This is a genomic window from Halomonas sp. PAMB 3264, from assembly GCF_031954245.1.
GTDB lineage: Bacteria > Pseudomonadota > Gammaproteobacteria > Pseudomonadales > Halomonadaceae > Vreelandella.
The window spans coordinates 2,793,640-2,851,310 of the sequence record NZ_CP134866.1; the positions used below are offsets into that span (position 1 = coordinate 2,793,640).

General features: G+C 61.3%; 48 protein-coding genes (2 of these 48 only partly in view). 16 read left to right on the plus strand and 32 right to left on the minus strand.

The window, feature by feature from the left end; genetic code table 11:
* Nucleotides 1-1,431: the 3' portion of a diguanylate cyclase domain-containing protein gene (locus RN347_RS12670; RefSeq protein ID WP_263586465.1), read on the plus strand. It extends 234 nt beyond the left edge of the window; 1,431 of the gene's 1,665 nt are visible here — the last part of the coding sequence; the start codon falls outside the window, past its left edge; the stop codon is at nucleotides 1,429-1,431.
* Here the strand turns inward: RN347_RS12670 and RN347_RS12675 are convergent.
* Both RN347_RS12675 and RN347_RS12680 read right to left on the minus strand, forming a co-directional pair.
* Complete coding sequence (locus RN347_RS12675) at nucleotides 1,409-1,978, minus strand: DUF1415 domain-containing protein (RefSeq protein WP_263586464.1); 570 nt, start codon at nucleotides 1,976-1,978, stop codon at nucleotides 1,409-1,411. The genes RN347_RS12670 and RN347_RS12675 overlap by 23 nt on opposite strands.
* Nucleotides 1,979-2,032: 54 nt before the next feature.
* A complete protein-coding gene (locus tag RN347_RS12680; RefSeq protein WP_263586463.1) occupies nucleotides 2,033-2,701 on the minus strand; it encodes a GntR family transcriptional regulator in 669 nt (222 codons plus the stop codon).
* A gap of 191 nt (nucleotides 2,702-2,892) precedes the next feature.
* On the opposite strand from RN347_RS12680, the gene RN347_RS12685 reads away from it, so the two are divergent.
* The 6 genes from RN347_RS12685 (at nucleotide 2,893) to RN347_RS12710 (ending at nucleotide 10,693) form a co-directional block, all read left to right on the plus strand.
* Entirely contained in the window at nucleotides 2,893-3,468 is a 576-nt protein-coding gene (locus RN347_RS12685) for a chromate transporter (RefSeq protein ID WP_263586462.1), read from the plus strand.
* Entirely contained in the window at nucleotides 3,465-3,995 is a 531-nt protein-coding gene (locus RN347_RS12690; RefSeq protein WP_263586461.1) for a chromate transporter, read from the plus strand. The genes RN347_RS12685 and RN347_RS12690 overlap by 4 nt, the downstream gene beginning before the upstream one ends.
* A gap of 17 nt (nucleotides 3,996-4,012) precedes the next feature.
* Nucleotides 4,013-5,629 (plus strand): gamma-glutamyltransferase family protein, encoded by a 1,617-nt coding sequence (locus tag RN347_RS12695; RefSeq protein ID WP_311958452.1) that lies wholly within the window; start codon nucleotides 4,013-4,015, stop codon nucleotides 5,627-5,629.
* 85 nt (nucleotides 5,630-5,714) lie between these two features.
* Nucleotides 5,715-7,553 carry an ABC transporter ATP-binding protein gene (locus tag RN347_RS12700; protein WP_311958453.1) on the plus strand — a complete coding sequence of 613 codons (1,839 nt, stop codon included), beginning with the start codon at nucleotides 5,715-5,717 and terminating at the stop codon, nucleotides 7,551-7,553.
* A gap of 154 nt (nucleotides 7,554-7,707) precedes the next feature.
* A complete protein-coding gene (locus tag RN347_RS12705) occupies nucleotides 7,708-9,375 on the plus strand; it encodes a methyl-accepting chemotaxis protein (protein WP_311958454.1) in 1,668 nt (555 codons plus the stop codon).
* Between the two features lie 124 nt (nucleotides 9,376-9,499).
* On the plus strand, nucleotides 9,500-10,693 hold the full coding sequence (locus RN347_RS12710) for an EAL domain-containing response regulator (RefSeq protein ID WP_311958455.1): 1,194 nt from the start codon (nucleotides 9,500-9,502) through the stop codon (nucleotides 10,691-10,693).
* Here the strand turns inward: RN347_RS12710 and RN347_RS12715 are convergent.
* The gene (locus RN347_RS12715; protein ID WP_311958456.1) at nucleotides 10,654-12,906 is read right to left on the minus strand and encodes an ATP-binding protein; all 2,253 of its coding nucleotides are present in this window, start codon (nucleotides 12,904-12,906) and stop codon (nucleotides 10,654-10,656) included. The genes RN347_RS12710 and RN347_RS12715 overlap by 40 nt on opposite strands.
* A 23-nt stretch (nucleotides 12,907-12,929) precedes the next feature.
* Entirely contained in the window at nucleotides 12,930-13,430 is a 501-nt protein-coding gene (locus RN347_RS12720; protein ID WP_311958457.1) for a molybdopterin-dependent oxidoreductase, read from the minus strand.
* A gap of 153 nt (nucleotides 13,431-13,583) precedes the next feature.
* On the opposite strand from RN347_RS12720, the gene RN347_RS12725 reads away from it, so the two are divergent.
* Nucleotides 13,584-14,279, plus strand: coding sequence for a response regulator transcription factor (locus RN347_RS12725; protein WP_311958458.1), 696 nt, complete (start codon nucleotides 13,584-13,586; stop codon nucleotides 14,277-14,279).
* Nucleotides 14,280-14,285: 6 nt separating this feature from the next.
* Here the strand turns inward: RN347_RS12725 and dkgB are convergent, their stop codons facing one another.
* Nucleotides 14,286-15,098: a 2,5-didehydrogluconate reductase DkgB gene (gene dkgB / locus RN347_RS12730; protein ID WP_311958459.1), complete on the minus strand. Its 813-nt coding sequence runs from the start codon at nucleotides 15,096-15,098 to the stop codon at nucleotides 14,286-14,288.
* Between the two features lie 151 nt (nucleotides 15,099-15,249).
* On the opposite strand from dkgB, the gene RN347_RS12735 reads away from it, so the two are divergent.
* Complete coding sequence (locus RN347_RS12735; RefSeq protein ID WP_311958460.1) at nucleotides 15,250-16,488, plus strand: MFS transporter; 1,239 nt, start codon at nucleotides 15,250-15,252, stop codon at nucleotides 16,486-16,488.
* Here RN347_RS12735 and cobA read toward each other — a convergent pair.
* Together cobA and RN347_RS12745 are read right to left on the minus strand one after the other, a co-directional pair.
* Nucleotides 16,453-17,295, minus strand: coding sequence for a uroporphyrinogen-III C-methyltransferase (cobA, locus tag RN347_RS12740; RefSeq protein ID WP_311958461.1), 843 nt, complete (start codon nucleotides 17,293-17,295; stop codon nucleotides 16,453-16,455). The two genes, RN347_RS12735 and cobA, sit on opposite strands and share 36 nt — an antisense overlap.
* Nucleotides 17,296-17,308: 13 nt before the next feature.
* Nucleotides 17,309-20,041 carry a molybdopterin-dependent oxidoreductase gene (locus RN347_RS12745; protein WP_311958462.1) on the minus strand — a complete coding sequence of 911 codons (2,733 nt, stop codon included), beginning with the start codon at nucleotides 20,039-20,041 and terminating at the stop codon, nucleotides 17,309-17,311.
* Nucleotides 20,042-20,688: 647 nt separating this feature from the next.
* On the opposite strand from RN347_RS12745, the gene RN347_RS12750 reads away from it, so the two are divergent.
* Genes RN347_RS12750 through nirD form a run of 3 tightly spaced genes read left to right on the plus strand, consistent with a single transcriptional unit; the run spans nucleotide 20,689 to nucleotide 24,931 of the window.
* Nucleotides 20,689-22,011 (plus strand): FAD-dependent oxidoreductase, encoded by a 1,323-nt coding sequence (locus tag RN347_RS12750; RefSeq protein ID WP_311958463.1) that lies wholly within the window; start codon nucleotides 20,689-20,691, stop codon nucleotides 22,009-22,011.
* A 2-nt stretch (nucleotides 22,012-22,013) separates the two neighbouring features.
* A complete protein-coding gene (gene nirB / locus RN347_RS12755; protein WP_311958464.1) occupies nucleotides 22,014-24,518 on the plus strand; it encodes a nitrite reductase large subunit NirB in 2,505 nt (834 codons plus the stop codon).
* A 32-nt stretch (nucleotides 24,519-24,550) separates the two neighbouring features.
* On the plus strand, nucleotides 24,551-24,931 hold the full coding sequence (nirD, locus tag RN347_RS12760; protein WP_311958465.1) for a nitrite reductase small subunit NirD: 381 nt from the start codon (nucleotides 24,551-24,553) through the stop codon (nucleotides 24,929-24,931).
* A gap of 90 nt (nucleotides 24,932-25,021) precedes the next feature.
* Here nirD and RN347_RS12765 read toward each other — a convergent pair whose 3' ends face one another.
* Nucleotides 25,022-25,864: an alpha/beta hydrolase gene (locus RN347_RS12765; protein ID WP_311958466.1), complete on the minus strand. Its 843-nt coding sequence runs from the start codon at nucleotides 25,862-25,864 to the stop codon at nucleotides 25,022-25,024.
* A gap of 180 nt (nucleotides 25,865-26,044) precedes the next feature.
* Here RN347_RS12765 and RN347_RS12770 point away from each other — a divergent pair, with 180 nt between their 5' ends.
* The gene (locus RN347_RS12770; RefSeq protein WP_311958467.1) at nucleotides 26,045-26,980 is read left to right on the plus strand and encodes a cation diffusion facilitator family transporter; all 936 of its coding nucleotides are present in this window, start codon (nucleotides 26,045-26,047) and stop codon (nucleotides 26,978-26,980) included.
* Between the two features lie 17 nt (nucleotides 26,981-26,997).
* Here the strand turns inward: RN347_RS12770 and RN347_RS12775 are convergent, their stop codons facing one another.
* Entirely contained in the window at nucleotides 26,998-28,068 is a 1,071-nt protein-coding gene (locus RN347_RS12775) for a helix-turn-helix domain-containing protein (RefSeq protein WP_311958468.1), read from the minus strand.
* A 182-nt stretch (nucleotides 28,069-28,250) separates the two neighbouring features.
* On the opposite strand from RN347_RS12775, the gene eat reads away from it, so the two are divergent.
* The 3 genes from eat to RN347_RS12790 are packed head-to-tail and all read left to right on the plus strand — an operon-like array spanning nucleotide 28,251 to nucleotide 32,035.
* Complete coding sequence (gene eat, locus RN347_RS12780) at nucleotides 28,251-29,672, plus strand: ethanolamine permease (protein WP_311958469.1); 1,422 nt, start codon at nucleotides 28,251-28,253, stop codon at nucleotides 29,670-29,672.
* Between the two features lie 22 nt (nucleotides 29,673-29,694).
* A complete protein-coding gene (locus RN347_RS12785; RefSeq protein WP_311958470.1) occupies nucleotides 29,695-30,696 on the plus strand; it encodes a phosphotransferase in 1,002 nt (333 codons plus the stop codon).
* Between the two features lie 10 nt (nucleotides 30,697-30,706).
* Nucleotides 30,707-32,035, plus strand: a complete 1,329-nt coding sequence (locus tag RN347_RS12790; protein ID WP_311958471.1) for an aspartate aminotransferase family protein — start codon at nucleotides 30,707-30,709, stop codon at nucleotides 32,033-32,035.
* Between the two features lie 9 nt (nucleotides 32,036-32,044).
* Here the strand turns inward: RN347_RS12790 and RN347_RS12795 are convergent, their stop codons facing one another.
* From RN347_RS12795 to RN347_RS12905, 23 genes are all read right to left on the minus strand, one after another.
* The gene (locus RN347_RS12795; RefSeq protein ID WP_311960870.1) at nucleotides 32,045-32,263 is read right to left on the minus strand and encodes a hypothetical protein; all 219 of its coding nucleotides are present in this window, start codon (nucleotides 32,261-32,263) and stop codon (nucleotides 32,045-32,047) included.
* Nucleotides 32,217-32,966 carry a FadR/GntR family transcriptional regulator gene (locus RN347_RS12800; RefSeq protein WP_263586422.1) on the minus strand — a complete coding sequence of 250 codons (750 nt, stop codon included), beginning with the start codon at nucleotides 32,964-32,966 and terminating at the stop codon, nucleotides 32,217-32,219. Before RN347_RS12800 ends, RN347_RS12795 begins: the two co-directional genes overlap by 47 nt.
* 59 nt (nucleotides 32,967-33,025) lie before the next feature.
* Nucleotides 33,026-33,829, minus strand: a complete 804-nt coding sequence (locus RN347_RS12805) for an NAD(P)-dependent oxidoreductase (RefSeq protein WP_263586421.1) — start codon at nucleotides 33,827-33,829, stop codon at nucleotides 33,026-33,028.
* A 108-nt stretch (nucleotides 33,830-33,937) separates the two neighbouring features.
* Nucleotides 33,938-35,218 (minus strand): TRAP transporter large permease, encoded by a 1,281-nt coding sequence (locus tag RN347_RS12810; protein WP_311958472.1) that lies wholly within the window; start codon nucleotides 35,216-35,218, stop codon nucleotides 33,938-33,940.
* Between the two features lie 3 nt (nucleotides 35,219-35,221).
* Nucleotides 35,222-35,758 (minus strand): TRAP transporter small permease, encoded by a 537-nt coding sequence (locus RN347_RS12815; protein ID WP_311958473.1) that lies wholly within the window; start codon nucleotides 35,756-35,758, stop codon nucleotides 35,222-35,224.
* Between the two features lie 60 nt (nucleotides 35,759-35,818).
* A complete protein-coding gene (locus RN347_RS12820) occupies nucleotides 35,819-36,811 on the minus strand; it encodes a TRAP transporter substrate-binding protein (RefSeq protein WP_263586418.1) in 993 nt (330 codons plus the stop codon).
* Between the two features lie 940 nt (nucleotides 36,812-37,751).
* Nucleotides 37,752-38,762 carry a 3-dehydro-L-gulonate 2-dehydrogenase gene (gene yiaK / locus RN347_RS12825; protein ID WP_311958474.1) on the minus strand — a complete coding sequence of 337 codons (1,011 nt, stop codon included), beginning with the start codon at nucleotides 38,760-38,762 and terminating at the stop codon, nucleotides 37,752-37,754.
* 142 nt (nucleotides 38,763-38,904) lie between these two features.
* Nucleotides 38,905-40,482 (minus strand): aldehyde dehydrogenase (NADP(+)), encoded by a 1,578-nt coding sequence (locus RN347_RS12830; protein WP_311958475.1) that lies wholly within the window; start codon nucleotides 40,480-40,482, stop codon nucleotides 38,905-38,907.
* Nucleotides 40,483-40,639: 157 nt separating this feature from the next.
* Entirely contained in the window at nucleotides 40,640-42,154 is a 1,515-nt protein-coding gene (locus tag RN347_RS12835) for a tripartite tricarboxylate transporter permease (RefSeq protein WP_311958476.1), read from the minus strand.
* A gap of 35 nt (nucleotides 42,155-42,189) precedes the next feature.
* Nucleotides 42,190-42,696 carry a tripartite tricarboxylate transporter TctB family protein gene (locus RN347_RS12840; protein ID WP_311958477.1) on the minus strand — a complete coding sequence of 169 codons (507 nt, stop codon included), beginning with the start codon at nucleotides 42,694-42,696 and terminating at the stop codon, nucleotides 42,190-42,192.
* A gap of 94 nt (nucleotides 42,697-42,790) precedes the next feature.
* Nucleotides 42,791-43,729, minus strand: a complete 939-nt coding sequence (locus tag RN347_RS12845; RefSeq protein ID WP_311958478.1) for a tripartite tricarboxylate transporter substrate binding protein — start codon at nucleotides 43,727-43,729, stop codon at nucleotides 42,791-42,793.
* A 68-nt stretch (nucleotides 43,730-43,797) separates the two neighbouring features.
* A complete protein-coding gene (locus RN347_RS12850) occupies nucleotides 43,798-45,138 on the minus strand; it encodes an enolase C-terminal domain-like protein (protein WP_311958479.1) in 1,341 nt (446 codons plus the stop codon).
* 96 nt (nucleotides 45,139-45,234) lie between these two features.
* A complete protein-coding gene (gene kdgD / locus RN347_RS12855; RefSeq protein WP_263586411.1) occupies nucleotides 45,235-46,152 on the minus strand; it encodes a 5-dehydro-4-deoxyglucarate dehydratase in 918 nt (305 codons plus the stop codon).
* Nucleotides 46,153-46,409: 257 nt separating this feature from the next.
* Nucleotides 46,410-47,915: a tripartite tricarboxylate transporter permease gene (locus tag RN347_RS12860; RefSeq protein WP_311958480.1), complete on the minus strand. Its 1,506-nt coding sequence runs from the start codon at nucleotides 47,913-47,915 to the stop codon at nucleotides 46,410-46,412.
* Entirely contained in the window at nucleotides 47,915-48,415 is a 501-nt protein-coding gene (locus RN347_RS12865; RefSeq protein WP_311958481.1) for a tripartite tricarboxylate transporter TctB family protein, read from the minus strand. Before RN347_RS12865 ends, RN347_RS12860 begins: the two co-directional genes overlap by 1 nt.
* 51 nt (nucleotides 48,416-48,466) lie before the next feature.
* On the minus strand, nucleotides 48,467-49,432 hold the full coding sequence (locus RN347_RS12870; RefSeq protein ID WP_263586408.1) for a tripartite tricarboxylate transporter substrate binding protein: 966 nt from the start codon (nucleotides 49,430-49,432) through the stop codon (nucleotides 48,467-48,469).
* A gap of 404 nt (nucleotides 49,433-49,836) precedes the next feature.
* Complete coding sequence (locus RN347_RS12875; protein WP_263586407.1) at nucleotides 49,837-51,162, minus strand: glucarate dehydratase family protein; 1,326 nt, start codon at nucleotides 51,160-51,162, stop codon at nucleotides 49,837-49,839.
* Between the two features lie 46 nt (nucleotides 51,163-51,208).
* Entirely contained in the window at nucleotides 51,209-52,777 is a 1,569-nt protein-coding gene (gene garD / locus RN347_RS12880; protein WP_263586406.1) for a galactarate dehydratase, read from the minus strand.
* On the minus strand, nucleotides 52,758-54,320 hold the full coding sequence (locus tag RN347_RS12885) for a tripartite tricarboxylate transporter permease (protein ID WP_311958482.1): 1,563 nt from the start codon (nucleotides 54,318-54,320) through the stop codon (nucleotides 52,758-52,760). The genes garD and RN347_RS12885 overlap by 20 nt, the downstream gene beginning before the upstream one ends.
* Nucleotides 54,321-54,339: 19 nt before the next feature.
* A complete protein-coding gene (locus tag RN347_RS12890; protein WP_263586404.1) occupies nucleotides 54,340-54,774 on the minus strand; it encodes a tripartite tricarboxylate transporter TctB family protein in 435 nt (144 codons plus the stop codon).
* A gap of 111 nt (nucleotides 54,775-54,885) precedes the next feature.
* The gene (locus RN347_RS12895; RefSeq protein WP_263586403.1) at nucleotides 54,886-55,860 is read right to left on the minus strand and encodes an ABC transporter substrate-binding protein; all 975 of its coding nucleotides are present in this window, start codon (nucleotides 55,858-55,860) and stop codon (nucleotides 54,886-54,888) included.
* Nucleotides 55,861-56,248: 388 nt separating this feature from the next.
* A complete protein-coding gene (locus tag RN347_RS12900; RefSeq protein ID WP_311958483.1) occupies nucleotides 56,249-57,010 on the minus strand; it encodes a metallophosphoesterase in 762 nt (253 codons plus the stop codon).
* 67 nt (nucleotides 57,011-57,077) lie between these two features.
* Nucleotides 57,078-57,671: the final stretch of a thiamine pyrophosphate-dependent enzyme gene (locus tag RN347_RS12905; RefSeq protein WP_263586401.1), read on the minus strand. 1,119 nt of this gene lie beyond the right edge of the window; the window shows 594 of its 1,713 coding nt (coding positions 1,120-1,713); its start codon lies off the right edge, out of view; its stop codon occupies nucleotides 57,078-57,080.

Here is a 57,671-nt window from a genome sequence, read left to right on the forward strand (position 1 = left end):
TTAGCCATACAAACGCTTGGCCGCGATACGCAGCCGCACGTGCTCAGACGCCAGCTCGAACGCCTGCAGGATAGCTTCAATATCGTTTCGTGGATCGGGCTGACCGATACCCAGGGCACGGTGCGCGTGGCCACCGACGGCATTCTCGAGGGCCTCTCCATCGCCCACCGCCCGGTGTTCGTCGAAGGTCAGCACCGGCCCTGGGTGGGCGATGTGCACGAAGCGGTCATGCTGGCAAGCCTGCTTCCCAGCCCCACCGGCGAAGCGCTCAAGTTCGTCGATATCGCCACCCCCGTGCACGACCGAAGAGGAGAGTTCAGCGGCGTGCTCGCCGTTCATTTGAGCTGGGAGTGGGCGGAGTACATCGAGCGCACCCTACTCGCGCCCGCCGAAAAGCAGCAGGACGCCGACCTGCTGCTGCTCTCGAGCGACGCCACGGTGCTTTTGGGCCCACACGAGCTGCTGGGCCGCTCGCTGAATTCGCTCAAATACGTTCCTCGACCGGGTAACACCACGCCTAGCTGGGCGGTCGAAACCTGGCCCGACGGCCAGCGCTACGTGACCGGCTACGCCAGAAGCGGCGGCTTCGAGGATTTCGAAGGGCTTGGCTGGGTGGCGATCAGTCGCCAGCCCGTGAGCGACGCCTTCGCCCCTGCCAAGCGGCTTCAGGCGGCGATCATGAGCATCGGGCTATTGCTGGCGGTCGTGTTCGCGGCGGTCGGATGGTGCGGGGCCTCCTTCATCGTGGCGCCGATCAAGCGCCTGGCTCAAGCCGCCGACCGTATCGGAGAGGGGGATCAGGCGGGCATCATCCCGCTGGAGCGCGGCGCCAGCGAATTCAAGCGCCTTTCCGTTTCGTTGCGCGAGATGGTGGGGCGGCTGTCGGATCAGCGCCAGACCATCAGCCGGCTGGAGGATTTGGCCAATAGTGACCCGCTGACCGGCCTACCCAACCGCGCCTTCTTGATGCAGTACCTGCAGCACGCCGTGCCCGAAGCGCAGCGCCATTTACAGAACATGGTGGTGATGTACATCGACCTGGATGGCTTCAAGCGGGTCAACGATGAGCTTGGCCACCATGCTGGCGACCTGCTGCTCATCGAGATCACCAACCGGCTGAAAAACGCGCTGCGAAGCGGCGATGTGGTAGCACGCCTGGGCGGCGACGAGTTCGTCATGGTGCTCAAGACGCAGCCGGAGTATCTCGAACCGCTCACCCATGAAGTGGGAAGGCGGCTGCTCAATGCCATCGAGCGCCCCATTCAGCTCGCCGAGGGGCAAACGGCCACCGTCGGCTGTAGCCTCGGCGCGGCCTGGTGGCCGCACCACGGCGAGCACATCGAGACGGTGCTAAAGCTTGCCGATAACGCGCTCTACGCGGCGAAAAGCCAGGGCAAGCACCGGCTGGTCATTCATCGCCCCGGCCGCTAGCGCCACGACACCGCTCGAGCGCACTCTGGGCGGCATCGCTTCCCATAGCCGAGAGCTTCTCGATGTTGCGCTCGGGAATCGCGTCGGTATCGCCATAGAACGCGATCGCTTTCTCGACGCTCGCCTCGCGCAGGATGTGCACCATGGCGTAGGGCGAGCGGTTGGTGTAGTTGGCGGCGTCTTCCGGGTCGGCATCGGCGAAGCAGTAATCCGGGTGAAAGCTCGCCAGCTGAAAGATACCTTCGAAGCCGAGCTCCTCGACCAGATGTTCGGCGAGCTCGAGAAAATCCAGGTAGTGATCGAAGCTCTTGAACAGCGTCGGCAGTACCAGAAGCGTGGTTTCGACCTCGTCGTGATGGGTGAGCCAGTCGAGCTCCGCAGCCAGCTCCTCGAGCGCCACTTCGATCTTTTTGGAGCGTACCACCTGCACCCGCACGCGATCCGCGTCGAGCTCGCGCTTGGCGAAGGGGCAAATATCGTGCGCGACGATAAACGTTCGTACCCAACAAAGCGTTTGCTCGATTACTACCTCATCCGTTACCGCCATGGCGCCCTCTTCCATTATCACTTTCTGTCGTCACTGCCCGTTATAGCCGCCAGCCTACGTGTGCTGGCGGTAGTGCGCCAGCGCAACCTCAAAAGATTGGCGAATATGATCGTCCATCAACTCCCGGCCGGCCTGGACGTCGCGGGCAAGCGCCAGTTCCACCAGTTTTTGGTGCTGATCGTCCAGCGGCTGACGGATCACCGGTGGGTTGGCGCCCAGCCGGCGGTAGCGGTCGAACTGGTCGTGGAGCTGCTCGATGAAGCGAATCAGCCATGCCGAGCCACAGGGGGCGACCAGCGTGCGGTGAAACCGGGTGTGTAGCGCCTCCCAGGCCTCGCCCATGTCCTGGGTTTTATCCGCGCGCTTGAGCCGGTGAGCCGCGCCCAGCAGGTCCGCCTCCCACTGGGCGTCGCCCTGGGCGATGGCGCGCTCGAACGCCATGCCCTCGAGCTCGAGGCGAAGCCGCGTGATATCCTCGAGCTCGGCTTCGCTAAGCCCGGGCACCCGAAAACCACGCTGGTTCTCCTGCACCAGCAGCCCAAACGCGGCGAGTTTGTTCAGCGCCTCGCGCAGCGGGCTAAGCCCCACCTGATAGCGCTCTCTCAGCGCGTTGATCGCCAGTTTCTCCCCCGCGGCGAAGCGCCCGCGCACCAGATCCTGACGCAGCGTCTCAAAAATGCGGCTCGAAGCCGTGCCGCTAGATGGCAGCGCATCGTTTTTCATGGTGATCTCTCCCGCCATTAATACAAATACGTGATGACACAACATACGCGATGATAAAAATCGTCGGGATAATCCGCTTTTAAAATAATCGATTTTTCTATAAATAGTATGATAAAACGCCTTTAACGAGGGCGCACCGCTTTTCTCAAAAGCCTTCGACAACACGACGACGTACAAGAGCGATCACTTCGATGACACTACTGGCACTGTTTTGGGCCTTTTTTCGCGTGGGCATTTTCGGTTTCGGCGGCGGACCGTCGATGATTCCGCTGATCCACGCCGAGGTGGTCAAGCGTCACGCGTGGCTCACCGACGAAGAGTTTGCCGACGTTCTGGCGATCGGCAACACCTTGCCCGGCCCGATCGCGACCAAGATACCGGGCTATATCGGCTACCGGGTAGGCGGCACGGCAGGATGTCTCATGTCGGTGCTGGCCGTGATCGGCCCGATGATCGTCGCCATGATCGTGATGCTCGGCGTGTTCAGCCGCTACCGCGATGTCGGCTGGATTCGCGGCATGGGCCAAGCGGTGATTCCGGTGGTCATGATCATGATGGGTCAGTTGACCTGGGACTTTCTGGAAAAATCCAAAGCTTCGCTTGGCTGGCTTATAAGCATTGCCATCGCCCTGGTGGCCGGCGGGCTGATCTATGGGCTCGGGGTCCACCCGGGACTCATCATCGGCGCCCTGCTCGCCTCGGCGCTCCTTTCGCCCAAGCGCAAGCCAAACGCCGCTCGACAAAAGCCTCCGGAGGAGTCCGCATGATCTACTGGGAGCTTTTTCTGGCGTTTTTCATTCCCAACATCATTGGCTATGGCGGCGGCCCGGCCATCATCCCGCTGATCGAGGCCGAGGTCGTCGGCCGCTACGGCTGGATGACCTCCCAGGGCTTCGCCGAAACCCTGGCACTGGGCAACGCGCTGCCAAGCCCTATCGCCACCAAGATGGCCGGCTACATCGGTTATGAGGTCGCCGGTGCCCTGGGGGCGCTGGTGGCGGTGCTGGCCACCGTGGTGCCGTCGCTTCTGCTCATGCTCGGGGCGCTCGGCCTTCTTTACCGCCACCGCGAATCGCCGCGCGTCAAACGCATGAGCCAGTGGGTGCGCCCGGTCATCGCCGTCATGATGGCCTGGCTCACCCTGGGCTTCTTTCTGGAAGGCATGGAGAGCGCCGGGCTCGTTCATACGCTGATCATCGGCGCCGTAGCCGCTGCGGCGCTGGTGTGGCTAAACGTCCATCCGGCGTTTGTGGTGCTCGGCGCGCTGCTCTACGGCGCCCTTCTGCTGGGCTGATTCACAAGGATTTCGATATGCAACACGACGTTCATCATGACGCTCTCTACTACCCCAGCGCCTCGCGGCGAATGACCACCTTTGGCAAGCGCGGCATGGTGGCCACCTCCCAGCCGCTGGCCGCCCAGGTGGGCATCACCATTTTGCAGCAAGGCGGCAACGCCGTGGATGCGGCGATCGCCACCGCCGCTGCGCTGACCGTGGTGGAACCTACCTCCAACGGCATCGGCAGCGACGCCTTCGCGATCGTCTGGGTGAACGGGAAGCTGCACGGATTGAACGCCAGCGGCCAGGCGCCGAAGGCCGCCACCATCGAGGCGATGAAAGCGCTGGGCCATGACCGGATACCGAGTCACGGCATGCTGCCGGTCACCATTCCCGGCGCCCCGGCCGCCTGGGCGGCGCTGTCCGAGCGCTTTGGCAGGCTCCCCTTTGCCGAGCTGTTGGCACCGGCCATCGCGCTTGCTGAAGAGGGTTTTGCAGTCACCCCGGTGATTCATCAGATGTGGGCCGAGGCGGTTCATACCTACGGCGCTTATGATGACCCCGCTTTTACGGCCTGGTTCGACACCTTCGCGCCCAACGGCCGCGCGCCGCAGCCCGGCCAGATATGGGCCTCCCCCGGCCACGCCGAAAGCCTCAGGGCGATTGCCGAGACCCGCGCCCAGACGTTTTACACCGGCGAGCTCGCCGAGCGTATCGATGCGTTTTCTCGCGAACACGGTGGCTTGCTGCGTAAGGAAGACCTGGCCGGTTACGCGCCGGAGTGGGTCGACCCGATCGGCGTGCGCTACCAGGGCCATGATATCTGGGAGATTCCGCCCAACGGCAGCGGGCTGATCGTACTGCAGGCGCTGGGTATGCTCGACCAACTCGAAGAGAGCAGCGATACGGTCGAGACCCTGCACCGGCGCATCGAGGCGACCAAGCTCGCCTACATGGACGGCTTCAAGCACTTGACCGAGCGCGGCGCCATGGCGCACACCACCGAGCAGCTCTTGAGCGACGAGTACCTGAAATCGCGCGCCGCGCTGATTGGTGAGCAGGCTGTCGACCCGACCCACGGCAACCCGTTTCAGGGCGGCACGGTGTATCTCGCCACCGCCGATGAGGAAGGCAACATGGTGTCGTTCATTCAGAGCAATTTTCACGGCTTTGGCTCGGGCATGGTCGTCCCGAAAACCGGCATCAGCCTGCAAAACCGCGGTAGCTCCTTCTCGCTCGACCCGGACCACGCCAACGCGCTCGCCCCCCACAAGCGCACCTACCACACCATCATCCCAGGCTTTATTACCAAAGGCGATCAGGCGGTGGGCCCCTTCGGCGTCATGGGCGGCTACATGCAGCCCCAGGGCCACGTGCAGGTCGTCACCGGGCTTTTGAACGATGGGCTCAACGCCCAGGCGGCGCTGGACATGCCGCGCTGGAAGTGGGTCGAAGGTAAAACCATCGAGGTCGAAGCCGACTTCCCCAATCACCTGGCGCTGGCGCTTGCCCGGCGGGGGCATAAAATCGTCAAGGTCGCCGATTCGATCAGCTTCGGCCGTGGCCAGATCATTTTGCGCAATGCCGAGTCCGGCGTGCTCCAGGGCGGGACCGAGCCGCGCACCGACGGCGCGGTGCTGCCACTTTGAGCCCATAAGCGCAGGATCACCTGGAGGTCCGGGGCAAAGCGTTGCATCATGGCGCTTTTCCCCGCGTTAAGGGTGGTCGCCTCGCATGGCCCTGTTGAGCTCTACATCGTCGATTGCCGGCTTTTTCAGCGTGTTTCGCTACAGCCGGCGGGCGCTTTCGCTGGTGTGGGACACCTCGCGCTGGATGACGCTAGGGCTTGCGCTGTGCACGCTGGTGGCCGGGGTGCTGCCGGCGGTGGCGGCCTGGGTGGGCCAGCTGATCGTCGACGGCGTGGTCGGCGCCATGCAGACGTTTGAAGCCGCCGAGGACCCGGTGCTTTGGATCATTCTGGCGCCGGTGCTGTGGCTGGTGGCCCTCGAGGCGCTGATCATCGCGCTGATGGCGCTGGCTCAGCGCGGGCTCGCCGCTCAGCAGTCGCTTTTGCGCGCGCTGCTGGGCCAGAAGGTGAACGTGCTGATTCTGGAAAAAGCGGGCACGCTATCGCTTTCCCAGTTCGAGGACTCCGAGCTCTACGACAAGCTGACCCGCGCCCGGCGCGAGGCCTCGACGCGGCCGCTGGCGCTGGTGACCAAAACCTTCGGCTTTCTGCAAAACGCGATATCGCTTTGTAGCTTCAGCGTGCTGCTGGTGCAGTTTTCGCCCTGGGCGCTGTTGATTCTGGCCGCCGGCGCCGTGCCGGTGTTCGTTTCTGAAGCGAAGTTCTCCGGCGATGCCTTTCGCCTTTTTCGCCGGCGCTCGCCGGAAACGCGCATGCAGAGCTACCTGGAAACGGTGCTGGCGCGCGAGGACAGTATCAAGGAGGTCAAGCTCTTCGGCCTGGAGCCGCTGTTTCTGAGTCGCTACCGGGCCATCTTCGATCGACTGTTCGCCGAGGATCGGCTTTTGACCCTCAAGCGCGAAGGCTGGGGATTTCTGCTGGGGCTTTTGGGCACCGCCACGTTTTATATCGCCTACGGCTGGGTGGTGCTCGAAACCGTGGTCGGCGCGATCACGCTTGGACAGATGACGATGTACCTGATGGTATTCAAGCAGGGCCAGTCGGCGCTGTCGGCCATTCTCACCGCGATCAGCGGCATGTACGAGGATAACCTCTACCTGTCCAACCTTTACGACTACCTGGAACACCCCACCGAGGCAGAAGGCGGCACGCTGACCCAAGGCAAGGTGCCCGGTGACGGGCTGCGCTTCGAGAGCGTCACGTTCGCCTACCCAAATGGGCGCGTCGTACTTCGCGATATTTCGCTGCACCTGGCACCGGGCCAGAGCCTGGCGCTGGTGGGCGAAAATGGCTCGGGGAAGACGACGCTGATCAAGCTGTTGACGCGGCTCTACTCGCCCGTTGAAGGTCGCATTCTGCTCGATGGCAGCGACCTGCGCGATTGGGAGGCGCAGACGTTAAGAAAACGCGTCGGCGTGATCTTCCAGGACTTCGTGCGTTATCAGCTACCGGTGGGCGAAAACCTGGGCGTGGGCGACATCGACGCCTTCGATGACCAGAGCCGTTGGCAGCAGGCGGCGCACTTTGGGCTGGCCGATGGTTTCATCGAACAGATGCCCGCCGGCTACCAGACCCAGCTTGGCCGCTGGTTCAAAAATGGTCAGGAGCTTTCCGGCGGCCAGTGGCAGAAAGTAGCGCTTTCGCGCGCCTACATGCGCAAGGAGGCGGATATTTTAGTACTCGACGAGCCCACCGCCGCCATGGACGCCGCCGCCGAGGCCGACGTCTTCGCCCGCTTTCGCGCCCACAGCCGCGACAAGATGACGATTTTGATCTCGCACCGCTTCTCCACCGTGCGAAGCGCGGATCTGATCCTGGTCATGGACCAGGGTCATATCATCGAGCGCGGCACCCACGACGCGCTGCTGGCAGAAAATGGCCGCTACGCGCAGCTTTTTCGTTTGCAGGCAAAGGGTTATCAATAGAATCAAGAGGGGGAAAGAGGGGTGTCATATCGCACCTGTCAACTCAATCTCGCAAAAAGGTAAACAAGTGTGAACAGTGATGTATAACACTCGCCATAACTCACACTTTAAGACTACCTTCTACTCATTATATCCTACTTAATGAGTATTTCTCATGAACCGTTTCCGTCTTATAAAAGTGAAGTATGCGCTGGTGTTCATCGCCGTCGCCCTGTCGCTTCTTCTGGTCGTGCTGGCTGACACGCAGCTGGTCAACACGGTCAAACATCGTCTGGATACGTTTATCGACCACTACATTCCTGCCTCGACGGCCACGCTCAACGGCGACCGTGACCTCTACCAGGCACGTCTTGCCGAGGTAACGACGCTGCTTACGCCGGCAGGCACAACGCGCGCCGCCGAGCTTTTCGACGAGTTTCGCGACAACGCGCAGCAGGCCCAGGAGCGCATGGCGCTCTATCTCGAACGGATGCAGGACTATCCAGCGCTGACATCGCAAACCGACGGTTTCGAGGCGCTTTACAGTGCCTGGCTTTCGAGCGCGTCGCAGGTATTCGATCTGCACCAACGCGGCCAGTTGACCGAGGCACTGGCGCTGATGAACGGTGAATCGCTCGAGCGCTTCAACGACCTACGCGCCGTTTATGACATCGCAGGTGAAAGCATCGAAACCGCCATTTACGAAGCCGAAACGGCGGTCGTCGAGCGTATCCAGTCGCAGCAGATGGCGACGTTTCTCTTTGCCCTGGCGGTGTTCGTCATCGCGTCACTGATTGCCGTGATGGGTCCTCGGATGATGTCCAGGGCGCTTCGTCAGATCAGCCGGCGCATCGATGACATCAGTAACGGCGATGGCGATTTGACCGCGCGTATCGATAGCCAGCGCCGCGACGAGATCGGCGAGCTGGCGCACGCTTTTGATGGTTTCATTCGCCACATCGACAAGACGCTGCAGAGCGTCAGCGCCAGTACCGCAAGCCTCACTCACGCCTCGACGGAGATCGCGACCGGCAGTCAGGAACTCTCCGCGCGTACCGAGCAGGCCGCCGCCAACCTGCAGCAAACCTCGGCCTCGATGGAGGAGATCGCCGCGGTCGTCAAGGCCGCCTCGGATTCGGCGCAACAGGCCGATCAGTTGGCGCTTTCCACGCGCGAGCTCGCGCAGCAAGGCCAGCACTCCATGGCGAGCGTCGAGCAGACCATGGACGACATCAGCGCGTCGTCGTCGGAAATCAGCAGCATCGTGACGCTGATCGAGGGCATCGCGTTTCAAACCAACATTCTGGCGCTCAACGCCTCGGTTGAAGCGGCGCGTGCCGGTGAGCACGGTCGCGGCTTTGCAGTGGTCGCTCAGGAGGTGCGCATGCTTGCCAGCCGCTCGAGCGAAGCGTCCAGCAACATCGCCGCGCTGATCGCTAGCTCCATGAGCCGAACCGAGGTGGGCGTTGGCCAGGTCAAGCATACCGGGCGGCTGATGGCAGAGATGGTGAAAAGCATCGAGCGCGTCTCTGACGTTATCGCAGAAATCAGCGCCGGTGCCCGAGAGCAGAGCGTGGGCATCGGTCAGGTCAACGATGCGGTGAGCGAGCTCGACGGCATGACGCAGCACAACGCCTCGATGGTCGAAGAGTCGAGCGCGGCGGCGGCAGAGCTTAGCGCTCAGGCGGCACGACTTGGTGAGTTGGTGGGCGCATTCAAACTCAGCGAGACACCGTCACAAGCTTCCACACCACGCGCCCTTGCCAGCGCCCCGCCTGTTTCCAGGCCTTTGGAGCGCCGCCTCTCGCCGGCGCCGGCCCAACCCGAGTGGACCGCCTTTTGATGCCCGCCTCGCTGGAGCAGGGAGTGACGTTTGCCCTTTCAAACGCTCATTTATCTCGGGCACTGAATTTATTCAAACATCAGCCGATTGGATTCAATAACGAACAACGTTCAAAGGACAGGGTATGGCCGCTACGGCGCTTGTAATCGATGACGACAGGGACGTCCAGCTACTGAGCAAACTGCTGCTGGAGCAGCATGGTTTCGCGGTCGAAACGGTGGGCAGTTTAGGTGAACTGGTTCGTCAACCCTCGCTGCTCGAGGCGACGCTTATTCTCCTCGATCTGGAGCTTGGCGAGTTTACCGGTCTCGATATTCTCGATTACCTCTACGACCTGCGCCTGAACGCGGCGATTTTGCTGATTAGCGCCAGCGCCTCCGAGAACGTGACCCGCGCCATCGACGCCGGCCGAGCGAAGGGGCTGCAAATGCTGGGCTTTTTGCCCAAGTCCGGCTTTCTGACCGGCCTGCCGGCGTTTCTTTCACCGCTCGAGGCGAAGGCCGGGATGCCAACGGCCGAGGACCTCACCCAAGCCCTCGAGGGCGGCGAGCTGTTTTTGGTCTATCAGCCCCAGCAGGATTTGCAGCGGGGCGCTATTAAAGGCGTCGAAGCGTTGGTGCGGTGGCAACATCCGACGCTTGGGCTGCTGTTTCCAGATAGCTTCATCCCGATGGCAGAAAAGCATGGTCTGATAGGCGCGCTGACCTGGCAGGTGCTCGAACTTGCGCTGGCCCAGCAGGTCCGCTGGCAGGCCAAGGGCTGGGCTTTGAACGTCGCCGTCAACGTCCCGGCGGATTTCGTCAAGGAGGAAGGCGTCATCGAGTCGTTCAAGCGACTCAAAAGCCATTACGTCACGGGGCCGGCGCGCCTGACGCTGGAACTAACGGAGTCGGTGGGAATAGAGTGTTTGAACTATGCGCGCCACGTACTGGAGGCGCTGCGCGATCTGGGCTGTCGTTTGTCACTCGATGATTTCGGCACCGGCTACTCCTCGCTAAGACAGCTCTACCGACTTCCCTTTGACGAGCTCAAGGTGGATCGCAGCTTCGTCTCATTGATGGAGCAGGACGACGCCGCGCGCGCGATTTCGCTTTCCGTGATCGATCTGGGCAAACGCATGGGGCTCGAAGTCGTCGCCGAGGGCATCGAGACCCAAGTGCAGCTCGATCTGCTAATCGAGGCGGGGTGCAGTATGGGGCAAGGGTATTACCTCGCCCGACCGCAAAGCGCGGCGGCTTTTGAGCAGTGGCTGGGGGAGCGTCGCTCACACGAGTCGGCTCAACCCGCCACTACCCCCTCCTTCTCGAGCACCTGCTGAGTCAACGTTTTCAAGGCGGGCAGACGCGCCACCCCGTCGTTCAACTCCTTCAGGGGCGCCTCGAGCGCCCGGCGCTCCATCTGGCTTGCCCACTCGGCGATGGCCGAACAGCCAAGCGATGACGCCGCCCCCTTGAGCGAGTGTGCCTCCTGTTGAAACGCCTCGCGTCGCTTGCCGGCCAAGTGGCTCGAAAGTTTTTCCCGGCGCTCGTCCAATCGATTTAGAAAGGTTGTCAAAAGCGTGTTCAGCGCTGCGGCATCGAACGTCTCCTTGAGTTCCGTGCAGGTATCCGGGTCGAGCACACGGGTATCCGGCTGGGCAACGCAGCTCACGGCAGAAGCCCTCTCTTTCGCCCTTGCCGCCTCTTCGGTTCGCGCGTTCGACGCTTCACACAAAGGCGATGGCGACAGGTGGCGACAGAGCATCTGGTACAGCTCGTCGCGGGTAAAGGGCTTATGAATCATGTCGTCCATACCACTTTGCATACAGCGTGCGCGGTGCTCCGGCATGACGTTGGCGGTCATGGCGACGATCGGCAGAGGTGAAAGCCCGTGTTCGCGTTCCCGAGCGCGCCACTGCTCGGTGGTTTGCAGCCCATCCAGCACCGGCATCTGCATATCCATGAGCACCAGATCGATGTCGTCGCGCCGTTTGGCCAGCAGGGCAAGCGCCGACTCACCGTTTTCAGCAATGCTTGCGCGCTGGCCCAGCCGCTCTAGCATTTGGCACGCGACGGTCTGGTTGAGCGGATTATCCTCGACCACCAGAATGTGTCGGTTTTGAATAGTGCAGGATTGCTCGCTTTGCGGAGCGTAAACCTCCGGCGCCTCACAGGTGGGCAGCGCCAGCGTGAACCAGAAGCGACTGCCTACGTTTTCCACGCTGATGACACCGATCTCGCCTCCCATCGACTCGACCAGCCGCTTGCAGATTGCAAGCCCCAGCCCCGTGCCTTCGTGGCGGCGAGACATCGACGTATCGACCTGGGAGAACGCTGAAAACAGCAGGGCCTGATTCTGCTCGCTGATGCCGCAGCCGGTATCGCGAATCTCGAAGCAGACCATGCCCGGCGCCGAGACGGTCACCGCGCACTTGACGAACCCTTCCTCGGTGAATTTCAGCGCGTTGTTGATCAGGTTCATCAAAATTTGGCGAATGCGTGCGCGGTCGCCTATAACAAAGCGCGGCAGATCGTCGGCTTGGGTAGCATCGAACGCCACGGCGCGGGCCTGCGCCTGCAGCGCGTAACCGGAGCAGAGCTCGTCGATGCACTGATGCAGATCGAAGGGCTGGGCGTTGAGATCCAGATAGCCCGACTCGATCTTGGTGTAGTCCAGAATATCGTTGATCGCGCAGCGAAGGCTCTCGGCGCTTCGCTTGATGGCCAACAGATAGTCGTTGGCCGCCGGCGTTTTTACCTCATCCGTGAGCAAATCGGCCATGCCGACGATGCCGTTGAGCGGCGTGCGTATTTCATGGCTGACGATCGCCATGAACTCCGACTTGGCGCGGCTGGCGGTTTCCGCCTTTTGCGCGGTCGCGTTGAGCTCCAGACTCTGCTTTTCCAGCGCCCGCGCCTTGGCCAGATTCGATCGCCCCTCGAGCACCAGCGCCCGCACCAGCAGGGCACCGGAAAGCATCAACAGCGTAATCAGTATCAGCGCAAGCCCATAGAGCCGGTTCAAGCTCTCCCGCTCCTGGGTGCGTGCCTGCACGACGCTTGCGTTGGTTTCGACCAGTACTTCCGCGGTCAGCGCTTGCAGGCTCGTTGCCCGAGCACGCAGCGATTCAAGCAGCGCCGGCGAGAGGCCTTCCGGGTTATCCCACAGATCCTCCAGCAGCGTATCCAGCGCCGTGATCTCGACCAGGGAATTCTCTACCCGCGTGCGCAGGCTATCGACCTGGTCGATCTCCTTGCCCATGTCTCCACGTTGAAGCAGCATCTGCCGGCTATAGAGAATTTCGAAGCGGGTCAAAAGCGCCTCGGCCGAGGCGCTTTCGGGGGCCGCCTGTAAAAGCTCCAGCCGAAACTCCCGCGCCTCGCGGTCGAACTGGTAGGCGGACCAGAGCAGATTTTCGAGCAGGCGATTTTCCAACGCGTACTGGCGGTAATAGATCATGCCACCGGTGGCCAGCGCCGAGAAAAAGAAAAGAACCGCCGAAAACGTGGCGATTCTGGCCCCATTGGAAAAGTAGCGCTGGAGTATCTTCATCGGGGCAGTCTTCCCGTATGGGCTTACTCGATGTCGAGTCGGTTGACCTGCCACACCGAGCGGGTGAGCGTGAGTTCGTTCAAAAGATTCGGATCATCGTCGAAGGGATAGATCACGAACAGCGGCCCCTGGTCGCGTACGCGAAGCGCCTCGCCGTCGGCGCGCATCGCAAAGATCACATCGTACTGATAGAAATCGCTGACCGGTATCGTCGCCGCGTAGTCATTGAGCGCCGTGACCCGCACCTGGTCGCTGTCGCTGCCCACGGCTTCGAGTAGCGCGCGGCCCAAAGGGCCGGAAAAATTGACCGCGCCGTCGTGCCAGGGCGTATGCGTGAGGGTGTCGTGCTGCTCGAGCGCCTCCAGCATCGCGCGATCAAAATGCGCCTCGTCACCGACGTTGGTGTTGTCGAGATTGCCCGACACGACGAGCAGCACGGGCCCCTTGGGCGGCTCAAGATTTTCGCCAGCGGCCGATAAAGAGAGTAACAGTAACGCGGGGGCAAGGGCGACCGGGTAGCGCATGGTGTCAAGACTCCTGGTAAGACGCGGATCTCCAAGCCTTGATTATAGATCGGCCGCTCAACGCCTAACTGTGAACCTTTGTGTCGATATGCTCGGCGCGATGACAGATACGTCTTTTGGCCGAGAGCGAAGCCAGACAGCGAGGACTCACCCATGCATATTGGTGTATTGGAAGACGACCCGGATCAGCAGGCGTACATCGAGCAGTGCCTGGCGGTCGAACAGCATCGGGTGTCGCTGTTTGGTCGCGCAAGCGAGCTTCGTCGGCACATGGATCAGCAGCTTTTCGATTTTCTGATCATCGACTGGCGGCTGCCCGACGGCTGCGGTATGGATGTGGTGGGGCATCTACGCCGCCACGATGGCTGGAAGGGACCGATTCTCTTCATTACGGCAAGCCAGCAGGAGGAGGACGTGGTGCAGGCGCTGGAACAAGGCGCCGATGACTTTCTCGCCAAACCGCTACGCCCCAGAGAGCTGTTGGCGCGAATCAACGCGCTCGGCCGGCGCACCTGGCAGTCGCCGGCGCCGGCCGCCGCAAGTATTGGCGATGCCTACTCGATGGATAGCGACCAGCGCCAGATTTATCTTAACGCCGAACCTGCGGACCTGACGGAGCGCGAGTACCGTTTGGCCGCGCTACTGTTCAGCAAGCTCGGCGCCACGCTCACTCGGCCGCACCTGTTGGAGCTGGTGTGGGGGTTGAAGGGGGACCTGCCGACTCGCACCGTCGACACCCACGTCAGCCGCCTGCGGCGCAAACTGGAGCTCGACGGCCGCCACGGGCTGCGCCTGCGAAGCGTCTATCAGTCCGGCTATCGGCTGGAAAGCTGCGTGCCAACGGCCTAACCCGCGCTACTCATCCCAATCGGGCGCCATATCCGGGTTGGCGATGCGCTCGCCGCGATCAAGCGTTGCGATATCCGCCATTTCCGCCTCCGTCAGCGTGATCTCGAAGGCCTTGATGTTGCTTTCGATATTGCGCGCCTTGGTGGAGGATGGAATGGTCACGAGCCCGCGCGCCTTGATCCAGGCCATGGTGATCTCCGCGGGCGTGACGCCGTGAACGCCGGCGATCTGCTTGAGCACCGGATCCTCCATTACCTTGCCAACGGCCAGCGGCATGAACGCGGTGACTTCGATATCCTTCGCCTTGCAGTGATCCACCAACTTGCGGTTTTGCAGGAAGGGATGCACTTCGATCTGGTTGGTGAGAATCTCGCCCTCGCCAAGAATGTCGATGGCCTCGTCGATCTGGGCGATGGTGAAGTTGGAGACGCCGATATGGCGCGCCTTGCCTTCCGCCTTCACTTCCTTGAGCGCTGTGAGATAGTCACGCATCGGCACCTCGTTATTGGGTGACGGCCAGTGAATCAGCAGAAGGTCCACGTACTCGGTCTTGAGTTTGGAAAGCGACTCGTCAACGCTCGCCTTCAGCGCCGCCGGTTCGAGCTGGTCGAACCACACCTTGGTGGTCAGAAAGATGTCGCTACGCGGGACGCTCGAGTCGCGAATCGCCTCGCCAACGGTCGATTCGTTGCCATAAAACTGGGCGGTGTCGATATGCCGGTAGCCGGCTTCCAGCGCGGTATGAATGCCCTGCTTGAGCGTGTCGCCTTCCAGGCGATAGGTACCGAAACCGGGATTGGGTAGCGTGCTTGCGGTCATGATCAGTCATCCTTTTCCAGTGAGACACATGCGTGTGTCATCGACGCAGTGAAGATATGGGGCGTCTTGTGTCGACTTCAACCCATGACCCAGGCGCGCCGTGCGCGGTTGAGGTAGACTGCTCGCTTCGCCTGCTAACGAAAAGCCCGCCATGCCCGCATCTGACGACGCCGCCCTGCCTCTTCACCGCCAGCCCGGTTTTCTGAGCTTTCTGCTGTCGCGACTGGCGGCGGTCTTCGCCATGCAAATCCAGGCGGTGGTGGTGGCTTGGCAAGTGTACGATATTACCCGCGATGCCATGTCGCTGGCCTACGTCGGGCTTGCCCAGTTCATTCCCATGGTGCTTCTGCTGCTGCCCGCCGGCGACGTGGTGGACCGCTTCGCGCGCAAGCGCATTTTGCAGCTCAGCTGGGCCGTGCAGGGGCTTTGCAGCGCGCTGCTGTTACTCATCGCGCAGACCGACCCGCAGAACGTGGTGCCGATCTATCTGGTACTGGCGCTGTTCGGCTGCGGGCGGGCGTTCACCGGCCCGACGCTTCAGAGCATGCTGCCCAATCTGGTGCCGCGCGCGCAGTTGCCCCAGGCCATCGCGCTGAACAGCTCGATCATGAAGATCGCCGTGATCACCGGGCCGCTGCTCGGTGGGGGGCTCTACGCACTCGGCGGCGGGCGGCTGGCCTACGCGGTATGCCTGGGCTGCTTCATCGTCGCGCTCGCCTTTTTGCTGTGGGTGCCGGTGCGTTTTGTTGAGAAAGCGAAAGCGCTCGAAAGCACCGCCTGGCAGCGCTTCTCGGCGGGCATCGCCTACATTCGCCATCAGCCGATCATTCTCGGCGCCATCTCGCTGGATCTGTTCGCGGTGCTGCTTGGCGGCGTGGTGGCGCTTTTGCCCATCTACGCCCAGGAAGTGCTGCAGGTCGGCGCCCAGGGGCTTGGCGCGCTACGAAGCGCCATCGCCGTTGGGGCGCTGCTGATGGGGCTCTATCTCGGCGTGAAGGGGATCACCCGCCGGGCGGGGCACGTGATGTTCGCCTCTGTTGCCGTGTTTGGTCTGGCAAATCTGGTGTTCGCGCTGTCGCATCTGTTCTGGGTATCGATGCTCGCCATGCTGGTCGCCGGGGCCGCGGACATGGTCAGCGTCTACGTGCGCACCACGCTGATTCAGCTGGCAACGCCGGACGCCATGCGGGGGCGAGTGAACGCGGTGAATATGCTGTTCATCGGCTCGAGCAACGAGCTTGGGGAGTTTCGTGCGGGCAGCATGGCGGCGGCGATGGGCGCGGTGCCCGCCGCGCTGATTGGCGGGGTGGGCACGCTCGCCGTGGTGGCCACCTGGATGAAGCTCTTCCCGACGCTACGCCGGGTCGACCGTTTCGACGATGCCCGCTGAGTGCGCCGCGGGGCTCGTCGCCACCATGCTGACCACGCTGCCCACCACGATCAAACACGGCGACGGCAGCGGGTGTGCGGCGAGTTTTGCAGGCATGTTTTCGAGCGTGCCGATAAGCGAGCGCTGCTCGGGCTGGCTGGCGTTGGCCACCAGCATGACCGGCCAGTCGTCCGGCAGGCCCGCCTGGCGCAGGCTTTGGCAGATCGCCTCGACTTTCGAGAGCCCCATGTAGAACACCAGGGTTTCGTCCTTGCGCGCCAGTGCGGCCCAGTCCGGCGCGCCGCCTTCACGGCAAAGCTGAGCGGTGACGAAGCGAAGCTGCTGAGCGTGGCCGCGGTCGGTCAGCGGAATGCCCATACTGGCCGCCGCCGCGGAGGCCGCCGTGATGCCGGGCACGATGCACGCCTTGATGTTCGCTTGGGCCAGGCTCGCAAGCTCCTCACCCATGCGCCCGAACACGCCCGGGTCGCCGCCTTTCAGGCGCACCACCGATTTGCCCGCCTGGGCCAGGGTGACCAGCCGTGCGCCGATGTCGGCCTGGGGCACGCTGTGGTGGCCGCGGCTCTTGCCCACGTAGTAGCGCTCGGCGCCGGGGTGGATTAGCGCGAGTACGTCGTCTTCCACCAGCCGGTCATAAACCACGGCGTCGGCCTGCATCAAAAGCCGCGCGGCCTTGAGCGTGAGCAGCTCCACGTCGCCGCTACCCGCGCCGACCAGGTACACCGTGCCCTTCTCGCACTCGCCGCGTATCGGCAGGCACTGCCGCTCTTTCGCAGGCGCCACCGAGGACCATACGTGCCTGCCCACGCGCGCGAGCGCCTCAGGCCATTTGTGTCGCAGGTGCTTGTTCAAAACGCGCACGGCCCCGCTCCTCTTCCAGTAGTGATTTGAGTTCCGGCAAGCAGCTTCCGCACTGCGTGCCGCAGGCAAGCCGCGCGCCCAGCGCCTCGACGCTGTCATCGCCGGATCGTATCGCCTTTTTGATCACGCGCTCGCCCACCTGGTGGCAGCTACACACGACCGGGCCGGTATCCTCTGCGCCGCTGTCGCAGCCCGCCAGCACGCGGCGGCGATGCTGAAGCACCAGCGTGTTGTCGTTGAACCGCGCCGACAGCCAGTCGGTGCCGGGAAGCTCTCGGGGCGGGCCCACCATGAGCCACCAGGCCAGGCGGCCATTATACACACCTGCACCACGAAACCTGTTCGCCGCCGCGTCTTCGCTGAAAAGCGTGGCGGGCGCGCCTATCCACGCCTCCACCCGGGCGGGCCAGTCGCGAACCGGGGTGGTGCTCGCCAGCTGAAAACGCACGCAGCCGGCCATGGGGATACGCGCCCAGTAATCGAGGCCTTGCCAGGGCAACTCTTGCGGCAGAGCGTCATCGCGCAGGATCAGCGTGGCTTCCCATACAGGCGCGAGCGCCGTAATGCCGACCGCGCCGTGCTTGGTTTCCGGCTGGCCGGAGACCGGATCGGTGCGTCCGGCCAGCAGCGCCCCGCTGCGCCCGGCGCCGGTGAACTGATCGCTCCAGTGCATGGGTACGAACACCTCGCCCGGGCGCTGGGCGCTTGAAATGCGCACGCGCCCGCGATACTCACCCTCTTTCGCGTTGATAATCGCCAGCGCCTGATCACTAAGCCCTGCCCGCTCGGCATCCGCCGGGTGTAGCTCGATGAACGGCTCGGCGCGGTGATTCATCAGCCGGGGCGCGCGGGCGGTGCGGGTCATGGTATGCCACTGATCACGAATGCGCCCGGTATTGAGGCGCAGCGGATAGCGCGGGCAGAGCGTCTGCTGCGGCGGCGTCGGCGTAATGGGTATGAATCTCGCGCGCCCGTTTGGCGTGGCGAAAACGGCCTGTTCGAAAAGCCGCGCCGTGCCGCGGGGCGCGCTTGCCGTGACCGGCCACTGAATCGGCGACAGCGCATCGTAAGCGGCGCGGTCGCGCCCGGCCAGCGCCGAGATATCGAAAAGCCGCCGGGTGGCGCCTTCGTTTTCAAAGCCCGAGAGCCTGGCGTGCTCGTCGAAGATCTCCCAGGGGTGGGCGTAGGAAAACGCCTCACCAAAGCCGAGACGGCCGGCCACGTCGCACAGGATCTGCCAGTCGTGGCGCGCCTGTCCCGGCGGGGGGAGCAGACCACGCTGGCGCGAAAGCCGCCGCTCTGAGTTGGTCACGGTACCGTCCTTTTCCGACCAGCCGCTCGCCGGCAACACGATGTCCGCAAACGCCAGCATATCGGTGTTCGCCACACACTCGGAGACGATCACCAGCGGGCACTTTTCAAGCGCCCGGCGCACCCGCGCGGCGTCCGGCAGGCTCACCGCCGGATTGGTCGCCATTACCCACAGCACGGTGATTTCTCCGCGCTCGATCGCCTCGAACAGCTCGATCGCTTTATAACCGGGGCCTTCGGGAAGCTGGGGTGTGAGCGACTCGGTCGCCCAGAACCGGGTCACGCAGTCGCGCGCGCTTGGCGTGTGATAATCCATATGGGCGGCGAGCTGATTGGCGAGCCCGCCTACCTCGCGCCCGCCCATGGCGTTGGGCTGGCCGGTGATCGAAAAAGGCCCGGCACCGGGCAGGCCGAGCTTGCCGCCGGCCAGGTGGGCGTTGATGATCGCGTTGCACTTGTCGGTGCCGCTGGTGGACTGATTCACCCCCTGGGAGTAGAGCGTCACCACGTGAAGGTGACGGGCGAACCAGTAGTAGAACGTTTCGAGGCGCTCGGCATCGATATCGCAGGCCGCGGCTACTTCCGCGACGCCAGGGGCGCTCTTTTGCGCCGCTTTGAGCGCCTCCTCGAAGCCGTCGGTATGGCGCTCTAGATAGATATGATCGATATGGCCGCGCTCGACCATGAAGGCGAGCAGGCCGTTGAACAGCGTGGCGTCGCTGCCGGGTTTGAGCCCGAGGTAGAGATCGGCGATATCGCAGGTATCGGTCACCCGCGGGTCGATCACCACCACGCGCATCAGCGGGTTGCGCTCTTTTGCCAGCTTCACTCGCTGGTAGAGCACCGGGTGGTTCCAGGCCAGATTCGAGCCGACCAGCACTAGAAGCTCCGCCTCTTCCAGGTCCTCATAATTGCACGGCACCGCGTCGGCGCCGAAGGCACGCTTGTAGCCCGCCACCGCCGAGGCCATGCAGAGCCGCGAGTTGGTATCCAGATGCGGCGTGCCGAGAAAGCCCTTGAAGAGTTTATTGGCCACATAATAATCCTCGGTCAACAGCTGACCGGAGAGATAGGCCGCCACGGTGTCACGCCCGTGGGCCGCCTGCAGCGCGGTGAGACGCTCGACCAGTGCCGAAAGCGCCTGGTCCCAGCTGGCGGGAACGCCGTCGAGGCGCGGCTGCAAAAGCCGCCCCTGCTCGCCCAGGGTGTCAGCCAGGGCGCTGCCCTTGACGCAGAGCCGCCCGTAGTTGGCCGGGTGCGTTGCGTCGCCCTTGACGGAGCAGACGCGCCCGCCTTCCACGGTCGCGCTGACGCCGCACCCGACGCCGCAGTAGGGGCAGGTGGTGGATACGGTGTACGAACTGCCTGGCGCTTTGTGCATCGAATCTCCCGCGTTTTATTTGGCCCAAACGCAAAAAGCGCCCAGGAAGCCTCGTTGGAAGCTTGCCTGGACGCCGTTGTCTCAGGGACACCGAGCAGGTGCCGTCGTTAACGATGTTCTTTCGGCGCTTGGAATTGTTGGTCGCCGCTCTTTGTTGTTGTCGGGCCGCGCTTGTTATTGGAGTGCGCTAAATCGCCCGTAACATTTGTATGTTTGTTTCCCCCTCTTCTCTGCAAACCATGGGCCGTCTCGCTGAAAAAGGAAAATAACGCTTTTAAAACAATCACATTGTAAATCGATGGAAAAATGTTTTTGAGCGTCCGACTTATCCTGGACGCAGGCATGGAGCCATTGACGTGCAGCCTGAACGCCCCGCGCACCACAAGAGCGCACCAGGCGTTGAGCGATCACCGGTCACGGATACTCAGAAAACACTCAAGCCACTGAAAAACGGCTTGAAAAAGCGCTATTGGTGCGCCTGGCGAGTTTCTTGCCTTGAGTATGGGAGCGCGCCGCCAACGAAGGCATGTCGCGCCTGATTCGCCATTTGGGCAACGACGCCCCTAACTCCCGCTTTCACCGGCGGCGTTAGGGGCGTTTTTCGTTTTTGGCGCCCGCGCCGGCGTCGCCCCGAACAAGGAGGCCCCATGCGCTCTTTTACATATCCAGACGCTTGCCGTGATGAAAAGCGGCTCGACCGCGAATCGCCTCACCTGGTCATCATAGGTAACGGCATGGCCTGCCACCGCCTGCTCGAAGCCCTGGTCAAGGCGCCCGGCCGGCCAGCACGCATCACCGTGATCGGCGAAGAGCCGGTGCCCGCCTATAACCGCATTCTGCTCTCGCCGCTTTTGAGCGGTGAAACGAGCCGCGATGGAATCACGCTTCGTGACGCGCGGTGGTATGCGGATAACGCCATTACGCTTCGCCTGAATGAGCGGGTGCTGGCCATCGACACCGCCGCGCGCCACATCGATACCGACCGGGGCCGGCTCGCCTTCGACACGCTGGTGCTCGCCACCGGATCACGGCCGACGCTGCCCGACATTCCCGGCATCGAGCTTGACGGCGTTCACACCTTTCGCAACCTGGGTGATGCCGGCGCGCTCGACGCCATCGCTCGGCGCGGCGGTAAAAGCGTCGTCATCGGCGGTGGCCTGTTAGGGCTGGAAGCCGCGGAAGGACTGCGCAAACGTGGCGGTGACGCCCTGAAGGTCAGCGTGCTGCACCGCAGCACCTGGCTGATGAACCGCCAGCTCGACGCCGAGGCCGGCGGGCTTTTACACGCCGTGCTGGCGCGTCGCGGGCTCGACGTTCACACCGGTGCCTCGATCGTCGCGATCGAAAGCGACGGCCAGGGCCGCGTGGCCGGCGTCACGCTCGAAGATGGCCGCACGCTCGATGCCACTAGCGTCATCGTCGCCGCCGGCGTGACGCCCAACAGGGAGCTTGGCCTGCACGCCGGGCTCGACTGCGAGCGCGCGATTTTGGTGGATCACCACCTTTGCACTTCCCACCCGGCGATTTTTGCGCTCGGCGAGTGCTGCCAGTTCCAGTCGCATACGTTTGGTCTGGTCGAGCCGATCTGGCGCCAGATCGAGACACTCGCCCAGGTGCTCAGTGGCGCCCCCATCACGCCTTACCTTGAGGCGCCCACCGCTACCCGACTCAAGATCAGCGGCATCGACCTTTATGCCTTCGGCCCCGTCGAGCCAAGTGATGCCCACGACACGCTTTACTACTGCGACCCCGAGGCCAACGAGTACCGCCGCCTGCTGCTCAAAAACGGGCGCATCGAAGGCGCGGTGCTGTTTGGCGATACCGCTCAGGGCCCGTGGTATTTCGACCAGGCCCTCAAAGCAGCGGATCTCAGCACAGCGCGCCCGGCGCTGGTGTTCGGTCAGGCGGACGTCGAAACGCTTTTAGCGGCGGACACCGCCCACCCCTCCCCCACCCAAGAGGCGGCTTAACCATGACAACCAAACAGAACCTGCTGATCATCGGTAACGGCATGGTCGGCCATCACCTGGTCGAACGGCTGGTCGAGGCCGGCGCGTGCGAGCACCTCACCATCACCGTGTTTGGCGAGGAGCGCCACCGCGCCTATGACCGCGTACACCTCTCCGAGTACTTCACCGGCCGCGACGCCGAGTCGCTGGCGCTGTGTGACGCCGACTATTACGACGTTCAGGGTGTCACGCTCAAAAGCGGTGAAAAGGTGCTCGAAATCGACCGCGAGGCGAAGCACGTGATCACCCCTCAGGGGCGCTACGCCTACGATCATCTGGTGCTTGCCACCGGCTCCTACCCGTTCGTGCCGCCGATCGAGGGACGCGATGAGCCGGGATGCCTGGTCTATCGCACGCTGGAGGATCTCGACGCCATCCGCGCCGCCGCCGAGCACGCCACCAACGGCGTGGTCGTCGGCGGCGGGCTTCTGGGCCTCGAGGCCGCCAACGCGCTGCGCGGCTTGAATCTTGATACCGCGGTAGTGGAATTTGCCCCACGCCTGATGCCGATGCAGGTGGACACCGATGGCGGCGCGCTGTTGAAGGAAAAGATCGAGTCGCTCGGTGTGCAGGTGCTGACCGAGCGCGCCACCCAGCGCATCGAAAAAGGCGAGCAGAGCCGGTTGCGCCTGGTGTTTCAGGACGACAAGGTGCTCGAGACCGACCTGATCGTGTTCTCCGCCGGGATCCGCCCTCAGGACGACTTGGCCCGCGCCTGCGGGCTCACGCTTGGCGAGCGTGGCGGCGTGGTGATCGACGATCACTGCCGCACCAGCGACCCGGCCATTTTCGCCGTCGGCGAAGTGGCGCTCTGGAATCAGAGTATTTTCGGGCTGGTGGCGCCGGGCTATCAGATGGCCAAGGTGGCCGCCACCACGCTCACCGGCGGCGAGGCCCGCTTTGGCGGCGCCGACATGAGCACCAAACTGAAGCTTCTGGGCGTGGACGTCGGCGCCATTGGCGACGCCCACGGCGATCGCACCCCCGGCGCTCGCATGTTCCGCTATCTGGACCCGCTGACGCAGGTGTATCGCAAACTGGTGGTCTCGAGCGACGGCAAAAAGCTTCTGGGCGCCATGCTGGTGGGCGACAACGCCGCCTACGATACCCTGCTTCAGTACTACGCCAACGCCCTCGAGCTTCCCAAGGAGCCCGCTTCGCTGATTCTGCCGCAAGGCGGCGTGGCCCCCACGCTTGGCCCGGACGCGCTGCCGGCCACCGCCATGATCTGCTCGTGCCATAACGTTACCAAGGCCAGTATCTGCAGCGCCATTGATGCGGGCGCCAGCGACGTGGGCGCGGTAAAAAGCGATACCCGCGCCAGCACCGGCTGCGGCGGCTGCGCCTCGCTTTTGAAAAGCGTGGTGGATCATGAGCTGACCGCCCGCGGCATCGAGGTGGACACGTCACTTTGCGAGCACTTCGCCCATACCCGCCAGGCGCTTTACGACATCGTGCGCGTGGAGGGCATCAAGACCTTCAGCGAGCTGATGAAAAGGCACGGCAATCCGCACACCCAGGGTCTTGGCTGCGAGATCTGCAAGCCTGCCGTCGGCTCCATTCTTGCCTCCTGCTTCAACGAGCCGATTACCGACGCCGCGCATATTCCGCTGCAGGATACCAATGACACCTTCATGGCCAATATGCAGAAAAACGGTACCTATTCGGTGGTACCGCGCATTGCCGGGGGTGAAATCACGCCAGACAAGCTCGTGGTGCTGGGGCAGGTAGCGCAGAAGTACGGCCTGTACACCAAGATCACCGGCGGCCAGCGGATCGATCTGTTCGGCGCCCGGCTCGAGGACCTGCCGGATATCTGGGCAGAGTTGATTGACGCCGGCTTCGAAACCGGCCACGCCTACGGCAAGTCGCTGCGCACGGTGAAGTCCTGCGTGGGCAGCACCTGGTGCCGCTACGGCGTGCAGGACAGCGTGGGCATGGCGATCCGACTCGAGAACCGCTACAAGGGGCTGCGCGCGCCGCACAAGATCAAGTTCGGCGTTTCCGGTTGCACCCGCGAATGCGCCGAAGCGCAGAGCAAGGATATCGGCATCATCGCCACGGAAAATGGCTGGAACCTCTACGTGTGCGGCAACGGCGGCATGCGCCCGCGCCACGCCGAGCTCTTCGCCACGGACCTCGACGACGACGCCCTCTACCGCACCATCGACCGCTTTCTGATGTTCTACGTGCGTACCGCCGACCGGCTACAGCGCACCTCGGTCTGGCGCGAAAACCTCGAAGGCGGGCTCGACTACCTCAAGGAAGTGATTCTCGACGATAGCCTGGGGATCGGCGATGAGCTCGAGCGCCAGATGCAAACCGTGGTGGACAACTATCAGTGCGAGTGGGCGGGCGCCATCAGTGACCCGGACAAGCTCAAGCGCTTTCGAAGCTTCGTCAACGACACCCGCCCGGACCCGTCCATCATCATGACCTCCGAGCGCGGTCAACTGCGCCCGGCCTGATCATCGACCGATTGTCTTTCAAGGAGACCGTTATGACCCCAGCCGCTCTCACGCTCAATGATGTATCCGCGACCGCCTGGCAGCCCCTTTGCCACCGAGCCGATCTGGTGGCGTTTTCCGGCGTGGTCGCCTGGATTGATGCGCCCCAGGGCGAGCCCTGTCAAATCGCGCTTTTCTACCTGCCGGGCCAAATGCCGGAGCTCTACGCGCTGGATCATTTTGACCCCTTCTCCAACGCGTTCGTGATCGGCCGGGGGATCGTGGGCGATATCGACGCTGAGCCGGTGATCGCCTCGCCGCTTTACAAGCAGCACTTTCGCTTGAGCGACGGCCAGTGTCTCGAGGACGAAAGCGTGAAGCTTCGCACCTGGCCGGTTCGCCTGGAAAACGATTGCGTGCTGATAAAGCCTTGAGCGCCACTCACCCACGAAAACGCCGCCTCAAAGAGGCGGCGTTTTTCAAAGCGGTTGGCGTGGCCGAACGATCATCCGGCGCTGTCAGGCTTACTCGTCGCTGTCCAGAAACGCGATCAGCGCCTCGTTGAACGCCTTTGCATGGGTAACGTTCAGCCCGTGGGGCCCGCCTTCGATCACTACGAGTTTTGAGTGCGGCAGCGTTTCGCCGGCGCGCTTGCCGCTGACCTCGAACGGTACGATGCCATCGGCATCGCCGTGGATGATCAGTGTGGGCAGCTTCATCTTTGGCAAATCCTCGCGAAAGTCGGTGTAGCTGAAGGCCTTGACGCAATCGAACGTCGCTTTCGGCGAGGCAAACGCCGCGATGTCGCGGTGATACTGACGATTCGGTTCGCTGACCAGGTCGCTTTTGTCGCCGGCGGTGAAAAAGTTTTTGGTGAAGTCTTCCAAAAACGCCAGTCGGTCACCGCGAACGCCGTCGAGAAACTCGTTGATGGTCGCGTCATCGAGGCCGCCTTCCGGGTTATCATCGGTCTTGTACAGGTACGGCGGCACGGCGGCGGCCAGCACCGCTTTGCTGACGCGCTCGGTGCCGTAGTGGGCGATGTAGCGCGCCACTTCGCCGCCGCCCATGGAGAAGCCGACCAACGTGGCGTCGTGAACGTCGAGCGCATCCAGCAGCTTCTTGAGATCCGCCGCCAGAGTGTCGTAGTCGTAGCCACCGTCGGCCTGGGTGGATTTGCCGAAACCGCGGCGGTCATAGGTGATCACCTTGTAGCCCGCCTCGACCAGCGCCGGCACCTGCGGCTCCCAGGAGCGGGAGCTGAGCGGCCAGCCGTGGATCAGGACGACGGGCTTACCCGCCCCGTGGACTTCGTAATAGAGCTCGACCGGCGTTCCTTGTTCGGTTCCAGCGTTCAAAAGCGGCATCGAGTCACCCTCCAGATTGGTTGAACAGTCGTCTGAACACGTGGTTGAACGTGCTAACGGCTTGTCTTGAAAGGCTAGTACAACTCCCAAAAGCTTTCCAAAACGTCGCCGGGCGGGAAAATTGCTATGCTGAGGCGGAGTCGAATTGTCGCCAACGTTGCCACAGGAGAGCCAGCATCGGTGAAGACAGAAGCGAGTACTCTGGGATTTTCCGCCTTGATGGCGCTGTTGATCGGCGTGGTCGGTATTGTTGCAACGCTTGCCACCAACTCGCAGGCGATCCTGCTGGACGGGCTTTTCAACCTGATCTACTTCGTGGTGGCGCTGGTCACCATCAAGGTGAGCCGGCTGGCGAGCCAGCCGGACAGCGACGCCTATCCGTTCGGCTACAGCTATTTCGAGTCGCTGGTCAATTTGTGCAAGGGGCTTTTGATTTTTGGAGTCTCGATCTTCGCGCTGGTGGACGCCATAGCGGCGCTGTTGACCGGCGGACGGGAGATCGCGGCGGGCATCGCCGTGCTCTACGCCGTCTTTGCCACGCTCGTCTGCTCGCTGACCGCTTGGGTGATGCATAAAAGCGAGCGCCATGTCGCAAGCCCGCTGGTCGCTGCGGACAAACTCAACTGGGTGGTGAACAGTATCATCTCTGCGGCGGTGCTCTCGGCCTTTTGTCTGGTGATGCTGTTTCAGTACCTGGAATTCGAACGCGTTCTGCCCTACGTCGATTCGATTCTGGTCATCGCCGTGGTGCTGCTTTGCCTGGGCGTGCCGGTACGCATGGCGGGCCAGGCACTCGGTGAGCTGGTCAACAAGGCCCCTACGGAGGAGGTCGCGGCGCCGGTTCGCGCGGCCGTGGCCCAAGGGCTCGAAGGCGTCGAGGCGCTGGAGGTGCGCGTGCGCATCGTGCGTCCGGGGCGGCTCTTGTACGTGATGGTCCACGTGGTGCTGCCCAGGGAAGAGGATTCGATGTCGCTCACCACCCAGGACCAGCTACGCGACCGGGTCGATGAGCAGGTGCGCCGCCACTATTCGCCCGCGGTGTGCGACGTCGTCTTTACCGTCGATACCCGCTGGGCCGCGCCCACCAGCGGGCTGCTGGTTCGTCAAATTCATTAGGCGAAATTGCCCCAACGCTAATGCAGCCGACGCTTGAGCGTATCCGAAGGGCGCTCGTTGAAGAGGCTTTTATAGTCGGTGGCAAACTGGCTGAAGTGGGAAAAGCCGTGGTTGGCGGCGACATCCGAAATGGTGACGCCGCTTTGAGACAGCAGCTCGCGACGCACGTCGTTGAGGCGCGTGGCGCGTAGAAACTGAACCGGGCTGATGCCCAGAATGCTCTCGAAGCTGTACTGTAGCGTGCGCCGGCTCACACAGGCGACGCTGCAAAGCGTACCAATACTCACCGGCGCCTGCTCCACGCTTTTAAGATACGCCTGCACGCGGTCGACCACCGCGCGCCGCCGGGCGTAGCTGGGCGCGGCGCGGGTATCCAGCTGCGCGTGCCCCAGCAGCGTGAGCACGCCGTGAAGCAGCGTTTCTTGCTCCGGCAGGCCGTTCGAGCCCGCGCTGTCCTCGCGCAAAATGCGCGTGACCTGGTCGGTGAACCAGCAGATATCGCGGTCATCGATCGCAAGGCGCGGCGTCGAGGCCCGGTTCAAGTGCGCCAGATCCACCCCTTCGCGCTCGGCAAGCGTGGCAAGCGCCTCGAGCGGCACCACCATGCTCATGAGATCACAGTGTTCCGGCGTCATCAGCTCGACCGCGCGGCTGCCCATGCGCCATATGACCTCGTTGCGTTCGACGCACTGCCCATCGACGCGCACACCTTCGTGACGCACCGGCAGCGCTATCCACAGCGAATCGTGCCAGGGCGCGCAGTGCTGGTGAAGCGCCAGGCGGGTATATTCGTTGATGACCTGCACGCCGTCGAAGCAGCACTCGTCCACCCGCCCGGTAAAATGGCCGGCGCTACACTGATTGTACTCCTGCTCCCAGCGCGTCAGGTTGAGCGCCTGCTCGTTGACCTCAAGGCTGACGATGCTGCGCCGCTTGGGTGCAGACGCAGGGATAGCTGGCCCATTATGGGGCACCGGGGCGAAGCCGGTGGGTTGGCTCCCAAATGCCCGCGCCCCCAAGGTACTTACCTCGGGGCGATTGGCGGGATTGCGCGCGGTGGCGCTATTGGTTGCTGCTCTGGTTATCATTACGCTGTCCGGACTACTTTTGCCGAATTTCGATACCGCTCTCGGATGAGGCTCTCTACTCTCGAATAACAAGCAAGATTCATTCCTTTTACATCGCTTGTAGGCGAGACGATGCAAAGGGCACTAATAAAAGGGCAAAGGCGGGGCCTTGGCCGCGTCGTCGGACAACGGGGAGAATATCCATGGGGAACGCAGTCGATCAGGAGTACCTGGCCAAGCGCCAGCTCAAAAAAGGCACCGCCGGCTGGATATTGCTGGCCGGGCTTGGGGTTTCCTACGTCATTTCCGGTAATTTCGCCGGATGGAACTTCGGCCTGGCCGAGGCCGGCTGGGGCGGTTTTTTGATCGCCGCCGTGCTGATGGCGATCATGTATTTCACGCTGGTGCTTTCGCTTGCCGAAATGTCGGCGGCGATTCCCGCCGCCGGCGGCGGCTACAGCTTCGCCCGCCAAATCATGGGCCCGGCCGGCGGATATCTCACGGGGCTTGCCGTGTTGATCGAGTACGCGCTCGCGCCGGCGGCCATCGTGATCTTCATTGGCTCTGCCGTCGAGGAGCTTGTGGGTATCAACGGGCCGTTGGTCTATGCACTCTTTTACGCCGTATTCATCGGGGTCCACCTGGCCGGCGTCGGCGAGGCGCTGAAGGTCATGGTGGCCATCAGTGCGCTGGCGGTCATCGCGATTCTTGCCACCGCCGTGGCGCTGGTGGGCGATTTCGATAGCGCCAATCTGTTTACCATCACCGCCACCGATGGCGAAGGCGGCTGGCTGCCCTTTGGCTGGTACGGCGTGTGGGCGGCGCTGCCGTTCGCCATGTGGCTCTTCCTGGCGGTCGAAGGCGTACCGCTGGCCGCCGAAGAGGCGCGCGAGCCTGCCCGCGACATGCCGCGCGGCATCATCGCCGCCATGGCGTTTCTGCTCTTCACCGCCGCTCTAGTCACCTTTCTGCTCGCCGGCGCGGCGGGTGCCGATGTGATCGCCGACAGCGGCGTGCCGCTGGTCGATGCGCTGAACGTGACCGGACGCCCAGGACTGGCCACCGCGATCAACGTGCTGGGCCTTGCCGGCTTGATCGCCTCGTTCTTCTCGATCATCTATGGCTACAGCCGCCTGGTATTCGCGCTTTCACGGGCGGGGTATCTGCCCAAGGCGCTGTCGCTGACCAGCAAGCGCAAGGCGCCGGTGTGGGCGCTGGTAGTGCCCGGTGCGCTCGGGTTTCTGGTCTCGCTGACCGGTGAAGGCGATCTCATTCTGGCCATGGCGGTGGTCGGCGCGACCCTCTCCTACGCGCTGATGGCGCTGAGCCATATCCTTTTGCGCCTGCGCCGCCCGGAGCTGGTCCGCCCCTACAAGACGCCCGGCGGCGTGGTGACCTCCGGTATCGCGCTGATCCTCTCGCTCGTCGCGCTGACCGGGGTGTACGCGTTCGACCCGCGCGCGTTCAACTACACCATCGTGCTGTTTTTGTTGGGCGCGGCCTACTACTTCGCCTACGCCAGACACCACCTGGTGGCGAAAACCGCCGACGAGGAGCTGGCGCTGATTCTCGACGCCGAGCAGGCCGCCGAGAAGCTCGATGACACCGCCGCCTCGCGCACCTGAGCCAGCGCCCCAAGGAGAGACGATGTATACCTCGACCCTGCTGGCTCGACTCGAAGAGCGGCTGAGCGCCTCGCTTGGCGAGTGGCACCTGCCCACCGATACCCATATCGAGCTTCTGACCACCTCGGAAAATGCGACGTTTCTGACGCGCTGCCCGCGCACCGGGCGCCGGCACGTGCTGCGGGTTCACCGCCCGGATTACCACAGCCGGGAAGAGATCGAATCGGAGCTTGCCTGGACGGCGGCGCTGCGCGCTGACGGGCGCATCACGACACCCGCGCCGCTGCCAACTACCGGCCAGAGCCCGGTCGTCACGTTCGACCTCGACGGGCAGCGCTTTCATGCGGTGGCTTTCGAGCACCTGCCCGGCGACGCCCCGACCATGAACGAGACGCTGCCCGACTGGTTCGAGAAGCTCGGCGCCCTCACCGCCACGCTGCACGACCACAGCCGGCGCTGGGCACCGCCGGCGGGCTTCGTGCGCAAGCGCTGGCACCTGGAGTCGATGATCGGCCCCGAGGCGCTGTGGGGCGACTGGCGCCGCGCGCCGGGGCTTTCACCGGCAGACGAGCGCGCCATCGAGCAGGCGGTCGAGCAGATTCACCGCGCGATCGACACGTATGAGGCGCGCGCCGGGCGCTACGGGCTCATCCACGCCGATTTGCGCTTGGCCAACCTGCTGGTCGAGGGTCGCGAGCTTGCGGTGATCGACTTCGACGACTGCGGCTTTTGCTGGTACGCGTTCGACTTCGCCGCCGCCATCAGCTTTTTCGAGCTCGACCCGCTGATTCCAACGCTTCGCGAGGCGTGGATTCGCGGCTATCGACGCGTTGGCGACTTCGACGCCGAGGACGTCGCCGCGCTCGACACGTTCATCATGATTCGCCGCATCATGCTGAGCGCCTGGCTTGCCACCCACGCCGATAGCCAGGCAGCCCAGGCACTCGAGGAGGACTTCATTGCGGGCACCGCCACGCTCGCGCGCGCCTACCTGAGCACCGCGCGCGACGCCGCTCGAGCTTGAGGAGACCAGCATGAGCGATACCCGCGGCATTCTCGACCAAAACGCGTTCCGTTTTGAGCAGCTCGACCCCAACGACACGGCGCTGGGCGCGCTGGTGCAAAAGCGCCTGACCACCGTCGGCCCGACCTCGATGCTTTTTTACGAGCAGCCCTTGCACCTGGTGCGCGGCGAAGGCGTGTGGCTCTTCGACGACCAGGGCCGGCGCTATCTCGACATGTACAACAACGTGCCTTCGATCGGCCACAGCCACCCGCACGTCATCCAGGCCGTGACCGCGCAGATGGGCACGCTCAACACCCATACCCGCTATCTGCATGATGGCATTCACCGCTACGCCGAGCGCCTGCTGGCTACCCTCCCCGATTCGCTTTCACGGCTGGTACTCACCTGCACCGGCAGCGAAAGCAACGACCTGGCGCTGCGCCTGGCGCGGCACTGGACGGGCAAGCGCGGCGTCATCGTGTCCGAGGCGGCCTATCACGGCAACACCGCGGCGGTGACCGAGGTTTCGCCCGCCTCCTACAAAAGAGGCGCCCCGCCGGACAGCGTCTACGTGATCCCCATTGCTGACATGCCCGGCACCGATGACCCCGCCGCCTGGTTCCAGGCACAGGTAAAGCGTGGGGTAGAAACGCTGAATGCCCGCGGCCACGGCTGCGCCGCGCTGCTGGTGGACTCGATCTTCTCGAGCGACGGCGTTATCGCCGACCCGCCCGGTTTCATGGCGCCCGGCGTTGCCTGGCTGCAGGCCCAGGGGGGGCTTTTGATCGCCGATGAAGTGCAGCCTGGCTTCGGGCGTACCGGGGCTGGGATGTGGGGCTTTGCTCGCCACAATGTAACGCCGGATATCGTGACGATGGGCAAACCCATGGGCAACGGCTTCCCCATGGCCGGGCTTGCGGCCGGCGAAGCGCTTCTGGCTTCGCTCAACGCCGAGGTGGGCTACTTCAATACCTTCGGCGGCTCGACGGTGGCCGTGGCCGCGGGCATGGCGGTACTCGACGTGCTGGAAAACGAGGCGCTGATCGACAATGCCAAACGCCAGGGCGACACCCTCAAGGCGGCGCTGACAGCGCTTGAGCCCCGCTTCGAGGCGATTGCTGCGGTGCGCGGCGCGGGGCTGTTTGTCGGGCTCGATATCGCCACGCCAGAAGGCGCCCCCGACGCGGCGCTGACCGCTCGGGTGATCAATGTGCTCAAGAAGAACGGCGTGCTGATCGGCGCGGCGGGCCTTTACGGACATACCCTGAAAATTCGCCCGCCGCTTTGCATCAACAATGAAGAGATCGCGCTGTTCGTCGATACGCTGACCCGCACGTTTGAGACGCTCGAGCGGTGAGGCGCATGCTCACTCGACCGCGAGCATTGAAAGACGCGTGATTCGGTAAGCGGTCAGCGCGCTGGCAATGAACTGCAGCTCCGTAAAGGCCGCCTGATAATGGCCAAAAGCACCTTTTCCTGTTCGACAGGAAGAAACCAGGCCAAACAGGGTGCCGGCCTGCGTCGTAAAAGCGGAAATATCACGTTTGGTCGCGATATTGCGCGTAGGTATCGCGGGCGCGGCCAAGGTGCTGCTGCATCGCCTTGTACGCGGCCTTGCTATCGCGGGCCAGGATGGCTTCGAGTATGCGGGTGTGCTCTTCCTGCACCCGTTCAAGATAGCGCTGGGAGGAAAGCGGGTTGATTTCACTGCTGACCAGTTTGGCCCGGGGAATCACGCTTTGGCTCCACTGCTCGTAAAAGGATTGAAAGAAGGGGTTTTTCGTCGCCTGTGCGATGGCGAAGTGAAAGAGGTAATCCTCTTCGCGCGCCTGTGAGCGCGCGGCGCAGGCGTTCTCAAAAGCGCGGTGCTGTTTTTCCAGCCGCCCCTTGTCATCGTCGTCATGGCGCAGCGCGGCGTGCTCGGCGGCTGCCGGCTCGATTGCCAAACGCAGCTCCAACAAATGCAGGATATCTTCGACGGTGGTGGGATTGATACGCTCGGCGGGCAGCGCCTCGACTTTCGAGGCGCGCAGTACCGAGGTGCCGACCCCTCGGCGGGTTTCGACCAGTCCAAGCGACTTGAGATGAGTGATCGCTTCACGAATGACCGTACGGCTAACGCCAAAGGAGTCGCATAGACTGTTTTCCGTGGGGAGCTTGTCGCCAACGGCGACCTTCCCTTGAACGATCAGCGCTTCCAGCTGATCCGCCACGTTGACGGCCAGACTTCCCTTTTGGGTCACCCGTTTGACGTTAAACGCTGCTATCTCCGATGTTGGCCTGGCCATACCCGCTATCCGTTCCTTGTTGGTTATTAGCACTCTAACTTAAAAACCCCGGGCTGTGGCTACTGCGCGTCGTCAGGATGGCCAATGGACGCAAATTTGCCGCCCTGATAGCGCACCGCCGCGTCATTGCCATCAATTCCCTGATCCTTCGCCTCGGTTTCCTCGCGCCAGGGCTCGGAGCTATCCCGGGGCACCCACCCCAGAAAACCGGCGTGGGTATTGTCCCACCACTGTTCGGCGTTGTTCGAGGCGCCGTAAACGACCGTGTGCCCCAGACGTGGCGTCGTGAATGCGCGCTTGAGCAGGCTGACGAAATCCTCGAGGCTAAGCCAGGTCGCCATCATGCGGGTATCCGCCGGCTTTTCGAAACAGGAACCAATACGAACGCTCAAGGTTTCGACGCCGAACTTGTCGTAGTAAAGGCTTGCCAGGTTTTCGCCAAAGCACTTGGATACGCCGTAAAGCGAGTCGGGCCGTTGGGGCACCTGATTATCGATTCGCTGATGGCGCTCATAAAAGCCGATCGTGTGGTTGGAGCTGGCAAACACGATACGCGGTTTGCCGTTGAGACGCGCCGCCTCAAAAAGACTATAGGTCCCGGCGATATTGATGTTCAGGATATCCTGCCACGGGCTCTCTACCGACATACCGCCAAGATGGATAATGCCATCGCAGTCGCGCACCAGCTCCGTGACAGCTTGCGGGTCGCTTAGATCGGCCTGAACGAGCTCTTCATGGGGTTCGGCATTATCGAGCGGGGTAATATCGGAAAGGCGAACGTGGCTTGCAAGCGTTTTCAGATGTGGGCGCAGACTTTTACCCAAGCCCCCAGCGGCTCCCGTGACCAGTAAACGATTCAACATGCTGACTCCTCGTAAAAATGGATGTGACGTCAAAGGCGATACACGCGCTGTCAGGCGTTGCCGGGAAGCGCCATGATGCGCACACCACGGGGCCCCGGCGCATTGGCGTTATCTAAAAAGACCGGGAAGCGTCAGCGACACTGCCGGAATATAGGTGACCAACATCAGCGCCACGAACAGCGCCAGAAAGAACGGCCAGATGGTGCGTACGGCGTGCTCGATCTTGATCTTGCCAATGACGCAGCCGACGAACAGGCACGATCCGACTGGTGGCGTACACAGACCAAGCCCAAGGTTCATCATCATGATGATACCAAACTGAATCGGGTCCATGCCGAACTGCATGGCCACGGGCAAAAAGATCGGCGTACAGATCAGGATAAGCGCCGCCATATCCATGATCATGCCTAGAATCAGGAGGATGATGTTGAGCATCAAAAAGATGACCAGCGGCCTGTCCGAAATGGAGACAAGCCCCGTGGTCAGCATTTCGGGCACGTTGTAAAGCGCCAGCAGATACGAGAAAGCAGATGCACACCCCACCAGAATCATGACCAGTGACGTGGTCTTGACCGACTGAATGACGGCCGCCCTGAAGGACGCCCACGTTAGCTCACGATAGACCAGTGCCGTCACGACAATGGCGTAGATCGCTCCAAAAGCGCCGGACTCGGTCACGGTCAGAATACCCGATAGCACGCCGCCCACGATGATCACTGCGGTCATCAGTCCTGGAAGCGATGCCACCAGACTCAGAAACAGCGCCTGCCAACCCGGAAAAGCCTCACCTCGATAGCCACGCTTCACCGCGACGATATAGGCCGCGACGGCCAGGCTCAAACACATCAGGATACCCGGTACGATCCCGGCGATGAACAGCTGTGTCACCGAGATACCGCCACCGGCGGCCACGGCATAAAGGATCATGTTGTGACTGGGAGGAATCACCACCCCGGCAACCGACGAGGTGACGGTCACGTTAACCGCATAATCGGCGTCGTAGCCTTTCTCCTTCATGACCGGAATGAGCAGCGAGCCCAGCGCTGACGTGTCGGCTACCGCCGACCCGGAGATACCGCCAAACAGCATCGAGGAGCTGATATTCACCATCCCGAGGCCACCGCGCATCCGCCCCACCATGGCCGAGGCCAGCCGCACCAGCCGCGTCGATATCCCACCGTGGAGCATCAACTCGCCGGCGAATATGAAAAACGGGATCGCCAGCAGCGAAAATACCGAGATACCGGACAGAATGCGCTGAAAGGCCACGAACAGCGGTAACCCTTCATAGAGAAAGGTCGCCACCGCCGCCAGGCCTACAGCGAAAGCAACCGGCGCCCCGGCGATCAGGCCCAGAAAGAAAAGTCCAAACAGTATCAGAAGCCCCATGGCTCAGGTCCTCTCAGTAGAGCGAGACATCAATCGTTTGCCGATATCGGCGGCGGCGAATAAGGCAATCAGCACGCCGCAGATCACCAGGGGGGCGGCGCGATAACTTTCCGGCAGTCCTATCATGGGAATGGCACGCTGCGTGTTGGTCATGACCAACTGCCAACCTTGAACCGTCATGAACGCACCAAACGTCAGTACGAACAGATCAGAGATGTGGTGCATCAGCCCACGCAAAAGCGGCGGAAAGCTCTCACGGATAAAATCGATATTAAGATGGCTTCGATACCGTACCCCGGCAGCAGCCCCCAGGCAGGTGATGTAGACCACCAGCACCAGGGATGTCTGCTCGACCCAGGTCGGAGTATCGTTGAGCACGTAGCGCCCAAACACGAGCCAGCCGAAAATGAAGATCAAAACGACCAGCATGACGCCCGCCACGCCGACGCAGAGACCGGCCACTCCATCCAGCGTGCGATCGAGTGAGCCTTTTGAGCCCCGGACCTTCTGATCGCTCGGCGTTTCAGTTTCTATACTCACGGCACCGTCCCTTTTATCTCCCGGCGGCGCCTGGCCGCCGGAAAACGATTCAACGAAAGATTACTGAGCGGCGCGAATCTCTTCGATCAGCTCGCCGGTGCCGGGGTTGTTGGCGATGAACTCTTCGTACATCGGCTCCATCAGCGTCTGGAAGGCCTGTTTGTCGTCGACTTCATTGATCTCGACGCCGGCATCCAGAACGATCTGACGGCTCTCTTCAGAGCTTTCGACCCACAGCTCACGCTGCATCTCGGAGGCTTTCATGCCTTCGTCGCGAACGATCTCCTGGTCTTCCTCGGAGAGCGCGTCCCAGCTCGCCTTGGCCACGCACAGACACTCGGGAATGATCAGGTGCTCGGTGAGCGAGAAGTAGCCGGCGGCTTCGTAGTGGTTGCTGGATTCAAACGACGGGTAGTTGTTCTCGGCGCCGTCCAGAACGCCGGTGGTCAGACTCTGATACACCTCGCCGTAGGCCATCGGGGTCGCGTTGCCGCCGAGCGCTTCCATCATCTGCACGTAGAGGTCATTGTTCATGACCCGAACCTTCAGGCCGCGAACGTCTTCCGGCGTACGGATGGGACGCTGGGTGTTATAGATGCTGCGAGCGCCGGAGTCGAACCAGGAGAGTACGACCAGGCCCTTGTCCTCGAGCGCATCCGCGAAGCGCTCACCGATTTCGCCATCCATGACCGTGTGCATGTGATCGACGTCGGTAAATAGAAACGGCAGCGAGAAGACGTTGGTTTCGGGCACGATCGGCCCCATCGGGCCCATGTTGAAGTTGGCGAAATCGAGCGCGCCGTTGCGGGTTTGCTCGATAGCGTCGGACTGATCGCCCAGTACGCCGTTGTTGTAAACACGCGGCGATACGCGCCCTTCCGTGCGCTCGTCGACGGCCTCGGCGAACGCTTCAAGCGCCACGGTGTTGGGGTAGCCATCCGGGTGAATATTCCAGCCGCGCCAGTCATCGGCCTGAGCTGAAACGGCGGCGGCCAGAAGGGTGACGCTGGTAAACGCCATGACCGTTTGACGACGGATTGATGCTGTTTTCATCGCTTGAAACCTCTTTTTATGTCGTTGGTTTTACAGCTTCCATTGAGCGAGCTGACTCATCAGACGCTCGACGCAGGCAGGGGGTATGTCCACTTGCCTATCGATGCAGACGGCTTGCATCGACTATCTTGCGAAATCGTGATGGCCCTTGGCGTCATGCCTACAAAGCCTTTTGCGAGTATTTTTTGGGGAGGTTTGGTAAACACTGCCCCAATTTCGTTATTCTTGGAAAAAGGTTTACCAATCAAATCATTGTGAGAGGCTTTTGTAGTACATCATACAAAGAACATGAATCAAATTAGCCAACATATTTTTTCGCGGCAAGTAGAAAAAAGTCTAAATAGACTAAAGTTTCAAGGCTCTCCCCCCCCCTACCAAAGTAGACTCCTCTGCCCCAATCAAGAGTAAGCGCTTTTTTTAAGGTTTAATGCCAGGCCCCTGATTTGTGCTATCGCTTTTAACCAGTAAAAAGTGATCGATCAAAACCGATATTAAAAATTCGGCGAGCGTAACGAGTCGCGATCACCGCCGATTAAAAGAGAATTTTTATAGCGCTCCCTAACGTCGAGATATTTCATTCAACAGGATGAAGGTCGTAGCAAATCTACAAGTACTCTGCTTCGTTAAAACGTGGCCGCGTAAAACATAAACGATCGATCAGGCATAAAAGCGCCTTGATTCAATCGTCTTTTTTAAAACAGCGTCGATCTGAAAACCGGCTCGCCCGCACGCGGGTTATATATCAAAGCGAACGACCCGGTTTGGATCTCAGACACAATGTGAGTTAAAGCGTGGATTAAAACGTGAATTAAAAGAGTTGCCTACTATTACCGAAAACGATCGAGTCGCCGTAAGCGACTCGTCCAACCGGTTTAACGTCTTGCTCGACGGTGCGGATGTAGGTCAAAAGCCGGGGCCGCCCAACGCCAGGTTCTGTCTGCTACTTCGCCAGCTGACACACACGCTGCCAGATGTCCTCGTCCAGAGAGAGCGTTACCGATGAGGCCTGGCGGCGACGGTAAGTCGCCTCGCCGGGCCAGCGTACGGAGGTGCCAGCCTTGGCCGGAGTCGCGTCACCCAGATGCGCCTTGATGCTCGCCACAATCGCCTCGCAGGTCGCTTGACCGGACATTTGAGCCGGGTCGAACACCATGAAAATCTGGCAGCTCCCTCCCCCGCTTCCTTTCTCGACTCGATCGATCGCAGGCGTTGCTCGCCCGTTGGACAGCAGCGCCGCAAGGGCATCGAGCAGAACGGCAAGCCCGGATCCTTTCCAGTAGCCCGTGGGCAGCAGTCTGCGCGTGGCAGCGATCGCGGCCGGGTCGCGACTCAGCTCGCCGCGTTCATCGAAGCCGCCGTCTACCGGCAGGAACTCGCCGGCCGAGGCCAGCGTTTGAAGCTTGCCATAGGAGAACTGGGACATTGCCATATCGAGCACCAAGGGCCCTTCTGCGTGGGGCACGCCCATGACCAGCGGGTTGTTACCGATGGAGGGCGACGAGGCGCCCCAGGCCGGCATGCAGGACTCGGTATTGGTCCACATGAGGCTCGCAAAGCCCTGCTCAACGGCGTGCCAACCGTAGCTGCCGCCGCGCATCCAGTGGGTGGTGTTACGCAGCGCCACCAGCCCCATTCCGTGCTCTTTAGCCAGCGCAATGGCCCGCTCGGTGGCGTATAGCGCATTGATGACGCCGATGCCCATGTGGCCATCCAGCACCTCGATCGCGCCGAGCGCATGCACTTTCTCGGGTGATGCGTTCACGTCGACCCAGCCTTTTCCCACGTACTCGATGAACCGGGGAATACGGCCAATGCCGTGGGAGTGGACGCCGTCTCGCGTGCTCTCGGCGTGAATGCGCGCACAGACCCGGGCATCGTCGGCCTTGAGCCCCGCCTTCAACAGCGCTTTTTCGAGCGTATCGCGCAAGGTATCGAAACTGACGTCGGCCATGACGGCTCTCCTGTATCCTGTAATCGTTGTTTTGTCGTCAATCAAGGCATGGCTTCGCGCCTGTTTCCGCTCGATATGACCTAAAAAGGCCACCCGAAGGTGGCCTCGATGACATCAACGCAACATCCAGCGAGTGCGTTGATTACTGCTCGCGCTTACCGTCTACCAGACGACGCAGCTTGAGCGGGTTGTCGTTCTTGATGGCTTCGGGCAGCAGACCCTCCGGCAGGTCCTGATAGCAGACCGGACGCAGGAAGCGGTGGATCGCAGCGGTACCCACCGAGGTCGTGCGCGAGTCGGACGTGGCCGGGAACGGGCCGCCGTGAACCATGGCGTCACACACTTCAACGCCGGTCGGCCAGCCGTTAACCAGAATACGGCCCGCCTTGCGCTCGAGCGTAGGCAGCAGCTTGCGCGCTGCGTCCAGATCGGCATCGTCCATCTGAAGCGTTGCGGTCAGCTGACCTTCGAGATGCTCGGCGACCTTCATGAGTTCGGCTTCATCGGCGCACTCGACCACCAGCGACGTCGAGCCAAAGACTTCGCCCTGAAGCGCTTCGCTTGAGAGGAAATCCTGAGCGCTAGTCTTGAACAGACCCGGCTGGCACTGGTTGGGGCTTTCACCCTTCTGGCCACGCGCCACTTCCTGCGCCTTGCCGCTCTCCTGCAGGCTCTCAACGCCCTGCTCGTAGGCTTCGAAAATGCCGGGCGTCAGCATGGTTTGCGCGCCGCTTTGCTCGACGGCCTCGCCTGCCGCTTTCAGGAACGCGTCAAGTTCCGGGCCCTTGAGTGCAATGACCAGGCCTGGGTTGGTGCAGAACTGGCCCGCGCCCATGTTGAGCGAGCCAACGAAGGCCTTGCCCATCTCCTCGCCGCGCGCCTTGAGCGCCGCCGGCAGCGGGAACACCGGGTTGATCGAGCTCATTTCCGCGTAGAAGGGAATGGGCTCCGGACGCGACTGAGCGGCCTTCCAAAGCGCGATACCGCCGCTGCGCGAACCGGTGAAGCCGGCCGCCTTGATGCGCTCGTCGCTGACCAGCGCGGTGCCGACTTCACGGCCCGAGCCGAACATCAGCGAGAACACGCCTTCCGGCAGACTGCACTTCTTGACCGCCGCCTGAATGGCGCGGCCGACCAGCTCGCCGGTTCCCGGGTGAGCGGCGTGCGCCTTGACGATCACCGGGCAGCCCGCAGCGAGTGCAGAGGCGGTGTCACCGCCGGCCACTGAGAAGGCCAGCGGGAAGTTGCTGGCGCCGAAGACCACGACCGGGCCCAGCGCGATGTGACGCTGGCGCAGGTCGCCACGCGGCATCGGCTGACGATCCGGCATGGCCGGGTCTACGCGAACGTCCAGCCACTCGCCGGCGCGAACGGTTTTAGCGAACATGCGAAGCTGGCCACAGGTACGGCCGCGCTCGCCCTGAATACGTGCCTGGGGCAGTCCGGACTCCGCCACGGCACGCTCGACGAGTGCATCGCCCAACGCTTCGATTTCGTCGGCGATGGTTTCGAGAAAGACAGCGCGGTCTTCAAGCGACGTTTCCCGATACGCATCGAAAGCATCCCATGCAAGCTGGCAGGCTTGATCTACCTCTGCTTGCGTACCGCCAGCATAGCCAGGCTCCAGCCGCTCATTGGTAGCCGGATTGATGGCCTGAATGGGATCACGAGAGCCCTTGACGGCTTTCTGTCCGATCAGCATTTCACCTGTTAGATTCATCTTGCCTCCTGCGATGAGAGTGGTTTTTCTGGCTGTCTGACGCATCCGTCAGACAACCCAAGCGAGCTCATGATCCTTCCCGAAGACGAAAAGTGTAGCTCACAATCGAACGCGTGTAGTTTAACAAACCCGCACGCGGGTAATGGGCATTGAGTGACTAATCGCCGCCCTGCTCGGACGCCACGCGTGCCTGGCTCGAGCGATAGTTTTGCCACAGGGTCAGCGCCAGCAATCCAAGCGCCACGACCAGAAACGCCAGACTAATGGGGCGTGTGAAAAAGGGCGTCCAGTCCCCCTGGAAGGACTGCAGCCCACGGCGCAAATTGGCCTCGGCAATGGGCCCCAGAATGAGCCCCAGAATCACCGGCGCGGTACCAAAATCGTAGCGATTGAGAAAATACCCCAGCACGCCAAAACCAAGCATCAGATAGAGATTGAAAACATCGCCATCGACGCCGTAAACGCCGATGAAACAGAACACCAGAATGGCCGCCAGCAGCTGTTTTCTAGGCACCATCAGCACGCGAATGAACAGCTTGATGCCCAGACACATAATCAAGAGCATGAAGATGTTCGCCGCCAGGTACGCCAGGAAAATGCCGTAAACGGTGCCACTTTGATCGGCAAAGAGTAAAGGCCCGGGCGTAATGCCCTGGATCATCAGGCCGCCCAGCAGCACCGCCGTGGCGGCTTCGCCGGGAATCCCCAGCGCCAGCGTCGGAATGAGTGCCCCGCCCAATAGCGCGTTATTGGCGCTTTCGACAGAGACGATGCCCGGTGCGTGCCCGGTGCCGAATTTATCCGGCGTTTTCGAGAACCGCCGCGTTTGATCGTAGGCGACCAGCGAGGCAATACTGCCCCCGGCGCCGGGTATCGGCCCGACCACCGACCCCGAAACGATGCCCACCAAAACCGCTTTCCAGTGCTTCAACGTTTCGATGAACCGCGGACGGGCAATATCGATCCGGTGAGTGCTCTCCTTCATTCGCTCGTTCGGGTCGTACTCGAAGGTATCCTTGAGTACCTGGGACACCGCGAACAAGCCAATCAAGGCGGGCAGCAGATTGACCCCGGTCAGCAGCGAGAGCTCATCGAACGTAAAGCGCCCCACGCCGGTGATGGGGTCGGTGCCGATCGTCGAGATAAAAAAGCCGATGATACCGGCGATCAGCCCCTTGATCAGCGACTTGCCCGCCACGGACGCGATGATGACGAGACCAAAGATACTCAGAGAGAAGTACTCCGCCGGCCCGAACCGCAGGGCGAATTCGGCGATGGGCGGCGCCAGCAGGCTGAGAATCACCATGCTGGCAACACCGCCAAAGAAGGACGCCACGATCGCCAGACCCAGCGCCCGCCCTGCTTCGCCTTTTTGCGCCATTGGAAAACCGTCGAAGGTGGTCGCCACCGACGAAGGCGTTCCGGGAATGTTGAGCAAAATGGCGGGGATCGAGCCGCTGGCCCCTGCCCCACAGAGCGCGCCCAGCAGCATGCCGATTCCCGCAACCGGCGGCATGCCGAAGGTCACGGGTAACAGCAGCGCGATCGCCATTGCCGAGGTCAACCCGGGTAGCGAACCCATGATGATGCCCAGCAGCGTGCCGCCGGCGATCGCCAGCAAGGTGCTCAGCTGAAGCACCATGCCCAGGCCTTCGAGATAACCGGAAATCATGTAAGCCTCCTAAATATCAACTCGAGGATGTCCGGTCACGTCGGGAGCGGAATTTGGAAAAGATCGGTAAAGACGTAAAAAATACAGCCCGCCAGTACGACCGAGAAAATCAGTGCGAACAAAACCGACAGCCCTTTTTTCGACTTCGACAGCGTCGTCCAGGTACCACTAATCACGGTCAGCCCCATCACGCACAAAAAGATGAACAGCGCCGTGCTGGCGATGTAGCCAAGCCGTTCGAACGTGTAGATATAGCCAATGAGTGCGGCAATGATGAACCCCCACTGGGCGACTCCGCGCGCCGTGGAAGTGGCGCTGGAAGATGGCTCGGCGCCTCTTGCGCTTCGCCATTGCCGGGTGTCCTTGATCAGGCAGGGAATGGCCAGGAGGAACACGAGAGCAGACAGAAACTGCGGAAAGAAGGAAGCCGACAGATCGCCGGGGATGTTGACGTTGGGCAAGGCCGACGCCGCGACGAACGCACTGGCCGATACGATCAGCAGGAAAATATCAAACAGCGGTTTTCCAATATCACGTTCCATACGATTACCTGGCAACTTTTATACCCGGGCGCAAAGCGCCTGATACAGCCACGCTGCCGGGCACGGGGTGCCCAACAGCGCATGGGGGTCGCGATTACTGAGCCAGATCACCCGCGGCTTCGCGCATGATCGTGGCCGACTCATCGATGAAGGCGTCGAGTTCTTCACCGTAAAGCGGTGCAAGCTCTGTCCCCAGATTGTTTGCCGTTTCTTCGTAGGAGCCGTCTTCGACGATCTGCTGAATGGCGGCGACCCACGCCTCTTCCACTTCGTCCGGCAGACCTTTCGGGCCTACGATGCCGCGCCATACGGTCAGCGTCAGGTCATAACCGGACTCCTGGAACGTCGGCACGTCTGGCAGGTTGTCGCTGCGCTCGGCGTAGGTGGTAGCGAGCGCGTTCAAGCGGCCCGACTCGAGCGCGGAGCGAAGCTCGGCACCGCCCAACACGACGGCTTCGACGTGCCCGCCCATGGCAGCGGAAATGGCTTCCGAGCCGCCCGGGTAGGGAATCAGGTTGAACGTGGTATCCGTACGATCGGCGATGGCGTTGGCGGTGATATAGGCCGACGAGCCAACGCCGGAAGAGCCAACGCGAATGGAGCCGGCCGAAGCCGCTTCTACCAGGCTTTCGAGATCCTGGTAGGGGCTGTCGCTGCTGACCGCGACCAGGTAGGGCTCTTCGACGATTTTGGCGATGAAATCGAAATCATCGTGGGTGAACGCCACGTTGCCCATCGCCTCGAGTGTGAGCATCGCGTTGCTGGCTGCCAGCAGCGTGTAGCCGTCCGCCGGCGAGGCAACGGCGCGCGACATGCCGACCGCACCACCGCCACCGGCGATGTTACGAATCACCAGCGTTTGGCCCAGCTGCTCTTCGATCAAGGGCTGAAGCGCACGCACGAACGTATCGTTACCGCCGCCGGCAGAGAACGGTACGATCATGCTGATGTTTTTGGTGGGGTAATCCGCAGCCGCCTGGCCTGCGGCCACCATCGTGATGGCGAGCGTGACACTACCGAGTAGCTTTTTCATTGTTGATTGACCTCTTACTCAGGTTGAAAAACCCGGATAGTGAGCGAGTCATATCCGGGCATCGACGGTTAGCGAACCAGCGCCGGGCGCTTGGGATCGAACGTCCATCCGTCGATCAGGTACTGCATGGCCGTGGCATCATTGCGGCCACCGGCGGGCAGGCTGCGATAAAGCGCGTGGGCTTTCTCGATTTCGGCCATGTCGATGTCGATGCCAAGCCCTGGCGCATCGGTGACCGCCACCTGGCCGTTTTTGATTTCCGGCGGATTGTGCGTCAAACGCGCATCGCCTTCCTGCCAGATCCAGTGCGTATCCAGCGCCGTCGTGCGCCCAACCGCGGCGGCACCCACGTGGGCAAACATGGCCAGCGAAATATCAAAGTGATTGTTGGAGTGGGAACCCCAGGTCATGCCATGGTCCTGGCATAGTTGCGAGACGCGCACCGCGCCAGACAGCGTCCAGAAGTGTGGATCCGCCAGCGGAATATCGACCGAGCGCAGCATCAGCGCGTGCGCCATTTCACGCCAGTTCGTCGCCACCATATTGGTGGCCACCGGCAGGCCCGTTGCATGACGGAACTCGGCGAGAATCTCGCGGCCCGAGAATCCCTGCTCCGCTCCGCACGGGTCTTCGGCGTAGGCGATGACGCCATGCAGGTTCTTGCACAGCGTGATCGCTTCCTGAAGTGACCAGGCGCCGTTGGGATCGATCGTGGTGCGCGCTTCGGGAAACGCGTTGTGTAGCGCGGTGACCGCCTCGATCTCCTGCTCGCCGGGAAGCGCCCCGCCCTTGAGCTTGAAATCCTTGAAGCCGTAGCGGTCATGAGCCGCTTGCGCGAGTTCGACGACCGCCTGCGGGGTCATGGCCGCCTCGTCGCGCAGGCGATACCAGTCGTGGTTAAGCCCCTGCGTACCCCGCCGGAAATCCAGCGGTGTCGAATGCCCTTCTCCGATAAAGAAGAGATAGCCCAGCACATCGACCGCGTCGCGCTGTTTGCCGTTGCCCAATAGCTCCGCCACGGGCACGCCCAAGAACTTGCCCATCAGGTCAAGCAGCGCGGCTTCAAGTGCCGCGACGGCGTTGATGCGAAGCTCGAACGTCCAGGAGCCCTTGCCAAAATCCTCGAAGTCAGCGCTCTGGCCATCACGGTTGAGTGAGGCGACCAGCGAGCGCAGCTTGCCAAGGGACTGACCCACGACCAGCGCGCGCGCTTTCTCCAGCGACTGTTGAATCGTATCGCCGCCGGGCGCTTCACCCACGCCAACGTTGCCGGCGCTATCCGTGAGGATAATCAGGTTACGGGTGAAATACGGGGAATGGGCGCCACCGATATTGAGCAGCATGCTGTCACGTCCGGCAACGGGAATGACACGCATGTCGGTGATAGTGGGCGTATTGGGGGTGGGCATACACGTCTCCATCGATCCATGCGCGCATGAACCATCATTTGCATTCGCCGGGCAACGACGGGCAGGCCGCGCTACCCGGCGATTTTTTTCAAACGCTTAGAGCGACTTGGCGTTCTCGACGAGCTTTTTCAGCTGACCGACTTGATCGCTGTTGGGCATGGTCAGCGGCGCACGTACGCGGCCACCGGGGTAGCCCACGATGTCAGCGCCGGCCTTGATCAGACTCACCGCGTAGCCAGGCGTGGTGTCGCGCAGCGTGACGAACGGAATGAAGAACTCGCGCGTGGCCTTGGCAACGAACTCGCTGTCTCCCTGACGCAGCGCCTTGTAAAACTTGACGGCCATGTCGGGTACGAAGTTGAAGACCGCAGACGAGTAGGTGCTCACGCCGATCGCTAGGTACGCTTCGGCGATGATTTCGGCCGTCGGTACGCCGCCCACGTAGCCAAGGCGGTCGCCCAGCGTCTTGATGGTGATGTTGAGCGCCTGCATGTCGCCCTTGCCATCTTTCAAACCGATCAGATTGTCGCACTGGTCGGCCAGCGACTTGACGGCGTTGACGTTCAAATAGCCGTTGGCGCGGTTGTAATAGATAACGCCCAGGTCCGTCGACTGGCAGACGCTCGCCGCATACTCGACGATGCCTTCCTGAGAGCACTCGGTCAGGTAAGGAGGCATCAGCAGGATACCGTCGGCGCCGGCTTCCTGAGCGATCTTCGCGTGCTGCTGGGCAAGCTCGGCGCTTTGGCCGGCACTGGCGATAATCGGCACGTGGCCACCGATCGTTTCGACCGCGACTTCGACGATTTCGCGGAACTCGTCCAGGGTGATGTTGAAAAACTCGCCCGTACCACCGGCGACAAACAGCGCAGAGACTTCATACTCCTTCAACCACAGCAAGCGCTTGCGATAGCTGTCGGCATCGAATTTGCCATTGGCATCGAAGTCGGTCACCGGGAATGACAGCAGGCCATCGGTAATGGAGGCTTTAAGCTCTTGTTTAGAAAAATTCATTACAAATCCTCTTGTTAGTTTAGCAAGCTAACGTAGCTGACGATGGTGCAATGCCCCAACGCAGGGCGCTCGAAACGAGGGCAGCAGCAGTATATTGGTGCATCTTGTCATACATCATACAAATACACCTCTAGACTTTAGGCTAATCCTTCATGAACTCAAAATGAGTCCTGGTATTTTCCCTGGCTGACCGGGCGATCGCCGTAAAATACGGCTGTAGTAGCTCGACAAGGCGCTTTTCATGGAACACCTAAAGGCTAATACTCGGCGCTTACGGATACCCGCTTCTTTCGAAGCGCTGACACGATCGACCAAACGATCAATGCAGCGATCATGGCGAAGAAAGCGGCGCTCACCGGCCTCTCGAGGAATACCATCAAATCGCCACGGCTAAGCAGCATGGCGCGACGGAAGTTCTCCTCCATCATCGGCCCCAAAATGAACCCGAGAAGCAAGGGCGCCGGCTCGAACCCCAACAGTAAAAACAAACATCCCATCACGCCAAACAGCGCGACCAGCACGATATCCATGTTCGAGTAATTAATGCTGTAAACGCCGATAACGATGAAAAGAATGATCGAGGGATAGAGAATCGGATAGGGTATCTTCAAAAGCCTTACCCACAAGCCGACCATCGGAATATTGAGAATCAAAAGCAGCACGTTCCCAATCAAAAAGCTGATGACCAGCCCCCAAAAAAGATCCGGACTATCGGAAATCACGTTGGGTCCAGGCGTAATGCCATGAATCAAAAGCGCCCCCAGCATCAGCGCCATGACCGCATCGCCGGGTATCCCCAGCGTCAGGGTAGGAATGAACGCTGACTGAGCGGCGGCGTTGTTGGCGCTCTCCGGCGCCGTGATTCCTTCGATGGCGCCCTTGCCAAATTTTTCCGGGTTTTTCGAAATTCGCTTTTCCACGGCATAGGCGATGAACGATCCTATCGAGGTGCCGGTTCCCGGCAATATACCGATGCCCGTTCCAATGCCCGTTCCCCTCAACATCGGGAAAATGCTCTCCTTGATATCGCGTCGAGTCGGCAGCAGCGATTTGAACGTGATCTTTTTGTCGTCTTTTATCTGGATCACTTTGCCAACGTTGGCCACCACCTCGGTGACGCCAAAAATGCCCATGGCAATGGCAACGATATTCAGGCCGTCATAAAGAAACGTGAAACCAAAGGTGTAGCGTTGAAGCCCGGTGCTTACATCGGTCCCCACCACGCCCAGGATGAGGCCGAACACGACCGCAGCCAGCCCTTTTGCCGGGTTGCCCTGTACGAGAATCGCGGCCGCCACCAGCCCTAAAAGCATCATGGCGAAGTAATCGGCCGAGTTGAAAGCGACGGCGAAGTTGGCCAGCGGCGGGGCGAAGGCGGCCAGCACGATCACGGTAATAAAGCTTCCCACGAACGACGCGATCGTCGTCATGAATAGCGCAACGCCGGCCCGCCCGTCCTTGGTCATGGGATACCCGTCAAGGCATACCACCGACGATGAAGGCGTACCCGGCAGGTTCAACAAAATAGCGGCCGTCGACCCTCCGTATTGAGCGCCGTAATAAATACCGGCCAGCATGACCAGAGCCGTCGTGGCGGGCACGTAGTAGGTGAGCGGCAGCAGCATCGAGATGGCGGCCAGATGCCCCACCCCGGGAATGACGCCGATCAGCATCCCCACGGTGACGCCCAGCGCGCAGTACATGAGATTTTCGATGGTAAAAGCAACAGAGACCCCGAGCGCCAGGTTATTTAAAATTTCCATTAGAAACTCCAGGGAAACAGGCGAATGGGCATGTTAAGGCTCAGGATAAAGACGAGGTAGGAGATCAAACACAGCACCAACCCCAGCGCGGTGAGCTTGATGGGCTTGAAGGTTTTTTCGCTAAGACCGCATAGATACACCAGCATCATGGTCGCCAGGAAAAGCCCCGCCGGCCTCATGAGCAAGGCGAAGACCACGATCGCCACCGTGATGCATACCAACGCTCTCACATTGAGTTTGGGAAACGCGGTTGCCGTTTTAGCCGACATTGCCATGGTGACAAGCCCAAGAACACAAAGCGACATGCCAAGAAAACGGGGAAGATAGCCGGGCCCCATGCTCCTTAGACTGCCCATGTCATACGCCTGCGCCTGCCAGAGAACGAGCGCCGATATGAGCAGGCAAACGAGTCCTGCCAAAAAATCGCGGTTGGTAAATATATGCATGGCGCGCATCTCGTATCCAAAAGAACGTAGCCAAAGAACATAGCCAAGGAACAATGCCCTGCTCTTTCAAGCAGGACATGTTTGAGTCAGTTCACAGGAACACGATTACTGACCGATACCCGCGCTTTCAATGAAGCTTTCAAGCTCGCTTTTCTGCGCCGTCATCCACGCTCGCAGCTCGTCAGGTGACTCGGACGGCCTAGCTTGGCCACCCTGCTCGGCGATTTTCGCTTGAAGCTCTTCGGTCGACAGGATGGCAGCAAGCTCGGCTTGAAGGCGCTCGGTGATATCGGGTGGGCTACCGGCCGTTATGAGAATGCCCTGATAGGTTCCATCAAGCTCGCCTGGAAGGCCCAGCTCTCGAAACGTAGGCACGTCGGGCAGCTCTTCAAGCCGCTCTTCCCCGGTGACCGCCAACGCATGCATCTGATCGTTCAGGACAAACGGCAGCGAAGCGGTCGTGCCGTTTAGCAGCATATCGCTTTCACCGGATACCACGGCGCGAGTCGCATCAGAGCCGCCTCGGTAAGCGATAACGGTCCAGTCCAATCCCAGCTCCTGGATCAACCGTTCGGTCGTAATATGGTTGTTGGCGCCAACGCCCGACGTGGCAACGGCGAGTTCGCCGGGATTGGCGCGGGAATACTCGACCATGGCATCGAAACTTTCGAACTCGTGATTGGGTGAAACACCCAGTACGTAGGGCGAGTACGACACCATCGTCACGGGGTCGAGGTCCGTTTCGATATCGTAGGCAACGCTTTGCAAAACACTGGGGGCGGCCAATAGCGCGGTCAAATCGGAAAGCAGTAGTGTATGGCCATTGGGGTCGGCCTTGGCAACGAAGTCGGCGCCAATATTGCCGCCCGCGCCCGCCTTGTTCTCGACGATAACGGGCTGACCAATCGCATCGGAGAGCTCCGGCGCTATATAGCGCGCGAGAATGTCGGACGTACCGCCTGGCGCAAAAGGCACAATGATCCTGACAGGCCCCTGAAAATCCTGAGCCATGGCAGCGCTTCCCGCCAGCAGTAGCGACAGCGACGCTGCGCCCACGAATAAACCGTTCATCTTGTTCATTATTATTGCCCCAGTTATTGGCTTTTGATTTTTAGATAGTTGCAACCAACATCGTTTTTAAAGTCATATGTATTTAATCATACAGCTACAAGCTAGCCGCAGTTTCAGCGTTTGAACATACGACCAAAGTCAGTGTTTTAAACTACCCAAAAGCGGCGCACCACTAAGCGGTAACTTCTAAATCTCGATAGCCAACGAATCAAATTTTTCAGAAGAAATGACAAGCGGTATTGCAAGTTAAAAACGCAAAGTGTTCGGCTCTGAAGATAGGCTAAACCGTGTAGGGAAAATATTACCCGGCCCTCTCTTTTATTAATGATGCCAGGCCAAAAAAAAGGGCCAAACAGGCGTTGAATGCCTGATGGCCCTTACCACTTTCTGATAAAACTCGCGTGTTAGCGAACCAGCGCCGGGCGCTTGGGATCGAACTCCCAGCCCGCGACCAGGTACTGCATCGCCATGGCGTCGTTGCGCTGGGTCACGTCCAGCGACTTGTAGAGTCGATGCGCGGCCATTAGCTGCTCTTCGTCGAGCTCGACGCCAAGGCCTGGCGTCGACGGTACCTTCAGCTTGCCGTCGCGAATCAGGAACGGCTCTTTGGTGATGCGCTGGCCGTCCTGCCAGATCCAGTGCGTGTCGATCGCGGTGATCTCGCCCGGACACGCCGCGGCCACGTGGGTCATCATGGCCAGCGAAATATCGAAGTGGTTGTTGCTGTGCGAGCCCCAGGTCATGCCCCACTCGTTGCAAAGCTCACCCACCATGACCGCACCCTGCATGGTCCAGAAGTGACAGTCGGCCAGCGGAATATCGACCGCGTTGAGCTGAACGGCGTACTGCAGCTGTTTGAAATCGGTCGCGATCATGTTGGTCGCGGTCGGCAGGCCCGTGCGCTTTTTGAACTCGGCCATGGTTTCGCGGCCGGAGTAACTCTCTTCCTGACCGCAGGGGTCCTCGGCGTAGCTCAGAAGGTGCTTGATCGGATCCAGCACGCGAACGGCCTCATCGAGTTTCCAGGCACCGTTGGGGTCGAGCGTCAAGCGCGCCTCCGGGAACGCGTCGTGCAGCGCGCGGATGCAGTCGGCCTCTTCCTCGCCTCTGAGCACCCCGCCCTTGAGCTTGAAGTCCTTGAAGCCGTAGCGCTCATAAGCGGCCTTGGCCAGGTTGGCAACCGCGTCCGGCGTGAGCGCTTCCTGGTAGCGCACTTCGTCCCACGCGTCTTTCGGGTCGGTCGCTTTCGGGTAAGGCAGGTCCGTCTTGCCCGGGTCGCCCAGCAGGAACAGATAGCCCAGCGCCTCGACTTCATCGCGCTGGCGGCCGTACTGCCCCAACAGATCCGCCACCGGCAGGCCCACGGCCTGGCCGTAAAGATCCAGAAGCGCCGACTCGAGTCCGGTGATGACGTGAACCGCCACGCGCAGATCGAAGGTTTGACGACCGCGCTCTTCGCGCCCGTTTTTTGAAAGCGCCACGCGGGCGCTGTTCAGCGTCTGTTTGAACGCGTTGATGGTCGAGCCTTCGACGATATCGCGACACTGCTCCAGTCCCTTGAGAATGCCTTCGCTCGAAGGAATCTCCCCTACCCCCTTGTTGCCCGCATCGTCTTCAAGAATGACGACGCAGCGAATGAACCAGGGCGCGTGGCCACCGCTCAGGTTAAGCAGAAAACCGTCGTAGCCGGCAACGGGAACGACCTTCATTGATTTGATTTTGGGAAACATGGCGATTGACTCTCTTGTTGAAACCAGTGAAAGCGATAAAAGGTGTTCAGGTAACCGGCGCTGGATTGAAAAGCACCAGGTCGTTGTGAATGCCCAAACGGTCCGCGGCGGCCTGTTTACGGCCGCTGGCGATATCGAGGATCAGATGGAAAAGCTCCCAGCCAAGATCCTCGATACTGGCCTCGCCGGTGGCGATACGCCCGGCGTCCAGGTCGATGATGTCGTGCCAGCGCTTGGCCAGGTGCGAGTTGGTCGCCACCTTGAGCACGGGCACCATGGCAAGCCCGTAGGGTGTACCGCGCCCGGTGGTGAAGACCTGCAGGTTCATGCCGGCGGCCAGCTGGAGTGTGCCGCAGATGAAGTCGCTGGCCGGCGTGGCCGCGAAGGTAAGTCCCTTGCGCCGCAGGCGCTCGCCCGGGCCGATGACGTCGACGATCGGCGAATTACCGGACTTGATGACCGAGCCCAGCGCCTTCTCGACCACGTTGCTCAACCCCCCCTTCTTGTTACCCGGGGATGGGTTGGCGCTACGATCGGCCTGGCCTTGCAAAAGATAGTCATCGTACCAGGCCATTTGATCGATCAGCGCCTGGCCGACGTCACGGTCGATGGCCCGCGGGGTCAGCAGATGAATGGCATCGCGCACTTCGGTCACTTCAGAAAACATGACGCTGCCGCCGGCACGCACGATCAGATCCGTGGCAAAGCCCACCGCCGGGTTGGCCGTCACGCCGGAGAAAGCGTCGCTGCCGCCACACTGCATGCCGACCGCCAATTCCGAGGCCGGGCAGGTTTCGCGGCTTCGCTTGTTAAGGCGCTCGAGATGGCGCTCGGCCATGGCCAGAATGCCGTCGACCATCTCGCCAAAGCCTTCGAAGCTCTCGTCCTGCAGACTCAGTACGTTGGCTTCGGGATCGGCGGCTTCGGTATTTTCGTAAATCTTCACCGGGCGGTCTTCGAGCAGCGTCGAGGGCTGGAGTTTTTCACAGCCAAGCCCGATCACCATGATCTCGTTACCGAAATTCGGGTTGAGCGCGATATTCTTGAGCGTGCGAATGGGCACGATCGCCGCCGGCGCGTTGATCGCCACGCCGCAGCCATAGCTGTGATTGAGCCCGACCACGTCATCGACGTTGGGAAAACGCGGCAAAAGCTCGCGCTTGATCCGCGCGACCACGTACTCCACGGTGCCGGCCACGCACTGAACGCTGGTGGTAATCCCTAATACGTTTTTGGTGCCAACGCTGCCGTCGGGGTTGCGAAACCCCTCGAAGGTGTAGCCTTCGAGCGGCTCCTGCGCCGGGGGCTGGCGGGTTGCCAGCGGCAGCTCCTCGAGCGCCGGGGCAACCGGCAGGCGCACGTTGTGCTCGTTGACGTGCGCGCCGCGCTCGATGGCCACGACCGCGGTGCCGATCACCTCGCCGTAGCGCACAATGTCATCGTTTTGCTCGATCGGCTTGAGTGCCACCTTGTGGCCCTGCGGGATCGGCATCGTGGTCGTGCAGTCGTCGTTGATCGTCACCCCCGCTTCGAGGCCGCCATGCTCGATCACGATAGCAACGTTGTCGCTCGGGTGTACCTGAATGACGCGTGAATTAGTCGTTACGTGAGTCATGATGCGCTCCTGAATCGGTGTGCGAAGGGTCATGCATTTGACTCAGCTCCATCTTCTGCCGAGCGCGGGACTTGAAGCCCATCACGATGGCAAACAGCACGGATGCGGCAATCAGCCCCCAGAGCACCATGGCGATCGGGCTCTTGGTGAAGAAAATGCTATAGGTGCCGAAGGATTCAAGGCTCTTGACGAAGTAGACTTCCGCCTGGCTACCCAGAATGAACCCAATGATCAGCGGCGCGACTTCAAGCCCGATTTTCTGAATCAGATAGCCCAGCACCCCAAAGATCAAAAGCGTCCAGACATCGAACATGATGCCGTAATTGATCGCGTAAGCGCCCACCACACACATCATGACGATGAGCGGGTACAGAATGTGCTTGGGCACCATCACCACCTTGGCAATGTGCTTGATGGCAAAGAACATCAGTCCGAACATGATGAAGTTCGCCAGCACCAGCGCCGTCATCATGACGTACCAGGTGTCGTGGTTTTCCGGAATGAACAGCGGCCCGACCTGAATGCCCTGAAGGGTGAACGCGCCGATCAAAACGGCCGTGGTAGAGTCTCCCGGAATACCCAGCGACAACAGCGGAATCAAGGCGCCGCCAGTCAGCGCGTTGTTGGCCGATTCTGACGCGATCAACCCTTGCGGGGCGCCCTTGCCCATCTGCGAGGAGTCCTTCGCCAGATTCTTTTCCTGGGTGTAGGCGAGCACGGATGCCGCACTGCCACCCACGCCTGGCAGCATGCCGACGAAGGTCCCGATGAACGAGGAGCGCGTCAGATTGGTGAAGCTACCCTTGAAAATCGAGAACGAGAAGCCGCCTTCCTTACCGATCTTAATACGCTCACCGGCCATGTCGCGCTTCACGCCCTTTTCCGCCTCGAGCAAAATGGTGGAAATACCAAAAATACCGATCAGCACGGGCAGCAGTGAAAAGCCTTCGAACAGATAGGGTTCCATGAAATCGAACATCAGCCGGGTATGGCCGTTGCCGCCATCGGAGATGCTGTAATCACCGATCAGGCTGAGCCAGATGCCGATCACGCCGCTGAAAATGCCGATCAGCATGCTGCTGGAAAGCGAGGCGATGACGGAAAGTGCCAGCAAAATGATGAGAAACTTCTCCACGTAGGAGAACTTGATCGAAAAGTCGGCCAGAAGCGGCGCAAACAAAAACAGTACCAGCGCGCTGACCAGCCCGCCCACCAATGAGGCGATCACGCAGACGCGCAGCGCCTTTTCGCCTTCCCCCTTCTGGGCCATGGGGTAGCCGTCAAAGGTCGTGGTGATCGAGGATGGCGTGCCGGGAATATTCAACAGCACCGCGGGCACCATGCCGCCGGAAATACCGCCGACGTAGAGGCCCAGCAGCAGCGCAAGCCCGTGATTCAAGCCCAGTGCATAGGTCAGCGGCAAACACACGGCCACCGCCATGGTGGCGGTCATGCCTGGAATCGCGCCAAAGATGATACCCACGAGGGTGCCAAAGCTGACGAGCATTAAAAAGGAGAGATCGATAAAGGTTAGAAATTCCATGGCGATATACCCGCTCCGGTCACGGCAGAGTAATGGTGAAGAGCTTGGCGAGCACGAACCAGGCAAGCGTCGGCGCGACGATGGCATTGATCACGACGATGATGAGCGCTTTTTTCGTCCACTCGTGGAGATACATCAGTGACATGACCAGCACAAAAGCCATCGACACGAACAAAAAGCCATACCCGGTATAGGGGAACAGATCGCCAACCACGGCCATCAGGTAGAAGTAGGCACAGATCAGCGCCAGCGTGCCGAAAAAGCGCGCGGAATCTCTCGACTCACCGATGATGGGCAGAGTGCGTTCTCCGCGTTTGACCGCGGCCAAAAAAGGCACCACTTTCGTTACCAGAATGAGCGCGAACAGCCCAGCCAATACCCAGTGAACGATGTGGGGGAAAAACAGGTGCGACGTTTCGAAATCGATCGAAACGCTCAACGGATCTGACGCCATAACGGCTCCAAGAACGTAAACTCGGCGCGCGCCGGGCTCTCGGGAGAACGTCCGTCACGCGCCTAGTTGGGGATGAGCGACCGATGGGCAGGCCCACCGGTCGCCGTTTGCTTAATCAAGGTTGCTGATGATCTCTTCGTAGCGCGACATTTTCTCTTGCAGATACTCGGAGGCTTCAGCGGAAGGCTTGAAATCGGGGATGAAGAAGGCGTCCAGTTGGGCTTGCTGAATCTCGCCTTCGTCGTAGATCTCGGCCAGCGCCTCGTCGATCTGATCGACGATGCCCTGATCCATCTCCTTGTTATAAAGGAAGAAGAACTCCTTATCGAAGGTGAAGTTTTCGTCATCGCCCATGGTGACCGTCACGTTAGGCTCGACGTATTCGAGAAGCTGCTCGCGGCTTGTCTGACCCAGCCCCTCTTCCGGCGCCTGTTCGATGGTGTCCTGGCGCGCGGTCAGCCAGATAAAGCGCATGGCCTTCTGGTCGTCTTCCGGCAGACGCGTGTACTGCTCGTTGGCCTGGACACTGCCGTTGATAATATCGGCCTGGCCGTCGAACAGCTGCTGGTTCTTGTCGGACTGAGAGCCGGTATTGACGGCCACCAGGTTCTCTTCCTGGCCCGGATGCTCGATGGCAATCGCATTTTTAAGCGCGCTGTAACCGATCTCTGAAACGCCGCCAGGCTGAATGGCCACGCGCACGGTTTCGCCATTGCCTACCGCGGCGACGACATCGTCGAGCGTCTGGTAAGGCGAGTCCATGGGCACCAGGTAGGCATTGCCGGGGTTGATGGCGATCGTCGGCCCAACGGTGTAGTTCTCGAAAACGTCGTCGTAGCCTTCGACGCCGTAAAGATGGCCAAGATAGGACTGATCGTGGAAAATCATCAGGGTATTGCCCCGGGAATCCCGATCCAGCGTGCGAAACGCAGAGCTTGCGCCCACGGCATCGACTTTCATGTTCAAACCGAGATGCTCGGCCAGACGGTCTACCACGATGCTGGCATTCTGGTAGGTGTCGCCGCCGGTCGAGGTCGACCCGATCACGACACGGACGTTGCCGCGTAGCTGGGCATCCTGCGCCATGACGACACCGGAACTCAGGGCGAGCCCTGTCATAAGACCAGCGACACTAACACTCATCAGCGTTTTTTTGGTTAGCATAAGCGTACCTTTTGCGTTCATAGTGAGTTGTTGCTTTAAAGAGAACGGCTCTTCGTCTCAAGGCCCTTGGCGACCTTCCACCACCTGATGGTTGACAACGTCTGGCGCACTGCAGGCGGTACTTTAGAAGTTATTGATAATACATCATACAAGTAGAAGATTAAGAACAAGCGCTGTACGGGGCAAGCGTAAAAACCGAAAACGCGACCAAAGTTTAATCCTTGATCAACGTTAAACTGTAAAAAACGGGTGTTTGTTCTCGAAACCGAATCAAGCTTTATGTCATGACGGCGTCAAGACGATCGCAACGTTAAAGGTGCAGAACCAGATCCTCGCGAAAGCGATAACGGCCCACCTCCTCCGGATACCCGCCCGGATTGGCCACCACCCGCGTTCCCTCCTGCAACAGATCCACCGGCTCGTGCACGTGGCCGTGTACCCAGAGATCCATACGCCCCATTAGCGGTGCCAGGTGCGAGGCGAACGCCGGGGAGAGCACATCGCCGACGTATTGCAGGGGAATGCAGTCGCGAAGCGGTGCGTGGTGGCTGATGACCACGCGCGGGCCCTCAAAAGGCTCACTTAGCGCCCGGGTCAGCCAGCCGAGCGCCTCGCGATGAAGCGCCTGACTCGCCTCAGGGGTGAAAACCTCACCCTGCCCGTCGGTGATGATCTGATAATCTGGCATCAGCCGGCGGGCTTTCCGAGCACACGCCTCAAAACTGCGGGCGGGATCCTCGGCGTACAGGTTGAAATCGGTCCAGAGCGTAGTGCCATAAAAACGCACCCCCCCCAGGGTGAGTGCGCGGTTGTCCAGAAGCTCGATACCCAGGCGCCTGGCTTCACGGGCCAGGGTTTGGCGGTGCTCGGTCAGATGAGTGTGGTAGAACTCATGGTTGCCGGGGACGTAGAGAATGGGCAGGTCGGGAAAGCGCGCCCGCGCCCAGCCAAGGCCCTCGGCGCCACGATGGATGTCGCCGGCGAGCACCAGAGCGTCCGCCTCGACATCGGGTATCATTCGCCCGCCGGGAAAGTGTTCGAGGTGCAGATCCGACAGTACGTGCAGGCGCATGGCATCTCCTTGAACGTCACTGCCCGCCCGTTGTGCGCGGGCGAGCCTGATGCTAACTACCTGATCACTAGCGTTTCAGGAAGTTGCTTTTCACCAGATGGACGACTTCATCCATACGCCCACTGAGCACCGCCTTGGCGGAGTAAAGCGCGGTGGCAGCGACCTGGCCGGTTTCCACTTTCGGTGGCATGACCAGCTCCATCGGGTTGGTCATCACGTCCAGAAGCGCCGGGCCCGGCTGGGCCAGCCACTCGGTCACCGCGGCGTCGAGCTCGTCCTCGCGCTCGACGCGTTTGCCCCAGAGCCCGATGGCACGAGCGACATCGCCAAAGTTGGGGTTTTGAAGCTCGGTGTAGGCGTCGAGCATGCCCTCCACCTTCTGTTCGAGCTCGACGAAACTCAGCGACTGGTTGTTGTATACGGCGATTTTCAGCGGAATCTGGCGCTGCACCAACGTCAAGAGATCGCCCATGAGCATGGAGAGCCCGCCGTCGCCGCACAGCGCGATCACCTGGCGGCCCGGGTAGGCGAGTTGAATACCCATTGCTTGAGGATAGGCGTTGGCCATGGTGCCGTGCTGCAGGCTCGAAAGCGTCTTGCGCTGTGCGCCGGTGTGGATATGGCGCAGCATCCAGACGTTGACGCTGCCGGTATCGGCGGT

Coding starts and splice junctions, on each gene's coding strand:
- RN347_RS12675 (WP_263586464.1), bottom strand. CDS start 1,978: ATGGCGGTAACGGATGAGGTAGTAATCGAGCAAACGCTTTGTTGGGTA.
- RN347_RS12680 (WP_263586463.1), bottom strand. CDS start 2,701: ATGAAAAACGATGCGCTGCCATCTAGCGGCACGGCTTCGAGCCGCATT.
- RN347_RS12685 (WP_263586462.1), top strand. CDS start 2,893: ATGACACTACTGGCACTGTTTTGGGCCTTTTTTCGCGTGGGCATTTTC.
- RN347_RS12690 (WP_263586461.1), top strand. CDS start 3,465: ATGATCTACTGGGAGCTTTTTCTGGCGTTTTTCATTCCCAACATCATT.
- RN347_RS12695 (WP_311958452.1), top strand. CDS start 4,013: ATGCAACACGACGTTCATCATGACGCTCTCTACTACCCCAGCGCCTCG.
- RN347_RS12700 (WP_311958453.1), top strand. CDS start 5,715: ATGGCCCTGTTGAGCTCTACATCGTCGATTGCCGGCTTTTTCAGCGTG.
- RN347_RS12705 (WP_311958454.1), top strand. CDS start 7,708: ATGAACCGTTTCCGTCTTATAAAAGTGAAGTATGCGCTGGTGTTCATC.
- RN347_RS12710 (WP_311958455.1), top strand. CDS start 9,500: ATGGCCGCTACGGCGCTTGTAATCGATGACGACAGGGACGTCCAGCTA.
- RN347_RS12715 (WP_311958456.1), bottom strand. CDS start 12,906: ATGAAGATACTCCAGCGCTACTTTTCCAATGGGGCCAGAATCGCCACG.
- RN347_RS12720 (WP_311958457.1), bottom strand. CDS start 13,430: ATGCGCTACCCGGTCGCCCTTGCCCCCGCGTTACTGTTACTCTCTTTA.
- RN347_RS12725 (WP_311958458.1), top strand. CDS start 13,584: ATGCATATTGGTGTATTGGAAGACGACCCGGATCAGCAGGCGTACATC.
- dkgB (WP_311958459.1), bottom strand. CDS start 15,098: ATGACCGCAAGCACGCTACCCAATCCCGGTTTCGGTACCTATCGCCTG.
- RN347_RS12735 (WP_311958460.1), top strand. CDS start 15,250: ATGCCCGCATCTGACGACGCCGCCCTGCCTCTTCACCGCCAGCCCGGT.
- RN347_RS12745 (WP_311958462.1), bottom strand. CDS start 20,041: ATGCACAAAGCGCCAGGCAGTTCGTACACCGTATCCACCACCTGCCCC.
- RN347_RS12750 (WP_311958463.1), top strand. CDS start 20,689: ATGCGCTCTTTTACATATCCAGACGCTTGCCGTGATGAAAAGCGGCTC.
- nirB (WP_311958464.1), top strand. CDS start 22,014: ATGACAACCAAACAGAACCTGCTGATCATCGGTAACGGCATGGTCGGC.
- nirD (WP_311958465.1), top strand. CDS start 24,551: ATGACCCCAGCCGCTCTCACGCTCAATGATGTATCCGCGACCGCCTGG.
- RN347_RS12765 (WP_311958466.1), bottom strand. CDS start 25,864: ATGCCGCTTTTGAACGCTGGAACCGAACAAGGAACGCCGGTCGAGCTC.
- RN347_RS12775 (WP_311958468.1), bottom strand. CDS start 28,068: ATGATAACCAGAGCAGCAACCAATAGCGCCACCGCGCGCAATCCCGCC.
- eat (WP_311958469.1), top strand. CDS start 28,251: ATGGGGAACGCAGTCGATCAGGAGTACCTGGCCAAGCGCCAGCTCAAA.
- RN347_RS12785 (WP_311958470.1), top strand. CDS start 29,695: ATGTATACCTCGACCCTGCTGGCTCGACTCGAAGAGCGGCTGAGCGCC.
- RN347_RS12790 (WP_311958471.1), top strand. CDS start 30,707: ATGAGCGATACCCGCGGCATTCTCGACCAAAACGCGTTCCGTTTTGAG.
- RN347_RS12800 (WP_263586422.1), bottom strand. CDS start 32,966: ATGGCCAGGCCAACATCGGAGATAGCAGCGTTTAACGTCAAACGGGTG.
- RN347_RS12805 (WP_263586421.1), bottom strand. CDS start 33,829: ATGTTGAATCGTTTACTGGTCACGGGAGCCGCTGGGGGCTTGGGTAAA.
- RN347_RS12810 (WP_311958472.1), bottom strand. CDS start 35,218: ATGGGGCTTCTGATACTGTTTGGACTTTTCTTTCTGGGCCTGATCGCC.
- RN347_RS12820 (WP_263586418.1), bottom strand. CDS start 36,811: ATGAAAACAGCATCAATCCGTCGTCAAACGGTCATGGCGTTTACCAGC.
- yiaK (WP_311958474.1), bottom strand. CDS start 38,762: ATGGCCGACGTCAGTTTCGATACCTTGCGCGATACGCTCGAAAAAGCG.
- RN347_RS12830 (WP_311958475.1), bottom strand. CDS start 40,482: ATGAATCTAACAGGTGAAATGCTGATCGGACAGAAAGCCGTCAAGGGC.
- RN347_RS12835 (WP_311958476.1), bottom strand. CDS start 42,154: ATGATTTCCGGTTATCTCGAAGGCCTGGGCATGGTGCTTCAGCTGAGC.
- RN347_RS12840 (WP_311958477.1), bottom strand. CDS start 42,696: ATGGAACGTGATATTGGAAAACCGCTGTTTGATATTTTCCTGCTGATC.
- RN347_RS12845 (WP_311958478.1), bottom strand. CDS start 43,729: ATGAAAAAGCTACTCGGTAGTGTCACGCTCGCCATCACGATGGTGGCC.
- RN347_RS12850 (WP_311958479.1), bottom strand. CDS start 45,138: ATGCCCACCCCCAATACGCCCACTATCACCGACATGCGTGTCATTCCC.
- kdgD (WP_263586411.1), bottom strand. CDS start 46,152: ATGAATTTTTCTAAACAAGAGCTTAAAGCCTCCATTACCGATGGCCTG.
- RN347_RS12860 (WP_311958480.1), bottom strand. CDS start 47,915: ATGGAAATTTTAAATAACCTGGCGCTCGGGGTCTCTGTTGCTTTTACC.
- RN347_RS12870 (WP_263586408.1), bottom strand. CDS start 49,432: ATGAACGGTTTATTCGTGGGCGCAGCGTCGCTGTCGCTACTGCTGGCG.
- RN347_RS12875 (WP_263586407.1), bottom strand. CDS start 51,162: ATGTTTCCCAAAATCAAATCAATGAAGGTCGTTCCCGTTGCCGGCTAC.
- garD (WP_263586406.1), bottom strand. CDS start 52,777: ATGACTCACGTAACGACTAATTCACGCGTCATTCAGGTACACCCGAGC.
- RN347_RS12885 (WP_311958482.1), bottom strand. CDS start 54,320: ATGGAATTTCTAACCTTTATCGATCTCTCCTTTTTAATGCTCGTCAGC.
- RN347_RS12890 (WP_263586404.1), bottom strand. CDS start 54,774: ATGGCGTCAGATCCGTTGAGCGTTTCGATCGATTTCGAAACGTCGCAC.
- RN347_RS12895 (WP_263586403.1), bottom strand. CDS start 55,860: ATGGCGCAGGATGCCCAGCTACGCGGCAACGTCCGTGTCGTGATCGGG.
- RN347_RS12900 (WP_311958483.1), bottom strand. CDS start 57,010: ATGCGCCTGCACGTACTGTCGGATCTGCACCTCGAACACTTTCCCGGC.